The organism is Specibacter sp. NPDC078692 (assembly GCF_040686835.1).
GTDB lineage: Bacteria > Actinomycetota > Actinomycetes > Actinomycetales > Micrococcaceae > Specibacter.
In genome coordinates this window covers 1-44,215 of record NZ_JBFBLV010000029.1, presented here as the reverse complement: position 1 = coordinate 44,215, position 44,215 = coordinate 1, and the positions used below count along the sequence as shown (strand labels likewise).

Here is a 44,215-nt window from a genome sequence, read left to right as displayed (position 1 = left end):
GCTCAGATTTCAGATTAGCGATCTGAATATCAAGTTGGGCCATGGCGGTGGCCGCGCCCCTTTTGAACACCTCAAGCTCAGACGAAGCTCGGGACAATCCATTCGACGCCTCATCGCGGTGCTCAGATTTCAGATTAGCGATCTGAATATCAAGTTGGGCCATGGCGGTGGCCGCGCCCCTTTTGAACACCTCAAGCTCAGACGAAGCTCGGGACAGCTCGTTCGAAGCCACGTCAATATTGCTTCGCATCGTCGCTAGTGCTTGAGCCGCTTGCGCTTCAGCCCCCAACGGAATTGGGCACTGATCATCAAGCGCCGACAACCGAGCACGTCCACTCCAGTTACTTCCATCAAAATAGGCAACGACATCGTCCTGATCCGTCGGGTACCACCCGGGCCCGGGCCGCGTATCTCGAGTCTTACCAAAAATTCCCAAGGCCCGCTCCTCTCCTAGTCGAAAAACCAACTCACGATAAGCAACAGTGCTACCGCCCAGCCACCAAGCTTCCTCGCCCGGAAACCTAAATCATCGCTCAGACATCAAACCCAAAACAATCAACGCGCCACTTGCCCTCCAGTCAGCCGCGCTCGCAGTACCGAACCACAGTCAGCCGACTCTTCGCGACAGCTTGGCCAGGTTTTAGGTGGCTGGCGAGGCGAGGTAACGCAGTGATCCAACCCCGAACTGTTCGACGATCTCAAAGGCTATTGATCGGGCTATGTCGATCAGGACTTCTTCCGTGTCGCTGGGTCGGATTTCGCTCTCAACGGGGTGGAACCTTGGAATGGTCCTACTGCTTAGGTCTTGGCCGACTTCACTTCTGTCGGTCCATCCCATCAAGCTTCGGTTTGGTCCAATAAGGACAAATGGCTTGTCGGTGTCTCGCGCCGCCTCAATGCGGATGCTAAATGGTCCAACGTTTTGGCTTTTCTGCATGGCTTCATAGGTGAGCGAAACGATGTCGGCCGCGAATGCTTCGATGGACCACTCAAGCATTTCCTGATACTCCCCCTTTGGCAGAGGAGCCTTGGGCCGAGTGAAAAGCATTGATGTGTAGCTTTGGTCTGTTTTGACCGCTAGACCCAGAGACCCATCATGATGGACTTCGACGTGGGCTTCGTCGCTTCTGCTGTCTGGCTCATGGACGTATTTAGAATCTGCGATCCAACGACGCCTACCAACTCTCATCATCTCCGGAATGGAACTAATCCCGGCAAGGGCGCGGCCCAAGTCGTCGCTCCCCGGGGTCATTGCAAGGGATCGCCTGAGACTCCCTTGCAACATCACATGCACCTCTTGGAGGCTAAGTTCGTTGTGCTGCCTGATCGGGGCCACCGGAGTAGCGACTCCCACTAGCCAAGTTGTTCCAGAAAGTTTTAGCCGATCTTTCAAGTCATCAACCATTGTCGACAACAGGTCATATCGTGATGCCCTGAGGTTAAAGCGCTCCGAGTATGCTCGTTCGATCGCCCGCTCATCAAGCCAAATAGTTGTCGCCCCATTCCGGGCGGGGACTCCCATCCTGTTGCCTTCGCCAACAAGATGCGGCGCATTCGGGCTTCCAGGAACAATGGCTACAACAACCCCTGTTGACGCCCCCTCTGAACTTGCCAGGGGTACCAGCGCCATCCCTTGAACGATGGGGCGGGCGGCTGCAGCCGCTGCCAAAAGTATTGCACGATCAGCCTCATGGATACTCACCTCATTGATCGCATCGGCCCGCCCTGAGGTCTCAGCGACACCGTAAACAATGACGCCCCCACCGGAGTTGGCCATGGCCGCAATGTCCTTTGTTGTTTCGGGAGAACTACCCCGTCCAGGCAGTTCTTGCTTCCAATCCAAATCTGCCTCTTCATGCACCCCAGCGGCCATGGCCCTATCAATATGTTCAAAGGTCAACGGCCCTTTGGGCAGGCTCAGTGCGGCATGAAGTGGGGTCCAGGGATTAGTCACTCCAATATTTCCAGCACTGGAAGGTCTGTCACAATCTTGTTGGTTTCCAAGGAAACCGTGACGATTCTTTTGATCAAGTCAATGATGTACCGGGGATCCCCAACCTCACGGCAGTAGTCGTTCGGGTCGTTGGTGATCTGTGAATCCTTGTGAGTCGTCACCTGGTATCGGTCAATGATCCATTCAATGGCCGACTTGCCGTTGACCTGGTAGTCCAAGACGTCCGCCGGAATACCCTCCAGCGTGATGCTCGAGTTGAAGACGATCCTGGAACGATCCTTGCGAGCGCCCCAGGAGAGTTTCTGCACGCGGTAGTAGTCGTATTGCGCTTCTGCATCGGCCGGAGGCTCAGTCTTGCGCACCTCGGTCAGTTCTGCCGGGGCCACGCTCTCATAGTTCAGATGTAGGTCAGCCAGTCCCCTGCCAGCTGTGCTGAACCCCCAGAAGTCCTTGACCTTCGGGATCCGCGGCAGCATCTTCATCAAGTCAGCTTTGTAGGCCTCTTTGTACGTCGGCGAGTGAAGCAGACCATAGACGTAGTAGAAGATATCCTCTTTGGAAATGGTGGCGTCTTCGTAGAAGCCGCGGTAAATAGAGAGTGTCGCTTCAGTGATGTTCTCCCGACGACGGTAGCCGTCGACGATGACTTCACTTTCTGCTGGGATCGCGAGCTCGTCGTCGGGGATGGGTTCATATGTATAGAGCGACATCCACTGAGCTTTTGACACCGCTTCCAGGTCAGGAAGCTGATCTACAATCAAGCAAGACCAATCGCGGCGCCGCTCTCCCGACAATCCGATCGCCAAGTTTGGGGTGCCAGCTGTCGGGAAGAGCTTTGGGAGCTGCCCGGGGCGCTCTATGAGTGTTGCGTCGAAATATACTGTCTGCTTGCAATATGGCCTGTAGACAGAGACTCTCGAACGGCCCTGAACGAACCTGAGCTCCCTTCCTGTCCTAAAGCGCTGAAGAAGTCCGGGGCTCCACCCTATCTTTGTTGGATCCAGACTCGGGCTCTTGGTTCCGTCAAGTCTGTTTGCTTCATAGGCGTCAATTAGGCGTTTGACTCTATCCTCCGTAGCGAAGGCCGAGAAACCGAATACCCATGCGTCTCGGTTAGATTTCAGCCCACCCGAGTAGTTTTCGAAGATTGCAGGAGTTCCACTCTTACCCTTTGAAGCTTTGTCGCCGCTGGGCTGGAAGGAACCGAATCGCTCATCGCGATGGTTGACCCAGTCGCCAGCATCATTTGCCGTAATAGTCTCCCAATCGGTACCTTCCAGAGATGCTTCTCCTCGGAGGATGTCGAGTTTCTGTTCGCCTGTAAGGTAGTCCCCAATGTCTCGATACTGGATTTCTGCCGTCCCCGTATGCGTAGTGTTCTTGATCAGTACACAGACAGCTATGGGCGTCATAATCGGGAAGACATTCCCACCTTCCCGCTTGGCTAGGTCCCCACTTCGCCCTCGAATACCGCCTCGGAGGTTGTAGACGAAGATCCGGCTGAACTCGTCAGCGAAAGTCTTCCGGATGCCATCTGCCGTACTGCCGTCGATAAATGAGCCATTGGAAACGAAGGCGATGACCCCGTTGTCTTTGATTCGGTTTGAGGCCCATCGGATGCCGCGGATATAGGAGTCGTAGAGGCTGTTTTTGAGCGTCGCCGTCGACAATTTCGCATAAGTGTCGGCGATGCTAGCATCCAGAGCCGGGTACTTTTGGTTCTGGTTATTATCGTTCGCGCTCGTCTGGCCGCCCGAGTAGGGCGGGTTCATGACGATGACACGGATGTCTTGGTTCTTCTGGCGGATCACGCGTTCGTGGTTCTCCGGGAAGATGCCCGTGGCCTCTAGCTGACCGTCACTCTCATTCAGTTGGAAAGTGTCTGTCAGGGCGATGCCGTCAAACGGCACATATCCATCTTCGTGTCCCGTGCCGGTGGCCATTTCGGAGTACACAGTTTCGATGTTGATTGCTGCAATGTAGTAGCTCAACAGGACGATCTCGTTGGCAAACAGTTCCTGCGTGTACTTGCGATGTAAGTCTTCCGGCTTGATGAGCCCAATCTGCAGCAACCGGGTCAAGAAGGTCCCGGTTCCGACGAAGGGTTCCAAAATAGAGACACCTTCGTCGGAGAGTGATTTACCGAATTCCAGACGCAGCGCGGCGTCGGCTGAACGGAGAATATAGTCAACGACTGGGACTGGTGTGAAGACGATGCCGAGGCGGTCTGCGACGCGGGGGAAGGCGTTGCGGAAGAAGTTGTCGTAGAGCTCTACGATGATGGCCTGCTTGGCTGCGGCATTGTCGATCTTGGAGACACGTGCCCGGACCGACTCGTAGAACTTCTCTAGGCCTTTGCTTTCCTTCTCGAATACGGCGTTTGAGCCCAGTTGGTCGAGAATGTTTTGCATGGCACGGGAGACGGGGTTGTGCTCGGTGAAGTTGGAGTCGGCGAACATGGCGTCGAAGACTGGTTTGGTAACTAGGTGCTGAGCGAGCATTTCGACGGCCTGTTCGTCGTCGATCTCTGGGTTCAGGTTTTCTCGGAGGCCGGCGACGAAACCATCAAAGGCTGTTCGGTGGCTGGAGTCCACGTCGGTGAGTAAAGCGTTGATCAGGTCAATGTGCTTCTTGGCAATGGAGGCGATGTCCTTGGACCAGTCCTCCCAGTACATGCGGTTGCCGACCTTGTCCACGATTTTCGCGTAGACGGAGTCTTTCCATTCCTCGACGGGGAATGTCAGGGTTTCCTGTTTGCCAGGATCCACGGGGCCTGGGCCTGGTTCGACGTCGGGGGTTGGGTTCGGGTCGATGACTGGGGCCGGCTTCTTTGGTGCCAGGTCGATCTTGTCGACGATGATTGACTCTGGTGCTTTGTTGTTCAGTTCGATCTGGTTTATGGATGAGTCCATGCGCTCATCGTGGGCGCGCAGTGCCTGGAGTACCTGCCAGACGACTTTGTAGCGGGCGTTGTCCTTCAGCGCTTCCGACGTTGACATGCCTTCGGGGATGGCGATGGGCAAGATGATGTAGCCGAACTTCTTGACCTCTCCCGTCTCTGCATCGGTGTGGTTGCGCATGACTCGGCCCACGGCCTGGATGACATCAACCATGGAGTTGCGGGGGTTCATGAAGAGCACCGCGTCTAAGGATGGGACGTCGACGCCCTCGGTCAGGCAGCGGGCGTTGGTGAGGATGCGGCAGGTCGGTTGTTCCTTCTTCGGCCAACGGCCCTTGTCATTCTTAGGAGCGGTTCGGTCATCGACGAGTACGACGTCGGGTTCGGCTTTGAGCCAGTCGAGCCGCTCCCCACGGCGGACGGCGTTGAAGCCGCCGTCAATGTGCTTGACCTCAACGCGCAGATCGTCTGTGGGGTCATCATTAGTCAGGTCTGTGAGATGGACGCGTGCCAGCTCGGAGAACTCTGCTTCGATGACCTGGGATGCCTTGATGGAGCGGTTGAACGCGACTGCTCGGCGCATGGGCTGCCAGTCTTGGCCGAAGCCGTCTTGGAATTCTCCCGCACGCCGTTTGGCGAGACCGTTCCATACGCCGACGAGCTTGGCGATGTCGTCAATGTTGAGCTCGCTGTTGTTGTCGGCGAGCTGGTCTTGAAAGGTGCCAGCCACCTGAGTCTCATCGACCCCCAGCACCAGCACCTTGTAGTCGGTCAGGAGTTTCTGTTCGACGGCCTCACCGAAGCCGATCCGGTAGAACACGGGCCCGTAGATGGACTGGTCATCCATGGAGCACAGGACAGCGTCTTTTTCCTTGGCGGCGTCTTTGGTGTTGTCGTTGAAGATGCGCGGCGTGGCGGTCATGTAGACGCGCTTGTTGCCCGAGATCCAGTGGTTGTCGTGGATCTTCACGAAGTGTGATTCGCCATCGCCGGCCAGAGTGGCGCCGGTAGTGCGGTGGGCTTCGTCGCAAATGATCAGATCGAAGTCAGGCAGTCCGGCCTGCTGGGCCGCCCGGACGGCGTCGATCGACTGGTACGTCGAAAATACCACCGTCATGCCCTCATCAAGAGTGCGCGAGTTCATGGCTTCAATGAGGCGCGCGCCATCGGTCGTGGCAGGGATTTGTAGGTCGTGGAGGGCGACGTCAGTCAGATCAGTGTCCTTGACCCGGCCTACTTTGTTGTCCGAGCACACGGCGTAGGCGTGCATGGTTTGCTCAGTCTCATCTGACCATTCCTTCAGCGACTGTGACATCAGCGCCAAGGAGGGGACCATGAACAGGATCCGCGCGTGGCCCAAGTCTTCTGCGATCCGCTCAGCCAGCTTCAAGGAAGTGAAGGTCTTGCCGGTCCCGCAAGCCATGATCAGCTTGCCACGATCGTTATCCACCAATCCCTTCAGCGCTGCTTCGACAGCCTTGTGCTGGTGTGGACGCAGTACCTTCTTATCGAAGAGTTTCGGTGTCGTAGGAGCCGTCAGGTCGTATGTGGTCCAGTCAATGTTGGAGTGGCGGAAATCCGTCAGCCCAATCCGTTGGACCGGCACATGCCGGCCATCGAGCATCTCCAGCGCGTTCTTCGACCAATCACCCTCAGTGGTATCCACGACGACACCGTTTGTGAAGGGCTTCTTCGATGATGCTGACAGGAACGAATCGATGTCGTGTTTCTGGATCTTGTAACCCGGTGCGTAGAACTTCACTTGGATGGCCGTGAGACCGCCGTCGTTTCGAGCAGCTACCAGGTCGATGCCGTTGTCTTTGTTGGTGAAGTTCTCCGGCCGGTCTGGCCAGTCCTTCCACAGCCACACATCCGTGTACTGAGGCGCATGCACACCGTCGTTCTCCAGGAACTGCCCCACCAGCTGCTCAAGATAGCTACCCTTCATCCGCTCCGAGTCCGAAAGATCGCGGTAGGTATCAAGCAGCTCATCAAACGAAGTGGTCACAGTTTCCCCAAAATGGTACGGACATAGAAAAGAGGAAGCCCCGAAAGGCTCCCCTTGATTGTATGTGTGATTCTCATTCAAACGACCCCAACGCCCGGCCCCCAGACTTAGCCCGGGACCCCGAACCGAACAACATATTCAAGAGCTCTCGACCCCTCAAACCAGACCGAACTAACAAGACTTCCAGCTGATCTGCACTGCCAACACCATTGGTAGCTAGGAACACCCACTAGGCACCTCGGCCCCGAGTCTCCCCAAAGCGGTATGGCGGCAAAAGCCCACTCCATCGAATGCAGTAACCGTCGCTTGTTCACAGCAACCAGAGAACCGCAATACTGTTGACACCATGCCCTCCAAATCTATATATTTATTGTTGTCAGATCAACACATTATGGAGTGGATTTAATGTCAAAGACCATCAGCACCGAAGAGCTCGAATACCAGCTCACCGTCGCCAAAGCCGACGTCGCAGAACTCCAGGCAGCAGGACAAACAACCTCCGCAGCCACCTACTTCACCATCCAAACCACACTGGAACGCCTCCTCGGCATCAACCCCTAACCAGACATAACCCACCCCACGCCACCCGCAGGCACCCAGAACGGACAGCGAAAACCACCCATGCCCAGCACACGATTCAGCCCCGTCCACTACGAAACACTCGAAGCAGAAGCAGCAGCCAGGAAACTCGCCAAGGCCATCAAACGCCGCCGCAACCAAGGATCCCCCGCCCAAGACGAATTCGGCATCAACGCCTACAACATCGCCCGCACCCTCAAAAGCCTACAAACCGCGCTCGCGGATCTTTCAGAGGAGTACAGCACCTTGGGCCCAGGGCTTGCCAACATCCCCTCAGAGGGGCTTGCGGTAGCTTGTGGGCATATTGAAGCCGCCATCCAAGCTTTGCCTCAGCAGGCCCCACCCAGAACCGACGGCTAGCGCCGCCATCCGAGGCCCACTCAATTCCCCCAAGCCTCCTTCAGGAGTACCCCTGCTCGATTCAACCCCGTCCGCCACCACTCTGGAGCGGGTTCCTATCTGGCATTCTCTTCTATCCAGGCACAGGCCTCTGCAGTCATTGCCGCACGCGCACCCTTGAGAGCCTTACGCTCTGTTCGTGCGTGCAAGATGTTAATGGGGGGATCCAACTTCTTGATGATCTTCTTCTCTACAGATTCCAGCGGGCAACTAAGTTCTCGCGGTTTAGGCCACCAAGCCAGCGTTAGGTGAACTTGCATCCAATTGGTCAGCCGAAGGTCGCCACCATCCTCTAAGCCATAGTTGGCCGGGCGCTCCGGGCTCTTCTTATTCCGCGGGACCGCCTGGAGCTCTAGAGACTCTCGAAGCAGTGCTGCGAATGAACGGCGCACCGTGGATGACCCCGTATTTGGGACACTTTCGGGGTCAACGCCAAAATGTTCATCAAGATCTCGCCCAACCAAGCTGGACTCAGATTTACCAACATAGAGCGGGACGCCCGAATCCATTGCCTTCAAGCCCAAGCTGGCCCAGACAACGGCATCAGCACCGATGGCATACAGCCCAGGTACAGGAGGAACAAGCTCGAGGGCCCCTGAAATCGGACGCCCAGGCTCAGTCAGGCACTTGATCACGGAACTCAGTAGATCTTCCGGAATTTCGATCAATCCTCGCTGGTCGTTCACAGCTCTCCATTCCATATTGGGCGTCCGCTTGGGCATGTAAAAGGCGGCCGGATTTCCTCTTGGGGACGGAAACCCAACCGCCGTGACCAGACTAGACCATCTCACCGGCAATCACTTGCCAGGCCATAGCCGGCGTCGAACTCCTACCATTCCAGCTGGCTCATGCACCCTCCGACATGGTTCCTGTCGGAGGGTGGAAGTACAATTTAGGAATCAAACATTTATTCTAACTATCGGTGTGTTATGTCTCATATCTCGAATATTTATACTGCGGATTGCCGTGAACCAATTCAGCACCCGTTGCTGGCTCCCGTCTCCGTGGCGGCTGGATACCCCAGCCCTGCACAGGACTATTTTTCGCCTGACAGCCCGGATGGACGTATCAATTTGAATGACCACTTGATCCATGATGCTACGAGCACTTACGTGATCAGAGTGTCCGGTCATTCCATGGAGGGGGCTGGCATCAGTGACGGAGATGAGCTCATCGTCAACAGAGCCCTTGAGCCACGGGATGGGAACGTGATTGTTGCCGTGCTTGATGGGGAGCTGACCATCAAACGCCTGAGGATTACAGCCACGGGCGTGGTTCTGCAAGCAGAGAATCCGGAATATCCGGACATCAAGGTATCCACGCTGGCCTCGCTACAGTGCTGGGGTGTCGCTGAAACCGCGATTCATCACCTCCTTTGAAGCCCGTGGCGACCGTAGAGAAGATTCAGGCCATTGCCCTGGTAGACGTGAACATTCACTCGCCTGAAATGTGTTGTTGTTGAACCATCCCGCCCGCCCGACCCTGCCGATCGGGCAGGGCGTCTGCAAAGTGATTCATCGGCCAGAAGCGTTATCAAGCTGCGGACAGTAAGTTGGCACGGTACGACAAGAAATTGATGCATATGCAAATCGAGCCGCCATACACTGCTCCGAGGAGATACCGCACCTGCGGCTAGGGTTCGTCGCGAAAACGTCGTTCGATTCTAATTGCGAATATGACCGCACATACTGTGACGAAGATCGCGATTATGAGCAAAATCCAGTTCGACTCTGTTACGGCGAAGTAGATGCCAATTATCAACATGGCAATGGCCATGATTCCCATGAAGACGGCCCGGAACCTGCCTCGTTCTTTATACGTTCAGACTCAGACCTCCTGAAGTACGGGTTGGGTCTTTGTTGAGTTTGGGTGGCCGGTGATTTGGTAGGTGATGGGGCGGTGGTCGCCGGGGAGTCGGGCTTGCAGGTGGTTGAGTTCGTCGGTGAGCAGGTCCAGTGCGTGGGCAATCCGGGGGCTGTCGGGCCGTTCGAGGGTGATGCTGATTTGGTGGGTTCCGTAGTTGATGGTGCCGCCTTGGTGGAGGAGGTTGCGGGTGATGGCCCGGTATTCGTCCGGGTCGGTTAGGTAGGCGTTGAGGCGGTCGGCGAGCCAGGCTTCGGCGTTGAAGGCCAGTAGCCGGAGCACCATTTGCAGGCCGCGGCGTTGAAGGTGGGGGCGGGCGAGCTGCGCGTCGGGGTTCAGCTCGGTGGCGGGGATTTTGGCGGGGATGGGCTTGAGCGCTTTTTTCGCGGCGGCGAGGTCCTGGATGGCTTTTTCGATGCGGCGGTGCACGCCGGGCAGGGCGGCATTCATCTGTTTCGGAGTCCCGCCGGCGGCGAGGAGCCGGGCGAGGGACCGTTCGGCATCAGCCAGCGCGGTTTCGGCGGTTTTGACGGTTTTGCGGGCCGCAACGCGGGCGGGGTTGGCGACTTTTCGGGTGTCGGTGTCGATGTCCATTGCGTAGTCTGCGAGGGTGTCGATGCCGTTGTGTTCGGACGCGTACTTGAACATGTTCTCGATCCGCCAGCGGGACCGCAGCCAGCACAACAGCTCCGCCCCGGTGCCGGTGGTTTCGCTGGTGAGGACCTGTAGTACCGGTGCCCCGTGCTCGAACAGGGTCAGCTGCCTTGCGTCGCCGTAGCCCTTGATCGCCACGGTCTCATCGGCCAAGACGACGCTGATCTCCTTGCCGTTGCGTATCGTTGTTGAGGTTGCCGCGGTGGCGGTGGTCTCCACCAGGGGTGCACGGCGGTAGCTGATCCACTCGGCGCCGGCATCCTTGCAGGCGGTGAACGCGGACGGGAACGCCCCGCCGCGGTCAAAGCCGAGCAGGACCGGCGCGTCCGTCCCGATTACTTCCCTCAGCTGGGTGAGCACACCTGGCAGGTTGGAGGCCAGAGACGTTGGTCCGCCGGAGTCAAAGACGACCGCCCGGCCGCGGGCATCAACCACATGGGTGTCGTCAATGCCGGGTTGGGCGTGGCGGCGTTTGGTGTTCCAGCCCTTGGCCACGGGCCTGGCCCCGGCATAGGGGACGAAGTGGTCATCGACGTGATACACCGGATCCTGCGCCGGGTCGAAGGCCAGCATCCCGGCGGCGAAGGCGCGCTGCAGCTTCAGCGGGTCGGAGTTGTCGGCCAAGGCGGCCAGCCGTCCGCGCAGGGTCACCAACTCCGGAACCATGCTGATCCCGGCCACCGGGCCCAACTCTGTCCGGCGCAGGTGCTTGAAGCCCTCCACGGTCCCGGCCCCGAGGGCGAAACCCAGTGTTGCTGTGGTCAGGACGGCCAGGTTGTCATAGCGGCGGGCCAGTGCCCCGGCCAGGGACGCGAAGATCGCCTCGGTGCCGACCCGGTCCAGAAAGGGATGCAGCAGCATCGCCCCGGCATAGCGGGAGACATGCTCACCTTCCCCGATGCGTGCCAACGCCGCTGCGGGGGCCGCATCCGGAGCGCTGCCGGGCACCCCGCCAGGAGTCTCCACAGGCACGGAACCCTCCCCGGCCTCCCCGGCTGCGACGACGGTGATCAGCTCCTCCTGCGGCGTGATCACCCCGTTCCGGGCCACCAGTTCGCTGATCACCGACCGGGCCACTCCAAGCCGGGCGGCGATCACCTGTTGCGTCAAGCCTTCCCCGGCCCAGACCCTGGCTTTGGCGACCTGCCGGTCAGACAGCTTAGGCGGGCGTCCCCGCCGCCGCACCAAACCAGCCGAACCCTGCACCCGGGCCCGGCCGCGCAGCATCGAGACATACGTCGCCGTCAACCCGAACACCGCAGCAACCTCGTCCACCCGGCGCCCAGCATCCGTCAACGCCACAATCGCCAGATTCCGCATCCCGGTGTCCGCGTCCGAGTACCGATAGAGCAGGGAACGACCACAGCTAACCAAAACCTGCCCGTCGCAGGCGACAAGGGCCAGCCCGGCCGGATCCGGCATGTTCTCGAATGCACTCTGCTCCATCCCTCCATGATACCAGATCTCAACGGATTTCCGACACTCCTAAACAAAGAAAAAGCCCGCCATTGCGGGCCTCACCTCACGTACTTCAGGAGGTCTGAGACTTGTCCCTTTTTCGGAAACATCATCACTCCAATCTAGAATATCGCGCCGGCGATCGTGGCGACGTCTGCCAAGAAGCCGAGATAACCCAAACCACGATTTGCCTGGTTTTCCGCAGTTTCGTTGTCCGTCACCGCGTCCGCCAATACACCCGCGAAAACGGGGGCTGCGCAGCCGAGAGTGACAACTAGTCCCGTTCCGGCGGTGGGGCCCGCGATGCCGATGGCGATCAATGCACTGGTTCCGGCCCCAATGATGCAGTCCTGGGCTGCTTGGAACTCTCCATGCTGTGTGGTTTCGACGACGACTTGGCGAAACAGGCCACCGCGACATCGAACCGTATCCGCGGGTTGCTGACCCAGATCCACCCAGCCTTGAAACGGGTCATAGGACCGCATCTGGACCATCCCGCGATGGCCGAACTGTTGATCAAGTACCCGTCGCCGGAGAAGCTGCGCAAAGCAGGCCTGAACCGTGTCACAACGCTGATGTCCCGCCATGCACCGCGGGCCGGGAAACGCTGGACTGCCGAGGTATTTACCGCCCTGGATGAACAAAGGGTCGTCGTCGCCGGCACCGGAGCTGCTGGCATCGTCCTGCCCCAGCTGGCCGCCATGCTCAAACAGCTGCGCACCTCCCGCCAAGAGATCCTCATCAAGGTCAAATCCCTCGTGGAGGACCACCCTCTTCACGAGGTCCTGACCTCCATGCCAGCAGTTGGGGTCAGGACCGAAGCCCGCATCATCACCGAAGTCATCGGCAAACAATTCCAGAGTGCCGGCCACCTCGCCTCCTATGCCGGCCTGGCCCCGGTGACCTGGCGATCCGGCACCTCAATCCGCGGCGACCACCCCTCCAAAAAGGGCAACAAGTCCCTCAAACGCACCTTCTTCCTCTCCGCTTTCGCGGCGCTGAAGGACCCGCTCTCACGGGCCTACTACGACAAGAAACGAGCCGAGGGCAAACGGCACAACCAAGCCCTGATCGCCCTCGCACGCAGGCGCTGCGACGTGCTCTTCGCCATGCTCCGCGACGGGGCGTTCTACACCCAACCCGGCACCGAGACCGCCTGACCGGAGAGGGCCACCAGCTGGCCAGCACGCCACACCAGCCACTCAAGCCTGCCCAAAATCAGGACCCCAAAAACTTTTTAGAAAAGGTCCCCAAAACACCTTGACGAAAACCATAGGGACCCCCCCCAATGACGAAGCCTGTGGTTCCCCATAGTCCAAAGCTAAGGAGTAGAACGAGAGTCACTCTGATCCATTTTTTGAGCCCGTAAATGTTCATTCCCTCCGCGCAATCTTCAGAATAGTTTAGCTATACCACTAGTAAATGCTCCGACTAGGCCGCCAATAATGGCCTGTTCACCTGATTCTTGCAAGCTAGCACCGCTTGTTGCAGCCTTCGCTGCGCCGACAGAGGCACCTGTAAAGGCACCAAATAGGGCCACGCCAGCTAGTCCGACTCACGATTTGCCATTCGGTATCCGATGACCCCAACCCCGGAAAGGCCCAGGCCCACCAGTACCTGAAAGACTGGAAAGTTTCCTAGGAAAATCGCGGAAATACAGGAAACGGCGACCATGATCAGCCCCAAGGTAATGAGTGCTGCGAAAATCCACTTTTGCTTCATTTGTACCCCTTCGACTGCCTACAGTACCTACTCACAAGAATCTCCAGCATCGAACCCGGATTTAACCAGCCCTGCTGCACTTATGTAGATGCCGGCGGTAGCTACACCGGCTATTCCACCGGTGGCTGTTGCGGCTCCGACGAATGACAATGCGAGACCCGCATAAGCAATCCCGACAAAGGTTGCATCCAGTATGCACTTGCCAGTTACCAGTCCGGTGGGGTCGGTGTTGTTGATGGGGTCGTTGGCTGCGTAGGCGTAGCGGTTGGCGTTGGCTGGGTTGAGGGGTGTGTCGAGGGTGTCTTGTTGGCTCCAGCGTCCGGTGGTGGGGGCGTACCAGCGTTGGCCGTATTTGACCCATCCGGTGTTGCGGTCTTGGATGCCGGCTTTGAAGGTGTAGGGGTTTTGGGAGGTGCCGAGTCCGCCGGAGTCTTCGGTGAGGGTGGGGACACCGTAGGGGTCGTATTGGTAGACGAAGGCGGTGTTCGGGCCGCTGGTGAGGAGCGCGGCGGGGTTCCCGGTGCCGTCGTAGACGTACAGGGATACCATGCCGGAGCTGGTGCGCAGCATCAGTGGCTGGCCGGTGACGGGATCATTTTCAACGTACGCGGTTTGGCTGCCCTTTTTGTACTGCTCGATCACGGGCAGTCCCTGGGCGTCGGTGCGGCCGTACGCGATCTGGTACGTGCCGGTGGCGGTGGTTTGGGACAGGAGCTCGTTTTGGTTCGTTCCGGCGTAGCTGTATTGGTAGCTGGCACCGTTTTTGGTCACGGTGGTCATCTGATCGGCGCCGTTGTAGGCGTAGCTCCCGTTCGGGTCCGCGGTGAGGTTGCCGGTGCCGTCGTAGCTGTGGCCGGTGCTGGTGATCTGGTTGGCTGCGTTGACGGTGAAGGTTTGGTTCGTGGTGGTGGCCCCGGTGGTGCTGGCGGTGAGTCGGTTCCCGCGCGCATCGTAGCTGTAGTTGTAGGTGATCGCGGGGGCGGTTCCACCGCTGGTGGCCGCTTTGGTAAGCCGGCTGGCGCCGTCGTAGGTGTAGGCGGTGGCGGAGCCGGTGAGGTTGTCGTTGACCCATTGGATTTTGGACCGGTCCGCAGCAGCGGTGGTGGGGCAGGTTGGTGCGGTGGAGCCGGCGGAGTAGCAGTAGGACTGGTCCATGACCAGGGTGTTGTCGGTGTCGCCGTTGCCGGAGCTGGAGGTGACGCGGGTGACCCTGCCGGTGGTGTCGTAGTCGGTGTGGGTGTGTGCTTTCCAGGTCGTCAGTGAGGGGTTGGCTTGCAGCCAGGTGTCGGTGCGTCGGCCGCGGTCATCGGTGGCGAACGCCAACGTCTTCGGCCCGTCGCTGGGGTGCTGATAGGTCAAGGTGACCAAGGTGGAGGAGGCGTCGAATTGGTAGGTGGTGGTGCCGCGGCTATCGGTAGTGGAGGCCAGGTTCGAGGCCCGGTCGTAGCTGTAGTTGATGGTGCCCCCGCCGGCGGTGTTGGCCCGGGAGATCAGCCTGCCCATTTGGTCGTACCCGTAGCTGGTGGTCCCGGAACCGTCCACCCGGGTCAGGGGCTGGCCATTGTTGTTGTAAGTGTTGGTGACGGTGGGTGTGCTGTCTGAAAAGGTGGTGGATGTCAGCCGCCCGACGCCGTCGTAGGCGTAGCTCAGGGTGACGCCGCGGCCGTTAGTGGCGGTTAGTGCCCGTCCCCACGGGTCGTAGGTGAAGGTGCGTGCGCCGAGGGAGGAACCGGTGACCGGGGTCAGTGTGCTGAGTTGGAAGTTTCCGTCGTAGCCGTAAGCGGTTTTGTTGCTCCCGTTCCCGGGTGCCAGGGCTGTGGCGACGGTCCCGTTCGTGTTGTAGCTCAGGGTCGCGGTCGCAGCCAGGGCGTCGGTTGAGGTGAGCTGGTTCCCGGCCCCGTTGAAGGTGAAAAGTGATTGGTTGCCGGCGTCGTCGGTGGAGGAGGTCGCAAGGTAGGCGGTGTTCGCTGCCGTGTTCGCGTACGCGGCCGCGCCTGCAGCTCCGCCTGGGGCCTGGGAGGCGGTGATTGATTCGCCGGTGTTCGCCCCGAAGGTGTTCGTGACCGTCCCAGCGGTGGTGCCGGCACCTTGGGTGGCGGTGAGGGTATCAAAATCCCCAGTGTAGGTTTTAGCCTGGGTCCGGCCCATCTCATCGGTGACCGAGGAGACCCGCTTGTCGCTGGTCAGGATGTAGGTGGTGTGGGGGACGAGGGACACCGCTGTTCCCTGATGGGTGTTCGGGCCAGCCAGCAGGGTCTGTGAAGCTGTGGGGTAGGTCAGACGGGTGATGGAGTCACCCGGGGAACCGGCGGTGGTGTTGGTTTTCTGCACCTGGGTGACTTTGCCGGCGCTGTCATAGCTGAGAGTGGTCACGGCCCCGGTCGGGGACGTGATCGTAGCGACCCGTCCACCGGAATAGGTGAACGTGGTGTTCTTCCCGGCCAGATCCGTGAACCCTGTCAGGTTCTTATACGCGTCATGGGCGAACGACACTGACCGGGTTGAGGCTCCGGAGGTTTGCGTGATCGCATTGAGCAATCCGTTGGTGTCGTAGCCAAGGTTCGCGGTCCGGGCCCCGACCACGCCCCGGGTGGAAACCGCCTTGGTTAGTTTGCCCGAGGCCCACGTCAGAGCGGTGGCATTGCTGTTGCGGTCTTGAATCTGGGTCGTCTTCCCATCCAAGTTAAACGTCACCACCGTCGCACTCGTACGGGACGTCAACGTCCAGCCCGTCGACCCGGTCTTGACCAGGTCGGCTTTGACCCCGGGAGGGGAAGTGTACGCCGTCGCTGACCCGGACACCGGGGTGAACAACGCCGAGAACCCATCCCCGGAAGTAAACAGAATCCCGGTCGGGGCGGTGGATAAAGTCCCTGCCGAACCAGCAGTCAGGGTCCAGCGCGGTGCGACCAGTCCCGGGCTCGTGTCGGCTGAGAGGGAATTGAAATTCATACCGAGCCCGACATCACCGCTGATACCGGGAAGTGACAGGGCCGTGACACTCAATTGAAGGTTTCCCGTGCCAACATCAAGGGACGCACTGACCTGGTCGCTGATCGGGATGGGGAGCCTGGTCGCCCCCGGCCTGGAGCCCAGCAGTCCCACCGTGGAGACATCCCCCGCGGGAAGAGCCGCGAACGAGGGAGACGCGAAACCGATACTCACAGCCAACACCAAACCTGCTGTCACCGTCCCCGCCACCGACTTCTGGCCCACTGACCCCCAGCGGATGGATTGAGCAGTACTTGAGCGGGTCTGTTTAGAGCCGTCAGCATTTAATGGCTGACGCACAGTTTCAATAGACATCGTCGTCCCCCAAAACGAAGTGAAGTGATGGGCTATGTCTACCTTTGATATGAAAGGAAAACAAGAGTGAACCCACAAACACACTGGAAACAGCATCACTGGAAGCGCGAAAGTCGCGGAATTCAGCGGGTTTATCTCCGTCTAGTCAGTTGGTTGGATTCGAGTTTTTTCTCGTTCAGGCGACGCACAATGCGAATCGTGGACGCAAAAAACCTATTCTGATAACTCCTTGAACTGGCATAAGAAATCCGGCTAGTAGGCATATGTAGCGAGATGGCGTCACTTTAGATGAAGCAGTACAGGGCCAGGCGGGCTGTCCTTCGGACGATGGGCCGGGCCGCCATAAAGGCGGCTCGTAGTCCTGTTGTGATGGATATTCAGACGTATTCATCTTTGACAGGACTACGAGCCTTGAACGAACCTACTTTGGTGAACTCTGATGCTGCCACCAGTTCCGCTGAGAGCTGGCCAGCCTCTTTGGCCGCGAGGTGACTAGCGACCGTTTAGTGTGAGCTGTGGGGCGAAACGACTTCGTAAGATGTCACCTAGACTTTGGTCAGACCCGGCCGTCTCATAGAGGAGTTCCGTTGTTGATGCTCCAAATAGAGTCACGCGAGATCGTCCTTTGGCGAAAGCAGGTGTTGGACCAGAACGTCCACATACAGTGGGTGGTTTCTGTTGGGCACACCAAGGACGCCGGCGCCGGAGGCTGGGCTGGCGGCAGTTCTATCGTGTCGAGACGTTGAGACCGCTACTTATCGGGTTGATTTGTTTATCGGCACGATGTTGCCATTGGATTGCAGTTGTTCCAGCAGCTGGTCGCGTTCGTTGGTAACCATCATCAGGGCGGCAGCGTAATTTCGGAGCTGCTCGGTGAGTGTGTCGCGTTCTCGGCTGAGGCGCTTGGCCCGTTCCACTTCATGGGCGAGCCGGTCACGAAGAGATTCCACTTCGGGCTTGCTGCGGTTGATTTCCCGTGCGCGTTTTTGGAAGGAGAGGTTTATGTCCGGGTTGTCGTGTGTCAGCCGGTGCCGTTTTACGTCGGCCAGTTCGATCAGGCGGACGCCCGTGAGAGGACCGGGGACCCGTCCTTCGAGGAGGTCGTCGGCTGCTTTTTGGAGTGCGGCGCGGATGCTCGCGGAATCAGTTGTTTTCATCGGTTTCAGTGTTCGTGGCTCGAGATGATGCCGGTGAGGTGCTCGGCGACCTGCTGTGCTCGGTGGTGCCGAATGGGCGGAGCGAAGCTGTCTTTGGGTAGACGATCTAGGGAAGCCTTGACCTCGAGGATATCGTCATCGGTGCGTGCGATGTTACCGCAAGCGCTGTAGCACTGTCCCAAGTTCGGGGCATCCTCGTTTTTTGTGCAGAGGGCTGTCGTCTTGTCGAAAACGCAGTGAATCCCATCTCCCTTGAAGACTTGTAGCGAAGGATCTGTCAGGAGTTTTTCGGCCTGGCGACGGGTTGGGAGAACACGCCCTTGGAACTTTGAGGTGACTTGGTGTGTGCGTGCGCGCAGGTCTGCGGCAGCAGGTCCGCTCACGTGTCCTCCGGATTCGAGATACTGATCGATATCAGTGAGCCTTTCGATGCGTTCAAGCCACCTTTCCATGGCCAGTTCGTTCGGGAACCCTGAATGGTAGTTGCCGGAGTAGCCCTGGGTGACAAGCGTGGAAATGTGGTTGTACTGAATAGCGGCAGCGACCAGACCGCGGGGGCGGCGAACGATGTGCCAGGCCAGTGTTCTGCGGAATCGGTTCGCCGTTACGCGTCCGTCTGCATCCTCGGGGATACGGTCATTTCGTTGGTGACGAACGCAGTAGTCATTGACCCAGCCAATAAAAGATTCGATATCCGTTGTCATCTTTGCTGTCGTTTGGCCACTTCCTGCACGGACGTCGGCGCGCGGTTTCGTCCCACGAAGCGGCTTGGGTCGCAGGGTTTTGGGGAAAAGCAGTTCGGAGGTGTGGACTTGTTCAAGTACTTCAACGGATTTGCCTGCCAGCGGATGAACGATCCAGGGGTTGCGACGCGGTTGGCCTTCAGGGTCTTTGGCGTCTTCGGGCGTGCGGGCGTTTTTCCAGGTGGTTCCGTGTAGTTCGTGCAGCTTGGTGTTGTGATTGATCCTGTGGCATCCCCGTTCGAGGTTGAGGGCCTCGCCGGGCCGCATGCCCGAAAGGTAGGCAATTACGATGAAGCATGCGGTCTGTAGGTGGACAGTCAGCGGGATGACGTCGTCCCATGCAATATATGGTCCGCACCACAGCTGGCCGTCCAGCAATGCGGTGCATTTGGTGGTCACATAACTTTGAGGGTCCACGGGTAGTCCACTGTTGTGCACTATCTCGCGGTCGTATTTGGCGTGGGTGTTCCCGAAACTTCCGGTGAGTCGCCCGAGATGTGTCCAATTGATTCTTGGAGCTCCACTGGGATCGGGATTTCCAGGCAGGCCGACTCCGAGATGGCGCAGCCTGTCGAGCGTGGCCTGCAGCCTTAGCCTGCGTGTTCCTGGTGGCTGGGGTTTCCGGTCACCGTTCGATGTGTGCCGGTAGTCATCGCTGATGAGTTTGAGGTAGTCGTGGTAGGCGGCAGTGATGTCGGGGGCAAGTTCGTCAATGACGCGGAAGGCCCACGCCATGAGCGGGATGAGGGTTTCATCGCTGATGCGAGGGGTGAGGTTTCCGGTGTTCTTGAAGCGGTGGGAGAGCAGATCCCCGGGTCGCTCTTCCTGCCACGGGGCTGCTTCGGGCATTCGCAATTGTGGGGATGTGACGTTCCGGTGTACCCACACGCGTCGAGTTTCGACGATGATCTGCCGCCGTCGGGGAAGGCTGAGTCCCGACTCTGACAAGTCGGCCAGCAAGCGATCCAGTACCTTCGGGGTGGCGGCCTGAAGCGTGTCGTATCCGTGGGCGTGGAACCAATGTATGAGCCATCGCAGCGGGCTCAACATGTGCGCAATGCTGGAGAGGCCAAGCCTGCGAGGTGCGCTGGGGGCGTCCAGAATTGGTTTGGCAGCGTCCTCGTTGATCAGTATCCAGAAGTAGGATTTGACGGATCTCAGCCACGCATCCGGAACCTGCGCAAAGTTGATGATGTATCTCTGCACGTGGTTCTCAAATATTCCGGGGGAGAGGTCCCAGACGTTGTCTCCGAAACGCGACAAACTCGATGGGTGGGATTCGGGGCGCAGCCGGCGACGTTCCAGGACGACGGTGTTGTCATCAAATGCGTCGGGTTGTTCATGCAGTTGTTGAGTCATCGTAGTTCCAGACCTCCGTCAAGGACCAGATCGATCAAGTCTTGTTCCTGGCTGCTGACCGCAGATGCAGCTGCCGCGCTGTTCGCTCTCTGCCGACTAAGCAGGTCACTAAGTTGTTGGTGCGCCGTGGAGAAGCGGCCGGCCCATTCTCCATCGGTCATTTCACATCGCCGGCGGTCCATGCTGGCAAGCATGGCCGCCTGGAGAGGAATGTGCCGGGGTTCAGAACGGGCATTGCGACATCCCAAACAGAGCAGGAATGACGCGCTGCAAGAGCCTCCTGCACTGCCGTAGGGGCTGTTCGCATGGTCTACGCATGCGGTGGCCACAGTGTCGAGGCGACCTTGCAGCAGGAACTGCAGTTGGTCCGTGGTTGTGCCGAGTTTTTCAGCTATGGGCGCGGGGTTCCTGCCGGCCTCGGTGACCTCTTCAGCCGTGAGAGTAAGGATGCTGTGGCCTGTGTGGATGCGGTTGACTTCGGTGTTTAGTACGTCGCCTACGACTTTTTGGTAGCCGGGCAGCGCTTCAGCATCCTTGGACAGGTACTCTCTGGCCGCAGTCGTTGCAGAATGCGCAACGGGCCGCTGATGCCGTTGAATGTAGGTCAGTCGCAATCGGCGCGTGTTGATGCGCGAAAGAACAGTTCCATCGGGAAGCTTGCCACGCCAATTTTCTACCGCTGCTGTCGGCAGCTGACGAATTTCGGGTGCACCAGGCCCCACATTGCTGCTGTAGAACACGAGCAGTGAGCTGGTTTTGGCGATCTCCCGCACACGGGCACATAGTTCATGGGCAACGCGGTACACACCGGCGGCGGAACTGTAGTCGTCCCGGCCAAGAGCCGGAACGTGACTGGGTGCCATGGCTAGATCCATTTCCGCACCATGACGGCCACGACGTGGTTTGGACGCTCGCGTCATGATCAGAGGTTCCTCGGTTTCTTGGTCATCTGCACGAAGATGGTCGGCGGTCAGTCCGCATACCGTACTCAGGTTTTGTCCGGAGACACAGATCAGGAGCACGGCAAGGGCGGTGATCTCGGAGTAGCTGGGGAAAAGCTCTGGAAGAAGGGCAGATGATTCCTCCTGCTGTGGCGGTGACTTCCTCGTTGCACTCAGCCGCGGGGCTTCGGTTCCACCACGGAAGATTCGATCGAGCAGCGCACAACGCTGACGGGCTCCTGCCTCAAGGCCTGGGTCGTCTTGTTTCCAGCGTTCAAGTTCGGTTTCGATTTTTCTTATCCGTGCAAGTGCGGTCCTTACTTCTGACCGGGCCGCACGCTGGATCCTTCGTGCTTCCGAGTCTGCATAGGCCGCACTGCCGGAACTTGACACCGACCAGCCGTGAGGGGCATAGAGCGCCTCTCGAAATTCAGGGGAAAGCCCAGCGGTCCGGCGAAACAACACCCTGAAGAGCTGGATCAGCGAATGCGAGTACCGGGTTCGAGAAAGCTTGAACGAGGCAAGATGAGCAGGCACCAGGGCACCGAGTGTTTGGGGCGGGGACGGTAGCTCCTGTAGTTTCCGTGCCAAGATCCTCGCCCCGGCGTAGAGGGTCTTGGCCGACTCAACAGTTTTTCGGCTTCCACCTGGACCACAGGCCATGGCAAAGCCCGCGACGACCGCTGACTCAATTTCTGGGGCGAATCCAAGCTTGCGGAACTCGAAGTCTTTTGGACGTCCGCCTGATTCCGGCGTGAACCGGACGTAGACACCGTTTCCGGTATCGGTGACGGCTTCGGGCCGCGCGTAGGAACCATTCGGCAGGGCGGCGCGCACCATCAGAACCCGCTTTCGTTGTCGTCCATCATTCGTACCCGGGGGTCATCCGACAGAATGGCCAGCAGGGGTTCAAGATCAAGAACAGATTTCCCGTACTCCAGGAGCAACCTCGCATCCAGGGCCCGAAACGGTTCCAAATAAGTTCCTTTCGTCGTGGCGACGTCCGCATGGCCCAGCATCGTTTGAACCAGGGACCAGGTATCACCAAATTGTTCGCGCAAATCACGCTGATGGTCGGCATCCATGTCCTTGACTTGCCGGGACCAGATCAACCGTCCAACAGCAAACCAACGCAATGCGAAGCTGTGCCGCAGCATGTGCGGGTGGCATTCCAGACGGTCGATGCCAGCCTTTCTGACTCGGGAGTTCGCAAGGGCAAACGATTTGTACCAGGCAGATTTTTGCCGTGGACTGCCATCTTCGTTTAACCAAAGGGAGGCAGGCTCCAACCCGTCATGGGTACGGATCAACAACTTGCGTCGCTCCGATGGATCAAGTTCGTTGATTCGGAGCGAGGTGGGGTAGCTCTTCGTTCCACGGAAAGTGTTCACTCTCAATACGCCGTTACGAATTTCTTCCACAACGATTCGCCCACGCATTTCCTTGTAAATCCCTGCTGCCTGGGCAGTTCGAACCGCTGAGGCTCGTTCCGTTTCCTGATAGGTGGCAACTTGCTCAAGGACATCACCTCGCAACCAGAAGGTGTGCCCGCGTCCCCCTTTGGCACAGGCGTCGGCGAGCCGGAACGACGCGTATTCACCTCCTGTTACTTCCCTGTTGAGTTCCAGCGTCAAGATGCTGGCCCATTCCTGCAGACGCAAGCCACTGCCATATAGTCCATCGACAAAGCTTGCGTCTCGAGACTGGGAGCGGGGCCGCCACCGCGTGCGTTCTGCTCCTTGGGCCGTCAGCCCGTGAATTCCAATATCACGCCAGCGCTGGTAGGCGCGAGGAGTCAGCCATTTGACGTCGGCATTTCGAACTGTGGAAGGGCGTAGATCGGCACTACGCGAAGCATCTGAAGAGTATCCGTAGCGAGATTTTCGCGTAAGGATCTCATCGGAATCGAAAAGAGCGGGACCTCCCAGGACCCGGTGCGCCCAGTCATAGAACGTGCTGAGCGCCGCCAAATCATTTCCCCACGCAGAACCTGAGATCCTGCGTGGATTCCGGGCGTCGCTTCGGCGCCAGAACTTGAAATCCATGACGTCATTTTCGGTTGCTGAATCCCAACCCATACCTCTTGAAGCAAGGAAATTTACCCAAACCGACAGTGAATACGCGTAACGCCTATTCGTTGACTCTGCCCGGTTACGCATTTTGGCTCCCGCGAAGAAGCCGTTCAGGGCAGCATGGGGGACGCCCAGATTACCTATGACGATGGGTCGCCCCGCCCACTGTAGCCACACGCCAGGCAAGTCTTGGTCACTTGCTTGTGTCCTGAGCGCGCGTTGCAGCAGCGGATCGTCTTGTGTGGCGATGTATTCAGGAGAGAAGAAGACATTCCAAACCAGCGGACTGTGGGTCATGGACACCATACTTACGTGCGCATCAAATGTAGCCAAGCAACACGCCGGAAGGGGCTAGAGAATGAATTGCTTTTACGCCTCTGCAGAGCGTGCCTTCGATCCGTCGTTGGAGGGCCGGCCCTTAATCGTTCTGTCCAACAACGACGGCTGCGCGGTCACGAGGTCATCGGAGGCCAAGAAACTTGGCGTCCAGATGGGTGATCCATGGTTCAAGTTGAAGCACCTGGCATCCGAGAAGATCCCCCTGGAGCTATTGGTAACTGGCGTTATTCGTCTTGGCGCTATTCCCCGTTGTAGTAATCGGATGCAAACTGTAAAGCCCTGTCGAATACGGTGCCTAGACGATCCGCGGTTACACTAACCTCCGGCGGCGCCTTCCAATTTTGGAAGGCGCATCTGTTTTCCGCGCGGCCCGATGGCAGTTTCCCCCAAGCGCACCGTGGCCCTAGGTTGACACTTGAGGGAAACAGGCCGGCCAAATGGACGTCTTGATACCGACACAAATCTGCCGCCCAAATACTGATGGCTCGGCCACTCCTAGGAAATGCGCTGTTCGACTTCAAATAGTTTGCTGTATAGGGCCCGCCTCTGAGTTCACCGGGCATTTTTGCGGCGGGTATTATCGGAATCCGAAAGCCGCGGAAACACGCCTTTCCCAAATCGCAGGATTCGAGTGGTGCGTGCGCCGTGGATGAATCCTCTAACGGGCGTATGCGGTTCGGGACCACCCGTCCCACCGAATGGGCTGCCGTGGAGCTCCGCGAGGTCAGGCTCGTTGTTCGAACGTGGGGCCGGAAATGAGATGATTTCCCTATGGCAAATTCAGAGTGGCGACCAGTTCGCGGGACACTCATGACCAGCGAACCAATCGAAGCTTACGGTGGCATCTCGATTCCGGTCGAAATGCTGCGGGATGTGGCACAGCAAATAGAAGCAAACGGGGTTCCATTCCACCTGGATCACAACATGTCCACGCCGCTCCGAGTACGAGGTTTCGAAGCGTTCGTCGAGAGCCGTCCCGACGGCTTTGACGAGCTAAGGTTCCATGCCGAGATTCATGAGGGAGACTTTCATTGGCTTGAGTCACGTCAGGGGGTGTCAGCAACAATCATGGCGCCGCTGGCGCGTGACCAGAACAGAGTCCGCAACCATGGTGCAGCCATACGAATCAGCGCTGACAATGCTTGGTTTGCGGATGATGCTCTCATTGAGGCGGAGGAGCAGCTTATCGCGCGAGGAGTTGCTCGGGAGATAATTCAAGTTGAGCGTGCCTATCAGTTCAGCTTTGTTCCTGATCCTCAGATTTTCGTCGACGTCGTGTATCCAATTCTGCTTTCGATTGGCGCCAGCGCAATCTGGGATGGGGCAAAAAAGATCTTCGACCAGCGCAGGACACCCAGCAGCGGGGACGCAACCGCGCCCACTGTTGTAAACGTGTCGATCGCCGACGGCGATCGTTCACTCAGGGCCGTTGTTACGACGAGCGATGAGGCAGTGGCACAACGTGCCATCGAATCATTGGATCAAGCGGTGACAGCTTTCTTCCAAAGCACACCGATTTCGCCCCCGGAGGACAATCGCAAGTCGATAACAGTGTGGGATGACGAGAGTGGCAATTGGGCCCCTCCAGCTTGATACCTGCGTCGAGATGGCGGCACCAGCTAGTGTTGTCCAGAACGCCAAACCAGCGACCACAACCGTTCCGTCCGATAATGGTTCCACTTCTGGGCGCACCTGTGCAGACGACTTGGGAGACCTAATGCAGCCGCATTCGGAAAACGACAGTTGCGGCGACGCCTAGCAGGACGGTCCGGAATCGATCGATTTCGGGATAGGAGACTTCGCGGTTCCTGCCAGGTCTCGAAACCGCGAAGTCTCGCTACTTATGGCCTCCTGAAACTGCAACCGTTTCGAAGCTGCTTGCTAGCTATTCTGGGAACTCAGGTTAGATGAGCAAGTGATGCTTAGCCTGGAGTTCAAGGTCACAAAGGCGACTCCACGCGACCCGCTCCATGACATCCCCGGTGGTACCTGGTTTGGATTCCCAAGCACCGCCTCCGATCAAAGATCGGCTACCGGTGATGAGGTGGGACCACGCATACATAAAGGACTCCCACTGCTCCCCAGTTTCTGGAAGGTAATCACCCTCATTGAGCGGTACGTTCCAGGTGGCCGGTCCGGACACCGCGACCCAGAGGTCCAGGTTCTTTTCTGCGGGCGTACGAACGGCTGGAACTTCACGAGCCACAAAGAAGTGATCTTCGAAAGTCGTCGCAGTTTCAAGGCGAGTCAGGTGTTCCTGAATCCAGCGACGTTGATTGGACAGCCGGCCTTTCAAGCCAGCCTTCCCAACGCCACGGCCGTTGTAGACCATGCAATCAGTAGTTGAGTCAACGTGCATGTAGACCCCCGATTTAGAGGGGATCTGAACTGAGTTGGTTACCTTGATCCAGTCGAGGCCGGTTGCCAGCTTGATGCTGGTGGCAGTTACCGCCTGGACGAGGATAGATGCCCGATATTGATCGACATCTGGTGCGGCAAAGTCGTGCGGCATTGTTTCTCCTTTTCTAGCAGTATGTGCAGCCAGAAGCGGTTACCTCTGAACAAAGCCATACTTGCTGGTGCAACGCTATCCCACGCCTGTGTCGGTTTGCTCCGTTTGGCGTACCCCCTTCCGAAACAGAGCTGATGTTGATGGCCCAGCGGGGCCGCAACTACGAAGAAACAGACCCATAGGCGTGGGAGCGCATGAGGGGGAATGACCGCAAATAGCGGATATCGACCGTGAAGGCGTCCTTGACCTTCTCGAGGTCCTAGTCACGTCCGGGTGCAGGCAAATAGATCCGCTCGAAATTCATTGCTGACCTGAGAAAACGGCGCGCCGCCAGTATTGAATGTAATGTTATTGATACAATTGGGACAGTTCTTCCGAGACGAAAAGAGACCCTTTTGAGCAACGAGCGATCCACCGACCAATTCGTACGCGACATGCTTCGTGATATTGGTTTTGCGCGACCCTGGGAGCAGAGCTGCAACGACGCGCCGAAGTATATCTACGACGCGCTAGAAGGCGCATCGAAGGGTCTCGGCGGTGGCCGTGGAAAGCCAGAGTTCGTGATTGAGTCTGGCGACTTCCTCGTCGTCATAGAGGACAAAGCAGCCGTTGAACGCTCGCTGCTGCTCGTCGACGACAAACTCGACGTGGGCCACCCCGCACGCAGCGACTACGCCCTCAACGGCGCAGTGCACTACGCTCGCATTTTTGCTGAGCGTACAGGCAAAAGAGTGTTTGCCGTCGGCGTAGCTGGCAGTGAGATCCATCATGAGGTCACTGTTGCCTTCGTAGAACACGGCGCGGAGCCGAAGGTACTTGCGACCGTTGACGCACTCACGGATCTTGCCGAAGAAAATATCGAAGAGTATTACCGTGTAGCGGCACTCGGTGAGATGCCGCGTGAGGAACGCGAAGTCCGTGAGATTCGCAGGGTCGCGGCAGGACTCCACGAAGACATGCGCAACTACGCCTCATTGGAAGGAGAGCGGAAAGCTACGCTCGTATCCGCGATCCTACTCGCATTGAAGTACCAACCAGATCTTATCGACGAGCTCAAGGGAGAGAAGAAATCTGGTTACACGGACGGTGAGAAAGTCTACAATGCGGCCAAGGAGTATCTGGAAAGCGACCATGCTGACCTCAAGCCAAAGCAGAAGATTGGGGCACTGCTTGACCAATTCTCATTCATCAAGTCGCACGTTCTGCTCAACCGTCAGAACAAAGACCTCGGAAATATCACTCCGATGCGGCGCTTCGTCAATGTCCTAAACCGCGATGTGATTCACGCCGTTTCTGACCCCGGCTATAGTGCTTTCGACGTTCTCGGCAACTTCTATGGTGAGTTTGTGAAGTACGGCGGCTCTGACGGAAACGCACTCGGAATCGTACTCACGCCGCACCACATTACCGATCTCATGGCCGAACTCATTGACATCGACGCGGACGATATCGTGATCGACCCGTGCGCCGGCACCGCTGGCTTCCTTATCGCTGCCATGCGCCGTATGTTCGACGACGCCGAGAAGCGTTTCTCCCACGATGTGAGCGTACTTGCCACGGCTCGCAAAGAGATTCGAGAGCACCGTCTTCACGGCGTCGAACTCCAGGACAAGCTCTTTGCGATTGGTACGACAAATATGATTCTGCGTGGTGACGGTAAAGCAAACTTCCAACGCCACTCCATCTTCGACCTTGCCCCGAAAGATCTTCGAGGTGATCATGGGTTCACAAAAGCACTTATCAATCCTCCATATTCGCAGTCGAAGACGAAGGAAACACGCCACCTCTCAGAGCTGTCTTTCATAGACCGCGCCTTGTCGTTGCTTGACCGCAAAGGCAGGCTGGCAGCGATTGTGCCGCAGTCGGCAATGGTTGGCAAGACCAAAGAAGACAAGGCGTTGAAGGCGAAGATCATGAAGGAGCACACGCTTGACGCCGTGATTACGATGAATCCCGATACATTCCATGGCGTTGGTGCGAACGTCGTGGTCGCAATGTTCACCGCGGGTGTGCCGCATCCTGAGACCAAGAAGACCGCTTTCGTGGATTTCAAAGACGACGGCTACAAGGTCCGTCAGCATCTCGGTCTCATGGGCGATGGCAACGAGAAGGGGCGCCGAGCGCACCTACTCTCGGTACTGAATGATGGCACGCCCGACGACACGTCGTTCGTAGTGCGCTCCGAGGTCAAGGCTACCGATGAATGGCAGCATTCGTTCTTCTACTTCAATGACCAGCCTCCGAGCTACGCCGACTTCTATAAGACCATCGCCGACTATGTCACTTGGCAGGTCGATATGCACGCTCATGGTCTTGGCGAGCTGATTACGCCAAAGGCCGACGAGGTTCTAGCTGATTCAGAAGACGAGGTCCGCGCATGAGCATGCTCAGTACGTTGGAGTTCGCCCCCATGCTGATCAAGGATGTATTTGATTCGATGCAATCATCGAGCGCGTGGTACGACAAGTCGAAGCTTTCATTGATTGGTGAGGCCCAATTTCCGTTCATCTCACGAACCCGCTCTAGTAATGGCGTCGATATTTTTTGCCCTCTGCAGGACAAGGATCCGGAACCAGGCAATGCGCTAACGATCGGGCTTGACACACAAACAATTGCCTACCAACCTGTCGCGTTCTACACAGGGCAGAACATTCAAGTGCTGCGACATGGAGCCATGAGCGAAATGAATGGCATTGCTCTCACTGCACTCATCGCACAGCAGATGGGCAAATTTAGTTGGGGCGGGAACGGCGCGACTCTGGGCCGCCTCCGAAAAACTCGCATCATGATCCCTGTTTTAGTTGATGGAACAGGAGAAAGCGTTGTCGATTGGGAAGGTCTGACACGCCTTGGTGAGGAGCTATCTGAGGTGGTCGCTGCTCGTGTGAACAGTGCGCGCCAAACTGATGTCGAAGATGGCGATTCACTCCCAGACCTGAAATTTGAGCCGATGCTAATGGATGACCTTTTCATACAGCATCGAGGAAAAGGGGGAGTTCGCCATGACGAAGGAACGACCCCATACATCGTCGCAGCCTCCAAAAACAATAGCCACGTCGGTTTCGTGAGAGAAGAAGCTCTCTTCCCCGGAAATTGGCTCGCGATAGTGAATACAGGTGCAGGGGGCGTTGGCTATTGCACCTATCAACCAGTGCCGTTTTGGGCATCCAACAACGTCACGGCACTTGAGCCTCGGTATAAGGATGCTAACGAGGATTCTCTCTTATTTTTGACAACATGCGTTAGATTCCAGACGTTCGGCAAATTTACCTACGGAAACATTGCCAACATGAAACGCCTCCGTCATCAACGTATATTGGTGCCCGTAAGCACTGACGCAAATGGCGACACGGTCGTCGACTGGGAAGGAATGGCGACTTACGGACGTGCACTTCGTGTCCATGCTGAGAACACGTTCATGGATGTGCTTGAAGGGACAGCGTGAGCAGGAAGCCCGGAGAGGCCAAAGGCTTCGGCACGGCCATCCAGGCGGCCCGCCTAGACAAAGGCTGGTCGCAGACGACGCTCGGAGAGAAAGCGGGCGTTTCCCGGCCGACAATCGCCCGCATCGAGCGTGGTGACGACGTTTCGACAGCGACGCTCACGAAGGTAACGAAGGCGCTTGGCCTGACAGTTGGGCTCGAAGCCCGGAAGTAACAACCGACCCTGGCATACCGAGTAAAATGGTGCGCACTCACAGGCCGAACAAGAGGCTAAGACCTCGAGACCGCCAGGATACGTGATCCTAGATTTTTGTACGGGCTGGGCCCGCGACGAGTATTTCCCAGAATTATTGAACGCCACCGCCGCACAAGCTATTCGGCAAAGAATGCGGTCATAGATAAGCAGTCAGCTCTTCCACCCCACCACATCAGAACAGTCGATCTCTTTTGCAGCTTCCCAATGCCTTTGGTGTGCCTTGGTGCCCGGCATTTGTGGGATTGCTCAGGACGAGGCTTGCCAGGTTGCCGTACGCAGCATGCCCGAATCTTGTTATTGTCATTTCAGTCGACGCCACGCGGGTTTCCTGCATCCATGTTTATCAAGGGAAACGATGATTGACTGATTCACTCTGGCCCTTTTAAGCATGAGGAAATTATGAAACTGGTTGCCGTATCTTTGAAGAACTTTCGCGGCTATGAGCAAGAGCAATGGATCATGTTCGGGGACCTCACCACTGTGGTTGGACGCAACGATGCGGGTAAATCCACGATTCTCGAAGCACTAGACATCTTCTTTGGTGGCGGCGTAGTGAAAGCGGACAACACCGACAAGAACGTCTCAACAAGCGACAATTACTTTGAGATCAGCTGCAAATTCTCGGATCTACCCTCGAAACTCATTCTCGATGCCCAAGCCCACACGAGTCTCGGCGCCGAGCATCTGCTGGATGCCGATGGTCACCTGCACATTCGGAGAAGGTGGGTGTGCACGGGTGCTAAGCCGAAGGAAGAGATCCATGCAGTCTGCCAGCACCCAACGAACGAAGGCCTGAACGACCTGATCGCGCTGGGTAATCCCGCGCTGAAGAAATTGGCCAAGGAGCGCTTGGATGCAGCGACCCTTGCCGCTGTCAACAAATCAACGAACCCCGAACTGCGTTCTGCGCTCTGGGGGATGCAAGAGATGGTATTCGCAGAGACCGCCATCCCCTTGGTCAAGGAGGACGGAGGGAGGATCTGGCAGAAACTTGCAGCTTATCTTCCCCACTTCGCCTTGTTCCAGTCCGACCGGAAGAGCACCGACGCTGATGACGAAGTTCAGGAGCCCATGAAGTTGGCTATCGCCGCAGCTCTGGCCGAAGAAACGGTGCAGGGACTTCTCACTGAAGTTGTTGAAGCCGTCAGGACGCGGGCGACTGAGCTTGCTACGCGCACCCATGAAGCGCTGGCTGAGCTCGATCCCGCAGTAGCCGAAGGGCTGATTCCCGACTTCAAGAGTGATCCACGCTGGAACAGCCTGTTCTCAGTGGCTTTACAGGGCTCCAACGGCGTTGCTATCAATAAACGAGGCTCGGGCGTCCGGCGACTGATCCTCGTGAGCTTCTTCAAAGCCGAAGCCAAACGCAAGCTTGAAGAAAACGACAAAGCCTCGGTCATCTACGCCCTTGAGGAACCCGAGACTTCCCAGCACCCGCACAATCAACGCATACTCCTCGACTCGTTCACTGCGATGGCGGACGCTCCGGGGACGCAATTGATCCTCACGTCCCATAGCCCCGGCTTCGTTTCGCATTTGCCCGCGAAGAGCCTGCGTTACGTGCGGAAAGATGCAGCCACGGGAGCTCCTGTTATCTCTGAAGGCACAGAGGATACATGGACAGACTTGGCCGACGAACTAGGGGTGCAGCCCGACAACCGCGTGGTCGTACTCATCTGCGTTGAGGGTCCTCACGATGTGACCTCACTCCAACGCTTGTCCCAGGCGCTCCACGCGAGCGACCCTGACAAGTACCCAAACCTCATGACGGACCATAGGTTTGCTTTTGTTCCGCAGGGCGGTGGAACACTCAAGCAATGGGTTAGCAATAGGTACCTGATGGGACTCGGTAGAAAGGAATTCCACTTGTACGACGGCGACGTTCAAACGTACAGGGAGGCCGCCGATGAAGTGAACGCCCGCAACGATGGTTCGATCGCATTAATTACGAAGAGGCTGATGATGGAGAATTACCTTCATCCGGACGCTATTCACCAGGCGGTAGGTCTTCAGGTGGAGTTTACCCATCGGTGCAACGTTCCAGCTCTCGTTGAAGCCGCTAGCAAGAGCACCGATGGCTTTCGGCCAATGAAAAACAACGTGGTCAAGGGTCGCCTTGCCGATCACGGGTTCGGAAAGATGACAGCCGCCCTGCTCGATGAGTCCGATCCCGGTGGAGAAGTTAGGAGCTGGTTTGAGAAGCTCAGCGCGATGGCCCGAGCATGAACTTGGATTAAGGGCTAATCTTCAGTCCTACATATCTGGCGTTGCTCGCCGACACTGCATGGGTCCATTTGATGGCGGATGAAATTTCAAGACCAGTCAGCCGGGAGAGAATTACTGGAGGGAGTTGCCCAGATAATGAGGCAAGGGCCCCGGCCCGCGCATGGCTGGGCATTATTCCGAGAGACCTGAGTCGCAAAGCAAGCGAAACCGGCGCTAGTGGATAGCCAGAACGGGTGCCAGGGATCAGCCACTTGTGGTCTTCGACGGAGCCAAACATGCGCGTTGCCCCTCTCGTTGCTAGTGCAAGAGAAGCGATGTCGCCGACGGACGCAGGCAGCGCCAGCGGTTGACTGCCGAGACTTACGAACACAATGCCGCCCTCTGTCGAGAAATCCTTGATTTGGAGTTGAACGATGCGGTTGGCGCGGATGCCGTAAAGCAGTACGAGTGCAGCGGCGAGACGCGTTCGTGGATCAAGCGAGGTCGCTTCAAGCGTCACTGTCAGCAACCGCAATCGATCAGTTTCGTCGGCACCCGTCACGTTAAGTTGGGATCGCGGGATAGTTGGAACAGCCAAACGCGTGCAGTAGTGGTTGCGTCTCGCCCATGCAAGAAATGGGTGGATCAGTCTTCTCGTTATTGGGCCTGCGGCGAGCCAATGGTCCACATGGCTTTGCGTGGCACTGGCCAAGGATTCGCCATGTCTACCAACCCAGTCCAGGAAGTTGATAACGTCTTTGAGCTCATGCCGCCGGCTGTCAGCTTGCACTTTTCGCACCTGGGAATCCTGCTGGCGTAGGACCCGCAGGTGCCGCCACCTGGCAAATTGGATGAATGCATGACGTTCTCGCAGCGCGGGAATTGTGTCTGCGGCCCGAGTAATCCATGCCTCAAACCGGGCGAGAATCTCATCGCGTTGGGGGAGTAGCCCGTACTCCACCATAAACGCACGAACTGCTCTCGTTTTTGCATCAGACCCGGCCTCATCGACGGCAGCATGTTCGAGCTGGCCTGGTGCGGTCAGAAGGCGCTGCAACAATGCAACCGTCGTTTTGTACCGAAAAGTGCTCAGTACCCTATCCGGGGCAGATTTCAGGCATGCAGTGCGTAGCGGCCCTATCCGCGGGTCTGAATCAATGAGCGGCTGAGGGAACAGCAGATTGATCTTATCGTCGGCCTCGCACCGGTCGCACAGCCGCGACTGGCGGAGATGTTCATGGTGTCCACAACGTCGGCAATCACGGAACGAAGCCGGATGCCGGGGATAACATGTGGGGCAGTAGGGAGAGTTGTTGACCCTGCCGTTGACGATGCGATCTTTGCGGCATTGCGTGCAGGTCTCGATGATCGGATCGACGCAGGACCAACATATAGCCTGACCATCTTCCATTCTGCGTCTGATCAGACGTGTTTGGCCGCAGGCCAGGCAGGGCTCACGTCTATTCGCACACTGTTCACAAATCGCCTTTGTCGTTCCTTCGAAACGGCATTTTCGTTCGTTGCCGCACACCTGGCAACGGTCATATTTCTGGGCGCTGCGGCAAGTTAGACATATTGCCATTTCGCTTCCGGCAAAACGGCACGGGGCTTCCCTTGCGCAAACGGTGCAAAGGGCGGTCCGGAAGTTTGTTCTACATATACTGCAAACTGGCCCTTCAGGCGTTCGTGCCGCAATGAGGCGGTGGTGCCCGCACAATGAACAATCTGCGGATTCATCGGCCAGTTTGTTGGTGCACCGTTGGCAGAGCCCTTTCCCATCAGGCTGCCGACGTTCGATGCCAGCTTTTTGTCCGCACCCATCACACATCGCGAGATGGCCCGCTCGGTAGCATTTTCTGCAGCAGATCAGTCCATCTCTCCGGGAACCGAGTGGTCCGGGCAGTCTGCAGTGACCGCAAACCGGCTCATCCAGCGGGGCGCCTGCATCGCGAAGTTCGTCATAGAGACTTCGAAATAGCCGCGAGGCCGGAGCTGGATCCATAAACCATGAGTCTCCGAAGTCCTCGCATTCCAATAGGAGTCGGGCCGCTCGATCCCGATCCGCAGAACGAGCGCCACTTTTCGCAATGGCAAGCACAATGCCTCGTTCTGGGACGTTGGGGAATCGGGACATCAGATTGCTGATCAACTCTGTTTGTGCGCCGGCCTGTTTGTCTGTCCAGCACTGTTGGCAATAACCGCGATTTCCGATGCCAGAGTATCTTCGCTTCGATTCGCCGCATCCGAAGCATTCGATCGTGGCCCCTCGGTTTCCTTGGTGGCAGGAACTGCACATCAGTGCTCCACCGGTGGAATTAGGCAGGGGACGGACGAGGTTGCAGTCGTTGCAGCGCGGCCGTTGCAAGGTGGTGGCTCCCTGCCGGGTGAGCGCGGCGATGATTCGTTCGAGGGCTCGGGGCATCTTGGAACTGCCCGAGGTCAACAGATCGGGCTCGTCTTCCAGGAGGGTTCGCATCCGAAGCGCCGGTGGCTGGGTTCTGATTGAGGCGCTGACGGTGCTGATGATTCTCTCGAGTGCTAAGGTCGGTTCCACTTTTTGAATGCTTGCGGCTATAGCGTCGATATGGTCAGCGCGCATCTTATGGCTGGATCTGGGCTCGTTTTGGGCGCAAGTTCTTTTCCCGCAATACCGACGTGCCGCTCGGCTCCGGACCTCCGTCTGTGCCTGTTGCTTCGGAGTGCGTTGCAGACGCACCCAACTCGACCCGGCGCACGAGATCATCGGCCGTGCAGTCGAGAATATCCATGAGCGCGACCAGAACGTGCATATTGAGCCGCTCGGGTTTCTCGGCTGCCAAACGATAAACCTGGCTCGTGGAGAGGGTGATCCCTCGCTCTTTCAGGAGCGGGATCAGCTTTGTCGTGCTGAACATGCCGGCTGCGGCCATGACCTCTCGCAACCGCCATTCATATCCCAAGACATTCATTTGTCGGGCCTTTCTTCTAGCAGTTGGGGACGGACAAGCTGGTCCACTGCTTGCCTCATCATTTTGTTTGCGAAGTCGTTGCTGACTGCTGTGTAGATCGCCGTTGTCGATTGGTAAGCGTGACCAACTTGTTGCTGGATAAACGTTGGATCTATTCCCTCTTCGGCGAGGTGGGTCACGTAGCTGTGCCGAAGCGCATGGGGTGAAAGATCCTTGTCCAACCCGAGTTCATCACGATAGGTGGCGAACCGCTCCGACAGTTCACGCGCACGTAGCCGAGTGCCCCGCTCCGACAACCACAACGCATTTGAATTGTCGCCTTTTACGAGCGGCCAGACATTCTCGATGTAATCTTGCAGCGCCTCGACCGCCCAGCCACGCAGGGTCACCACAGACCTCCGTTTCGGTGGCCCACCTCGTGAGGCTTTTCCAAGTCTCACCTGCAGCATGCCGAATGTCCCAAACTCTGGAGCGTGCCGATTGCGGTAAAAATCAGTCGAGTCCAGATTTACTGCTTCGTTAGCCCGCAGTCCCCAGGCATAGACCACTTTCAACAAGGTGGCGTCACGGTACGCGGGAAGGGCACCCTTTTTGCCAGCCTCGAGCCTTCGCCCGACTTCGCCATCTGCATGGTCAAAGAGCAGTTGCAGTTCCTCTTTGGTCATGGGGCGTCGACCTGGCAGGCCTTCATAGTCTTGAAGATGACGCGTCGTATTCCAGTCATGACAGACCTGAATGGGGTGCGTACCGAATCGCTCCTCGCACTCCACACTCCAGCCGTAGTGTTCCGAGCAGAGATAGTCACAAAATCCACGCACTGCATGTTGATAACTACGGATCGTAGACGGCGCCAATTTTCTGACGGATACCAGGTGCATCATCCATTCGTCCATTGTTGAGGCTGTCCATTGCCATGGCCATTCCGAGGTAAAGCCATGAAATCGCTTCACAATTCCGACAACTGAATCCACGGAATCTTTGCGCAAGTTCCGTCCACCACGCTGTTGCATCGTCCAGCCCTCCAACATGGCGTTAAAGACCGCGTCCTCTTCTTGAAGGAAGGACACGCCTGCTGAAAGGTAGAGCGAGGCTGCGCCGTGTGGGACACCTGGCTGGACCACCACTCCTCCTTCGTTTGATGCACTTATCATGCATTAAACGCGAAAAAGAGCCGCAAGACAAGAGTTGCCCAACGTACACTTGGGCTACCGGGAGGTCTTGGAAAGGAATTGCGACTCCTGTAATCGTCTGAAATTCGCATCTGATGCAATTCCGCCGAGAAGCAGGCTGGTGGCAAAGTCCAGCAACTATGAGCTCTACGGCGAATCCAGCCTGAGATTCATCTCGATACTTCAAAGGTTCGGGCCCGAGGTCGAGATGTACTTTCTGTACCCTAAAAGCTGTTGTTGCTCAATCACTTTGATAGCCAATTACTTGCGCGTCTAGCAATCCGGGCTGGTCGCAGTTCCCCGACCGTGGGTTGTCGCAGCCGTTTACTGGGAGTACCAGTCAGTCTGAAAATACGAACCTTAGTACAATCAACGAATGATGAGTGAGCACGAGGCCAAGACGAAGATGAGACCAACTCAGTCGTCGCCGCGGGGACCCAAGAGCTGTACATCCGAACGCCAAGTCAAGACTCGCGCCTGGTTAGCCAGGGTGCAGCCGTCTCAGGAACCGACACAATCTCGGGTAGAGGAGCTTTGCGAGTTTGTCGATAGGTACCTTCACGGATCGCCTTACCAACTGATAGCCGACGCCATGGTGAGAAACGATGAGATTCCTCGGCACGCTGATGTCCGGCGCCGTTATCAGCGGCGAAAAGAAGCATGGGAACGACGCAAAGCGCGCAGCGGGGAACCTATTGCTTTGACGCCTGAGGTTCGTAACCAAATAGTCGAAATCGTTCAGACTACTTGGGATGATAGTAGACGGGGACCCTATTGGTCGGAAATTCGCGAGGCGACCGGCTGGGACAGCTGGCAGACGCAAGATATCCTGCAGAGGCTCAAAGCGACCGGCGTTGTTGACTTCAATCGCCTAAGTGGGTCTATGAATCTGCCCAGTCAGCAACCAGTGGATCTTGACCCGCCGAGCTTGAATCCCAAAACGTAGAATGACGAAGCTGCCATTCTGGTGAGGATCAGCGGGCCGTCGGTATCAAAAACCTACACCGTAACCCCCGCATCTCGGAGAATCGGTTCCGGCATAGAGCCGATGTGTTGCAAACTTAAACTTGTACCAAGGTACTTCAAGCTCCATATGGCTTGCCGCCGGAGCAAATCGACAGAATGGTGCCGAAATTGGCTGAGGACTACCCGCTTGAGCAGCTGAGCCCAAGAGCGTTTGAACAGTTGACAGTTGCCTTGGCAACTCAGATATTGGGACCTGCAGTTGAAGCCTTCGGAGCCGGCCCAGATGGAGGCCGTGAGGCCACATACCGAGGATCCGTCAATTGGTCCAACACGTCCGAGGTTGAATCTGACATATGGAACGGATATGTCGTAATTCAAGCAAAACAGAAAATGCAACCCGACGCTGATCCCGGCCGAAACGCAAAGTGGTTGCGTGACCAGATTGAATCCGAGCTGAATGATTGGGAAGACCAAGATAAGAATCGCGGCGAATTTCCAAACTTTATAATCTTCGTGACAAATGTCCGTCTTTCTAGCGTGGCCCACACTGGAGGCATCGATGCCATCAACAGATATATTGAAGGTCGCTATAAATCAAGCCTAAAAGAGCGAGGGCTGCGCGGTTGGAAAGTCTGGCACCGTGATCAGCTAAATTCTTTCCTTTCAGTTTACGGTGAGATTCGAGCAGCTTTCCCCGCGATGCTCACAGCTGGAGACATAATTTGGAGGTTCGAGGCCCTTTCGGATCAGATGCCCAGCTCAGTACAACTTCGCGAGATGCTCATCGAGCACGCTGAGGCTGCACTCTTGAACGAAAGATGGGTAAATTTTTCTGAAGCCGGCGGAGACAACAGGGAATCCATCGAGACTGTCGTCATAGATTTGCCTGTTTCCAGCGGTGACCTATCGCCAGGGTTTGCCCTGAAGACGATCATCCAACAAGGCGAAAGGGTCCTTCGCAAATCCTATGTCGGCGATTCTGTACAACGCCATATTGTCCTGACTGGCGCCCCCGGTAACGGAAAGAGCACTCTCAGCAAATTTATCACGCAAGTCTACAGGACCGCTTTTATATCAATGACTTCGGTCACCCCGACAATCGCAGCATTGATTAGTGGGACTACTGAAGCAGAAATGCGCCTGCAGATCTCTCGGCCACAAAATGTCCGATGGCCCTTCCGCGTCAACTTGGCCGACTACGCCGACGAAATCGGACCAGACGGCGACAAGTCCCTATTACGATGGATCAGTGAGAAGATTACCCGTCGGGCTACAGAAAACTTCACTCCGTCTTTACTGAATACGTGGCTGCGAGTCTGGCCATGGCTACTGGTTCTCGACGGATTGGACGAGGTCACCATGCCTGAAGTTCGCCGTCGAGTGCTCGACGAGATCGAACTTTTTGTTGAAAAGGCCGATCAACTTAATGCCGACCTGTTGGTCGTCGTAACCACACGACCAACGGGCTACACGGAACGAGTAGCTCCCAAGCATTTCCGCCAAGTGGACTTGGGCTATCTCGAACTATCCAAAGCCCTGGAATATGGAACTCGCGCGATCCAGAGGCGACTGTCATCTGACTACGAACGCCAGGACTCCGTGTTGGCGAATTTTGGAAAGGCAGTCCGCAACGTCAACGCCAAACGGCTTCTAAAAACCCCTCTGCAGGTACTGATCCTGACCTACATCCTTGAGAAGCTAGGTACCCTTCCCGCCGACAGGTATCAACTATTCTGGGGGTATTTTGGAGCCGTCTACGACCGCGAGGCCTCCAAGCAAACGTCACTTTCCTCCCTATTTAGCCGACACCGGACAGACATTGTGGAGCTACACGAGCGTGTCGGACTCGACCTTCAAATCCAGGCGGAGACATTAGGTGAAGCAACCTCCAAATTGCCGCTCAGCCAATTGCGTCAAATGGCCGTGGATAGGATGCGAGAGGTCGGCTACGAGAGTCCGGGGGAAGCAGAAAAGATATCGGACCAAATCGTCCAGGCCGCGACTCACAGACTTGTCTTGCTCGTCGCCGATGTAGATGAGACTGTTGCTTTCGAGGTTAGGAGTCTTCAGGAGCTTATGGCAGCGAGAGCCATAGGCGCCGGCTCTGAAGCGCAGATCCGGGAACGGCTACTAGTCACCGCTCCCAGCCCTCATTGGAGAAATACCTGGGTGTTCGTTGCAGGACGAGTATTCTCCGAGGGCAGCGACTTTCAGCGGGAGCAGATTGCGGACCTGGTTTCTCGAATTGATGACGTTGATGCTTTACCATCTTGGCTTTGTCCTGTTGGACCGGAGCTGGCCGCTGACATTTTGGATGATGGCTTGGCCGTGACAAAACCGAAATGGGAGAAGAAGTTTGTCGATATAGCTCTCAGAACGCTGTCTGGCGCAATCCCCCGTGATGTTCGAGGCATGGCCATCGGTTTGTCGACCGCAGCAGAAGAGGGTGATTGCAGGACCCGTATCCGCAATGCGCTAAAGGATGCCTTGGCCTCCAAGCCCAGTAGTGTCGCCGTGGCTCGGTTGATTATTTCAGAAGGACTGCTGGGCTTGGCAGCACCGTTTGATCCGGGCCCACTGCCAGACTATGTTTCTATGCTTTCGGGCTGGCGAAACGATAGTCGTGAGGAAGTAGCCCTCGGAGATTTACTCGAGTCCGGATTAACGGAACTCGAGGACGGATACGTCGTCGACGCCCTGGTCTCAGGAACCCTAGGTGAATTGAACAAGATACGGTTCGCTGTCAACCCGGAATCGGGTTTGTGGCTACTGCAAGGCTCACACGCCTTTGAACCTGATCAAACCCTACATGCTTTTGACAATGAAAAGTCACGTGAAATTATCCAGCTGCTGTTCGGAAACTTGGAACCTTCGCAATGGCAGGCTCAAGCGGTATTAGCGAGAAAGCTCTGGCCCTATTTCACTCGACGGCCAGTTGGCGACGAACTCCGCTCAACATTTTCCCATCCACCTCGGTAGTCCGCCAAGTTAGAGACCTAATCTGGACTGCAGCAATTCTTGCAACTTCGGTCATCTCCAGCGCAGAGCCCCCAACATCGAATATGGATATCCCAAGTCCCGGGGGTAGAACCACGCGCTGGCTGTCACCTACGGACTGGTCTCAGTCCTGCGATTTTTGCTCGACAGGGTCCCGCCGAGCGGCGTTCGGCCCATCTACCGGAGCCTCCGCCGACCAGGCCGAGCACGACATGACGTTCCGGGAAGCAGATGCGTAACCTCACCTAACAGCCGGCGTCATGGGCAAGGAAAGGGGCTCGTGTTCGACGTGCAATACCCCCGATTCGCGGACAGAGTCCCGCAGACCGTTGGAGTCCCGGTCGCCGTTGGGCTCTTCGATGGCCGTCCTGAATTAACCGTCACTTAAACGTGCACCGGATCCCATTGCCGAGTTGCGGCGAGGCGTCCCCGGAACTCAGCAATTCTTAACGGAAAATGATTTTGTTTTGTGTCTCTGAGGGGGGAAGAAGGGCTTTTCGATGAAAACGGCAACCACGCTGAGGTCTTGGTTCACTCGCATTCTTGGCGGGGTGTGGCAGACGATTCGGGCTCCGCAATGGGGTCTGTTGCTACTGGTTGTGATGCTCGGGTTAGCGTCGAATACAGAAGCCGTGTGGCTCGTGACTTTCATCGGCCTCCTGATTGCATCCGCGTTGTGCATGTGGGCAGCTGTTGCTCTCGGGTATGACGGAGGCAACCCGATCAAGTTCCTTTTCACATTCGATGTGACGCCATTGAGAAATTCAGGACTGGCTGTATTATTGCTCATCTTGGCAGTTGGCGTGGTCCGCGTTACCGCGCGATCCGGAGATTTTGCGGGTTGGCTGCTCAGCAAAATACCGTCGGCCCTGGCGCCGAAGCCCGACCACTCTTTGATCGTTGTGTTCCTTGCCTGCATCGCTTTCACAACCTTCTCAATCATCGCGCTCTTGGTTCGCAAGCGATCCCTCCAAGAGACGAAACACGATCCGCTAGCGCAGATGAACCGCAAAGAGCGGCGCGCGAGTGGAATACCGAAGCATGACTTTGAGGATTTCAAAGCGCGGCGACTGGCGGCGCTGGAACGCCATGACTACTGGACCGAAGCGTCATTGGTGCTCGGGTTGGCAGCGGTCGCAATTGTTCCCGGGGCGCTTGGGTGGACGTGGCTGTGGGGTGTAACTCTTAGCATCGTGCTGCCAATGTTCGTACTGTCCGTGCGTATCCGTATGAGGGATCATGGAGACCAACGCGATCAGAATGTGTCGGCTAGGCGAGCATGAGGGGCTCTCTGAATCGCCCTCACCACGAGGGAGGGTTCCAACGGAGGATGAGTAGTGACCGCGAGGTTACTGAGAGTCCCGATGAGACATCCGCGCAGCGCTAGTTCATGGAGTAGCCGCGGCATCGTGTGTCAGCCACTTCCCACTCGCCTCCAATTCGGCTTGAAATGACAGCACGGATTCTCAACACCTGAAGTGCTTGGCGGACCCGCTGCTCGTCTTGCCAATCAGAGTGGCAGCTAAATACGCTTTTTCAAGGCACGCTGGCCATTGACGCGGTCGGTCTTGAACAAGCGCCTCTCCAACTGCTCGCGACGATCAGTAGAGACTGACAATTCCCACAGTATTTGTGGAAGGCGTTGCTCGTCCGCCACCTCACCGACTGGCTCAACAACCAACTCTCACGAACGTTCCAAGCATATGCAACAGTAGTAGAAGATGTCTTCAGGCTCCTCCACAACGAGGAATTCGTTCAGCCAAGTCGATCCGGCCTGGCTCACCCACGGTGATGCACAGGAGTCTGGGTATGAACTTAGCGCGCCCGCAAGACCACTGTAGTCTCCAAGCTTTTATGAGCTACACCCATACATGGGATAACGCCCAAATTTCTTCAATCTCTGTCGGCCTGGGATCGATCAATGTTGTTACTAGCAACACCGCGAAGAGTTGGACCAAGGCGATCTCCAGTGCTCCGAGTTTGTGCTGATTGGCCTAGTGCGTTGAAGTAGGAACGTGGTTCGCGAACACGAGGCCTCCTGCAGCCATAGTCATTTGGGGCCATTCCCAGGAGAATACAAAGTAGCTAACGGAGATAAGGCGGGCTGAATATGTAAGAGGTTCCGCCAGGGCTCTGACATACTGTGAACCCCCTATTAGACCCGTTGATTGTCAAGTCCAACTAGGTTTAGTAGGGGGTTCCCGCATGTTATCTTCCCTATCAAGGCCCCTTCACAGAAGCTGTAGAGCACCCTCTCCCAAGTTCGGGTATCCCTGACACCCGGGACGTGAAGGAATCAATTCCGGAGTTGAGAAAACTCCGAGGCAACAGACACGGACTGACTTGGATTCTGGCCTAGGCTGGGAGGCCTGTGCGGCGCTCACTAATGCGATGTCATTCACCGAGATTGCCGAATAGGCTGTCGGCATGGGACGAGATTCATTAGAATGGCGGCGACGGCAGTGAATTACCGACTGGTGACCTATGTCCAGAGCCCTGAAGTCGCCGGTCTCGCCGTCAGAACCGCCAAACGCGCCTTCAACCGCGCCAGATGCAGGCTCCTACTAGCGACGTTGTATCAGCGGTGGGGTTTACCTTGGCGATTCAAAATATCGCCGCTTGCTGTAGTGAATTGAACATCAATGAAACCACCCCTGCTGCCTGACGGAGCGCTGCCTACGGTTAGTTTAAGATCTCTATGCCCAGGTAGTTCGAATGCATCTAGTGAAACGATCGTTCCATCTGTTAATGTCAAAGTTCCACCTGTTGCGCCACTAGGTGCACCAATGATAAACAGGGAACCACGATCGGGTTCCCCAATATTACAGATTTGTACGCCGACAGCGGCGAGGACAGAACCGTTACAAAAGTCGTGCAGCTTACCGGTGACCTTAACCTCGTAATCGCCATCAACATTAGGTTTTCCGGCGACCCATATGGTGGACTCAGCTGTTGTACCTACATTGTTGAAACCAGTAGCCGCAAGTGTCTCCTCTGGTGTCGGGGCACAGCCGACTATGATCGACGTTAGGATAGCCAGTCCGGCTAATTTACGTTTCATTCGACGCCTGGCGCTCATACGCTTTCCCCTGTTCCTTTCCAACCACCCTAGACTGCTCCACACTTCTTCGAGGATTCGTAGCCAATCTTTGAAGTTCATTTCTGGCAGTCCGCTGCCATCACCTCAATTGCCCTTGGGGGCACCTTCAAGAGTATTGGGTCAAAACGACCAACTTTGAGCCCCGTCACCACCTTGAATCAAGAGGGCAATGCCACGGACCCTCAGCTGTTGAGGTTCCTATCACCCCTGGGCTGGGAACACATCAACCTCACCGGCGATTACACCTGGCCACGCACCAACAAGATCAAACCCGGCAAATACAGGCCGCTACGGCGCTCGACAAAACCTTAGCGTCGGATATTCTACTTTTTCAAGACCCCAGTACGCGCAGCTCGCCCGCGATGGTGCGGGGCTGTTCGCGGCCTGGTCCGTGGCAGCTGGCAAGGAAGGCGACGAGAACGCCAAGGCCCTGGGTAATGCCTCCGATTTGTTCGCCCGCCACGCTCAACTTTCCGAGCAGCCACAGCGTGCAGTGCACGCGCCCTCGCGCCTCTACTCTGACCTGTGCACGCACGTGGCCATTAGTAAATCCCTGCGTGCCGGGGCCGTGGCCGTGATCAAGGCTTGGTCCAGGGCCAGCAAGGAATTGGGCCGATCCGTCGAGGCTGTTGGGGTTGCCCGAGCTTCACACCATTTGTCCGTTGAGCTGCAGTCGCGCCTGGACAACGTGCACGATGCCTCCCGCCTCATCAACCCGTTGCCGGTGAAGACTCCCGCGCTGGTGGATTCATCGCCAGTGGATTCTTCCAAGATGCTTGGTGAGTCCAGGCCAAGTGCCATTGCGGTTGCGGAGCGTCCCGTGCCGGCGTCCACACCAGCGGTGAAGCCCTTGACCCAGGAGGAACGGTTGGAAGCAACTGTGGCGAAAATGCGGGCTCAGGGATATTCGGAAGACGCTATTGAGAGTGTCCGGTATGCCCAGGCACAACAGAAGTTCACACCTGGTGCGCGGCGCCCTGGCAGCACCACACCAGGTGAGCACAAAGTTACTCGGAACGATCCACCACGAAAGGGCCTCGGCCCGGATAAGGGAGTCAGCAGGAGATGGCATTGAACCGTCCCGGAAATTATGCCGCCAGTTTTCTGGCAGCTTCATCGGGTAACGAGCCGCTTATTTCATCATAGTAGAGTTCTTCGAATTCCAC

Annotated in this window: 29 protein-coding genes and 2 pseudogenes; 14 read left to right on the top strand and 17 right to left on the bottom strand. The window is 57.1% G+C overall.

Annotated elements, in window-relative coordinates; all coding sequences use genetic code 11:
- The 3 genes from AB0O97_RS16665 to AB0O97_RS16655 form a co-directional block, all read right to left on the bottom strand.
- A partial coding sequence (locus AB0O97_RS16665; RefSeq protein ID WP_363884152.1) for a hypothetical protein occupies positions 1-436 on the bottom strand: 436 nt, incomplete at its 3' end.
- A 204-nt stretch (positions 437-640) separates the two neighbouring features.
- Positions 641-1,873 (bottom strand): RNA-binding domain-containing protein, encoded by a 1,233-nt coding sequence (locus AB0O97_RS16660; protein WP_363884167.1) that lies wholly within the window; start codon positions 1,871-1,873, stop codon positions 641-643.
- 77 nt (positions 1,874-1,950) lie between these two features.
- The gene (locus tag AB0O97_RS16655; protein WP_363884150.1) at positions 1,951-6,861 is read right to left on the bottom strand and encodes a type ISP restriction/modification enzyme; all 4,911 of its coding nucleotides are present in this window, start codon (positions 6,859-6,861) and stop codon (positions 1,951-1,953) included.
- Positions 6,862-7,266: 405 nt separating this feature from the next.
- Between AB0O97_RS16655 and AB0O97_RS16650 the strand changes: the two genes are divergently transcribed.
- Positions 7,267-7,422: a hypothetical protein gene (locus AB0O97_RS16650; RefSeq protein ID WP_363884148.1), complete on the top strand. Its 156-nt coding sequence runs from the start codon at positions 7,267-7,269 to the stop codon at positions 7,420-7,422.
- A gap of 60 nt (positions 7,423-7,482) precedes the next feature.
- On the top strand, positions 7,483-7,800 hold the full coding sequence (locus tag AB0O97_RS16645) for a hypothetical protein (protein ID WP_363884146.1): 318 nt from the start codon (positions 7,483-7,485) through the stop codon (positions 7,798-7,800).
- A 95-nt stretch (positions 7,801-7,895) separates the two neighbouring features.
- Here the strand turns inward: AB0O97_RS16645 and AB0O97_RS16640 are convergent, their stop codons facing one another.
- On the bottom strand, positions 7,896-8,525 hold the full coding sequence (locus AB0O97_RS16640) for a GIY-YIG nuclease family protein (RefSeq protein ID WP_363884144.1): 630 nt from the start codon (positions 8,523-8,525) through the stop codon (positions 7,896-7,898).
- A 243-nt stretch (positions 8,526-8,768) separates the two neighbouring features.
- Here AB0O97_RS16640 and umuD point away from each other — a divergent pair, with 243 nt between their 5' ends.
- On the top strand, positions 8,769-9,218 hold the full coding sequence (gene umuD, locus AB0O97_RS16635) for a translesion error-prone DNA polymerase V autoproteolytic subunit (RefSeq protein ID WP_363884142.1): 450 nt from the start codon (positions 8,769-8,771) through the stop codon (positions 9,216-9,218).
- A gap of 448 nt (positions 9,219-9,666) precedes the next feature.
- Here umuD and AB0O97_RS16630 read toward each other — a convergent pair whose 3' ends face one another.
- A complete protein-coding gene (locus tag AB0O97_RS16630; RefSeq protein WP_363884141.1) occupies positions 9,667-11,802 on the bottom strand; it encodes a putative transposase in 2,136 nt (711 codons plus the stop codon).
- 374 nt (positions 11,803-12,176) lie between these two features.
- Here AB0O97_RS16630 and AB0O97_RS16625 point away from each other — a divergent pair.
- Positions 12,177-12,974 (top strand): annotated as a pseudogene (locus tag AB0O97_RS16625) (IS110 family transposase); the annotation flags it as partial.
- A 385-nt stretch (positions 12,975-13,359) separates the two neighbouring features.
- On the opposite strand, the gene AB0O97_RS16620 reads toward AB0O97_RS16625, so the two are convergent.
- The 6 genes from AB0O97_RS16620 to AB0O97_RS16595 all read right to left on the bottom strand — a co-directional run bounded on the left by AB0O97_RS16620 (position 13,360) and on the right by AB0O97_RS16595 (position 23,411).
- Complete coding sequence (locus AB0O97_RS16620) at positions 13,360-13,536, bottom strand: hypothetical protein (RefSeq protein ID WP_363884139.1); 177 nt, start codon at positions 13,534-13,536, stop codon at positions 13,360-13,362.
- A 27-nt stretch (positions 13,537-13,563) separates the two neighbouring features.
- Entirely contained in the window at positions 13,564-16,842 is a 3,279-nt protein-coding gene (locus AB0O97_RS16615) for an RHS repeat-associated core domain-containing protein (RefSeq protein ID WP_363884137.1), read from the bottom strand.
- Positions 16,843-17,597: 755 nt separating this feature from the next.
- Positions 17,598-17,999 (bottom strand): hypothetical protein, encoded by a 402-nt coding sequence (locus AB0O97_RS16610; protein WP_363884135.1) that lies wholly within the window; start codon positions 17,997-17,999, stop codon positions 17,598-17,600.
- 5 nt (positions 18,000-18,004) lie between these two features.
- A complete protein-coding gene (locus AB0O97_RS16605) occupies positions 18,005-20,101 on the bottom strand; it encodes a hypothetical protein (protein ID WP_363884133.1) in 2,097 nt (698 codons plus the stop codon).
- Positions 20,098-21,882 carry a hypothetical protein gene (locus AB0O97_RS16600; protein ID WP_363884131.1) on the bottom strand — a complete coding sequence of 595 codons (1,785 nt, stop codon included), beginning with the start codon at positions 21,880-21,882 and terminating at the stop codon, positions 20,098-20,100. The genes AB0O97_RS16605 and AB0O97_RS16600 overlap by 4 nt, the downstream gene beginning before the upstream one ends.
- Positions 21,882-23,411, bottom strand: a complete 1,530-nt coding sequence (locus tag AB0O97_RS16595; protein WP_363884130.1) for a site-specific integrase — start codon at positions 23,409-23,411, stop codon at positions 21,882-21,884. Before AB0O97_RS16595 ends, AB0O97_RS16600 begins: the two co-directional genes overlap by 1 nt.
- Before the next feature lie 61 nt (positions 23,412-23,472).
- Between AB0O97_RS16595 and AB0O97_RS16590 the strand changes: the two genes are divergently transcribed.
- Positions 23,473-23,772, top strand: a complete 300-nt coding sequence (locus tag AB0O97_RS16590; RefSeq protein WP_363884128.1) for a hypothetical protein — start codon at positions 23,473-23,475, stop codon at positions 23,770-23,772.
- A gap of 491 nt (positions 23,773-24,263) precedes the next feature.
- Positions 24,264-25,046, top strand: coding sequence for a hypothetical protein (locus tag AB0O97_RS16585; RefSeq protein WP_363884127.1), 783 nt, complete (start codon positions 24,264-24,266; stop codon positions 25,044-25,046).
- Between the two features lie 310 nt (positions 25,047-25,356).
- Here the strand turns inward: AB0O97_RS16585 and AB0O97_RS16580 are convergent, their stop codons facing one another.
- On the bottom strand, positions 25,357-25,965 hold the full coding sequence (locus AB0O97_RS16580) for a hypothetical protein (RefSeq protein WP_363884126.1): 609 nt from the start codon (positions 25,963-25,965) through the stop codon (positions 25,357-25,359).
- Positions 25,966-26,360: 395 nt separating this feature from the next.
- On the opposite strand from AB0O97_RS16580, the gene AB0O97_RS16575 reads away from it, so the two are divergent.
- The 4 genes from AB0O97_RS16575 (at position 26,361) to AB0O97_RS16560 (ending at position 31,890) form a co-directional block, all read left to right on the top strand.
- Positions 26,361-28,346, top strand: coding sequence for an N-6 DNA methylase (locus tag AB0O97_RS16575; RefSeq protein ID WP_363884124.1), 1,986 nt, complete (start codon positions 26,361-26,363; stop codon positions 28,344-28,346).
- Complete coding sequence (locus AB0O97_RS16570; protein WP_363884122.1) at positions 28,343-29,410, top strand: restriction endonuclease subunit S; 1,068 nt, start codon at positions 28,343-28,345, stop codon at positions 29,408-29,410. The genes AB0O97_RS16575 and AB0O97_RS16570 overlap by 4 nt, the downstream gene beginning before the upstream one ends.
- Positions 29,407-29,622 carry a helix-turn-helix transcriptional regulator gene (locus AB0O97_RS16565; RefSeq protein WP_363884120.1) on the top strand — a complete coding sequence of 72 codons (216 nt, stop codon included), beginning with the start codon at positions 29,407-29,409 and terminating at the stop codon, positions 29,620-29,622. The genes AB0O97_RS16570 and AB0O97_RS16565 overlap by 4 nt, the downstream gene beginning before the upstream one ends.
- Before the next feature lie 441 nt (positions 29,623-30,063).
- Positions 30,064-31,890: an ATP-binding protein gene (locus AB0O97_RS16560; RefSeq protein WP_363884118.1), complete on the top strand. Its 1,827-nt coding sequence runs from the start codon at positions 30,064-30,066 to the stop codon at positions 31,888-31,890.
- A 7-nt stretch (positions 31,891-31,897) separates the two neighbouring features.
- Here the strand turns inward: AB0O97_RS16560 and AB0O97_RS16555 are convergent, their stop codons facing one another.
- The 4 genes from AB0O97_RS16555 to AB0O97_RS16540 form a co-directional block, all read right to left on the bottom strand.
- A complete protein-coding gene (locus AB0O97_RS16555) occupies positions 31,898-32,431 on the bottom strand; it encodes a hypothetical protein (RefSeq protein WP_363884116.1) in 534 nt (177 codons plus the stop codon).
- Positions 32,432-33,435: 1,004 nt separating this feature from the next.
- On the bottom strand, positions 33,436-33,690 hold the full coding sequence (locus AB0O97_RS16550; protein ID WP_363884115.1) for a hypothetical protein: 255 nt from the start codon (positions 33,688-33,690) through the stop codon (positions 33,436-33,438).
- Between the two features lie 779 nt (positions 33,691-34,469).
- Positions 34,470-34,817 (bottom strand): helix-turn-helix transcriptional regulator, encoded by a 348-nt coding sequence (locus AB0O97_RS16545; RefSeq protein ID WP_363884114.1) that lies wholly within the window; start codon positions 34,815-34,817, stop codon positions 34,470-34,472.
- On the bottom strand, positions 34,814-35,941 hold the full coding sequence (locus AB0O97_RS16540) for a tyrosine-type recombinase/integrase (protein WP_363884113.1): 1,128 nt from the start codon (positions 35,939-35,941) through the stop codon (positions 34,814-34,816). The genes AB0O97_RS16545 and AB0O97_RS16540 overlap by 4 nt, the downstream gene beginning before the upstream one ends.
- Positions 35,942-37,108: 1,167 nt before the next feature.
- Here AB0O97_RS16540 and AB0O97_RS16535 point away from each other — a divergent pair.
- Both AB0O97_RS16535 and AB0O97_RS16530 read left to right on the top strand, forming a co-directional pair.
- The gene (locus AB0O97_RS16535; protein WP_363884111.1) at positions 37,109-39,931 is read left to right on the top strand and encodes a hypothetical protein; all 2,823 of its coding nucleotides are present in this window, start codon (positions 37,109-37,111) and stop codon (positions 39,929-39,931) included.
- 518 nt (positions 39,932-40,449) lie between these two features.
- Complete coding sequence (locus AB0O97_RS16530; protein ID WP_363884109.1) at positions 40,450-41,232, top strand: hypothetical protein; 783 nt, start codon at positions 40,450-40,452, stop codon at positions 41,230-41,232.
- A 1,295-nt stretch (positions 41,233-42,527) separates the two neighbouring features.
- Here AB0O97_RS16530 and AB0O97_RS16525 read toward each other — a convergent pair.
- Positions 42,528-43,010 (bottom strand): hypothetical protein, encoded by a 483-nt coding sequence (locus AB0O97_RS16525; RefSeq protein ID WP_363884107.1) that lies wholly within the window; start codon positions 43,008-43,010, stop codon positions 42,528-42,530.
- Positions 43,011-43,193: 183 nt separating this feature from the next.
- Here AB0O97_RS16525 and AB0O97_RS16520 point away from each other — a divergent pair.
- Positions 43,194-43,361, top strand: a pseudogene (locus AB0O97_RS16520) (Tn3 family transposase); the annotation flags it as partial.
- Between the two features lie 79 nt (positions 43,362-43,440).
- Complete coding sequence (locus AB0O97_RS16515) at positions 43,441-44,124, top strand: hypothetical protein (RefSeq protein ID WP_363884106.1); 684 nt, start codon at positions 43,441-43,443, stop codon at positions 44,122-44,124.
- Positions 44,125-44,215: the final 91 nt, after the last annotated feature.

What these genes read in the sequence shown, in the direction of transcription:
- AB0O97_RS16660 (WP_363884167.1), bottom strand. Translation starts at nt 1,873, where the DNA reads ATGGCCGCTGGGGTGCATGAAGAGGCAGATTTGGATTGGAAGCAAGAA.
- AB0O97_RS16650 (WP_363884148.1), top strand. Translation starts at nt 7,267, where the DNA reads ATGTCAAAGACCATCAGCACCGAAGAGCTCGAATACCAGCTCACCGTC.
- AB0O97_RS16645 (WP_363884146.1), top strand. Translation starts at nt 7,483, where the DNA reads ATGCCCAGCACACGATTCAGCCCCGTCCACTACGAAACACTCGAAGCA.
- umuD (WP_363884142.1), top strand. Translation starts at nt 8,769, where the DNA reads ATGTCTCATATCTCGAATATTTATACTGCGGATTGCCGTGAACCAATT.
- AB0O97_RS16630 (WP_363884141.1), bottom strand. Translation starts at nt 11,802, where the DNA reads ATGGAGCAGAGTGCATTCGAGAACATGCCGGATCCGGCCGGGCTGGCC.
- AB0O97_RS16620 (WP_363884139.1), bottom strand. Translation starts at nt 13,536, where the DNA reads ATGAAGCAAAAGTGGATTTTCGCAGCACTCATTACCTTGGGGCTGATC.
- AB0O97_RS16615 (WP_363884137.1), bottom strand. Translation starts at nt 16,842, where the DNA reads ATGTCTATTGAAACTGTGCGTCAGCCATTAAATGCTGACGGCTCTAAA.
- AB0O97_RS16610 (WP_363884135.1), bottom strand. Translation starts at nt 17,999, where the DNA reads ATGAAAACAACTGATTCCGCGAGCATCCGCGCCGCACTCCAAAAAGCA.
- AB0O97_RS16605 (WP_363884133.1), bottom strand. Translation starts at nt 20,101, where the DNA reads ATGACTCAACAACTGCATGAACAACCCGACGCATTTGATGACAACACC.
- AB0O97_RS16600 (WP_363884131.1), bottom strand. Translation starts at nt 21,882, where the DNA reads ATGGTGCGCGCCGCCCTGCCGAATGGTTCCTACGCGCGGCCCGAAGCC.
- AB0O97_RS16595 (WP_363884130.1), bottom strand. Translation starts at nt 23,411, where the DNA reads ATGACCCACAGTCCGCTGGTTTGGAATGTCTTCTTCTCTCCTGAATAC.
- AB0O97_RS16590 (WP_363884128.1), top strand. Translation starts at nt 23,473, where the DNA reads ATGAATTGCTTTTACGCCTCTGCAGAGCGTGCCTTCGATCCGTCGTTG.
- AB0O97_RS16585 (WP_363884127.1), top strand. Translation starts at nt 24,264, where the DNA reads ATGACCAGCGAACCAATCGAAGCTTACGGTGGCATCTCGATTCCGGTC.
- AB0O97_RS16580 (WP_363884126.1), bottom strand. Translation starts at nt 25,965, where the DNA reads ATGCCGCACGACTTTGCCGCACCAGATGTCGATCAATATCGGGCATCT.
- AB0O97_RS16570 (WP_363884122.1), top strand. Translation starts at nt 28,343, where the DNA reads ATGAGCATGCTCAGTACGTTGGAGTTCGCCCCCATGCTGATCAAGGAT.
- AB0O97_RS16560 (WP_363884118.1), top strand. Translation starts at nt 30,064, where the DNA reads ATGAAACTGGTTGCCGTATCTTTGAAGAACTTTCGCGGCTATGAGCAA.
- AB0O97_RS16550 (WP_363884115.1), bottom strand. Translation starts at nt 33,690, where the DNA reads ATGGGTGCGGACAAAAAGCTGGCATCGAACGTCGGCAGCCTGATGGGA.
- AB0O97_RS16545 (WP_363884114.1), bottom strand. Translation starts at nt 34,817, where the DNA reads ATGAATGTCTTGGGATATGAATGGCGGTTGCGAGAGGTCATGGCCGCA.
- AB0O97_RS16535 (WP_363884111.1), top strand. Translation starts at nt 37,109, where the DNA reads ATGGTGCCGAAATTGGCTGAGGACTACCCGCTTGAGCAGCTGAGCCCA.
- AB0O97_RS16530 (WP_363884109.1), top strand. Translation starts at nt 40,450, where the DNA reads ATGAAAACGGCAACCACGCTGAGGTCTTGGTTCACTCGCATTCTTGGC.
- AB0O97_RS16525 (WP_363884107.1), bottom strand. Translation starts at nt 43,010, where the DNA reads ATGAAACGTAAATTAGCCGGACTGGCTATCCTAACGTCGATCATAGTC.